Below are 57671 nucleotides of genomic sequence, written 5' to 3' on the forward strand. Positions count from 1 at the left end.
ACCATTTCATTTACTCTTTGTTCATCTGTAACATCACATACATATCCATGTGCTTTTATTCCATGCTCTGCATAAGCTGCAATTCCTTTGTCAACAAATTCTTGACTAATATCATTAAATACAACTGTTGCTCCTGCTTCCCCATATGATTTTGCTATTGGAAATCCTATTCCATAAGATGCTCCTGTTACTAAAGCTACCTTTCCTTCTAATGAAAAATTCTTCATACTATCCATGATAAATTCCTCCTAATTTTAACTTTTATATTTTAATAGTAGTATTTATCTTAATTCAGTCATTTTAACAGCATCCATATCATCAAAGTCTTGGTTTTCTCCAACCATACCCCAAATGAAAGTATAAGCTCTTGTTCCGGAACCTGAATGTATTGACCAACTTGGTGATATTACTGCTTCTTCATTTCTCATAACAATATGTCTTGTTTCTGTAGGTTCACCCATATAGTGCATTACAACGCTGTCATCTTTCATTTCAAAATATAAGTAAACTTCCATTCTTCTGTCATGTGTATGACATGGCATTGTATTCCAAACACTTCCTGGTTTTAATTGAGTCATTCCCATTACTAGTTGACAGCTTTCTACTTGTCCTGGAAGTATATATTTTCTTATTACACGATGATTAGATGATTCTAATGATCCTAGCTCTACAGTTACACAATCTTCTGGTTTAATAAGTACTGTTGGATATTTTGTATGAGCTGGTGCACTATTAAAATAGAATTTTGCTGGATTATTTTCATCTTCACTAGCAAATTCAATATTTTCAGTTCCCATTCCAATATACATTCCATCTTTATAATCTAATGTATACTTTTCTCCATCTAATGTAATAGTACCTTTTCCACCTATATTTATTACTCCAAGCTCTCTTCTTTCTAAGAAGTATTTAGCTCTAAGTTCATCACCTGCTTCTAATGTAAGAGGTTTAACTGGCACTGCTGCACCTATAATTATTCTATCGATGTGGCTATATACCATTTTTACTTCATTTGTAACAAATAAGTTTTGAATTAAAAATTCCTCTCTTAATTGATCAGTAGTATAATGCTTCACATCTTTTGGTGATGCTGCTGTTCTTAATTCCATCTCAAAATCTCCTCCTTCATATCTTATGATACTAGTTTAACATTTTAAATTTTCTATTTCTTGTGTTATTATGTCATAAATATTGCAAATATTGAACTTAAAGCTTATAATTAGGATAAACTGTGAAAGAGGGTGTTATTGTGAATGAATTTAACTCATGTGAAGCTGCAATAAAAAGCGCTTTAGAAAACAAATACTTTTCTATAGCTCACTTGTATAAAGAAGAAAAATCAATGGCTATGCATATACATGATTCCTATGAAATTTATTATTCAATAACAGGAGGAAAACAATTTCTTATTGGTAATAAATTTTATGATATTAAGCCTGGTGACTTATTTGTAATAAATCAATTTGAAAGTCACTACATATCTAAATTAGATAAGATAGTTCACGAAAGAATTGTTCTTTCAATTGATCCTGAATTTTTAAAATCTTCTTCTAGCAAGAAAACTGACTTAAACTATTGTTTTTCTAATCGTAATAAAGATTTTAATCATAGAATTTCTTTAAATAAGGAACAACAAGGTCGTTTTATATATTTTATTAATAAAATAATTGCATCTGAAGGTTTTGGAAGTGATATAATTGAATATTCAACATTTTTAGAACTGATGATTTTTTTAAATAAGGTTTATATTAGTAATGAGCGTTCTATCTCTGAAGAATATTCTTATAAATATAATCAGCAGGTAGATGAAATAATAGAATACATAAATACTAACATAACTGAACCTATTACAATTGAACACTTAGCAAGTAACTTTTATTTAAGCTCATCTTATATTTGTAGGATCTTTAAAGCAGCTACAGGAACAACAATTAATAAATATATTTCTGGAAGAAGAATTTCCATTGCTAAAGCTATGCTTGCAAATGGAGAAACAGTTAATGATGTTTGTGAGAAATGTGGTTTTAATGATTATAGTAATTTTCTTAAAACATTTAAAAAAGCAGTTGGTTTTTCTCCTAAGAAATATTCAACATTTAGTACAAGCTAACGATTATAAAATAATATAAATAGAAATAGATAAAAACATAAATTATAAATAAAAGAAAAAACAGTTAAAAGATTATATAGAATTACCTTCTAACTGTTTTTTCTTTTTAAAAATTTTATCCTTTATGGGAATATTATATATTTAAATATTACTCCACCTCTTTATTGTTCTCAATAATTTATAGCAAATTAAAATTATTTTATGTGTCGTTTCATTTCTATAAAAAATCCAAGTCCCTGTAACATGATAAAAGGATTATATATTCTTTTATATTTTTCAAATCCAATTTTCTCATATAATCTTTTAGCATTTTTATTTTTAGATAAAACTTCAATATAGCACTCCTTAAAATCAAGTTCATTGAATACAAAATTTATAAGTTTTGTTGCTATACCTTTTCCTCGATATTTTTTATCAGTTGTCAGATAATCAATATAGACATCTTTTTCTCCTTTTACTGTTGGCTTCTCCATAATATAGCTCATTTGCTTATAAACTATATAACCCTTTCCTTTTCCTAAAAGCTTTTGGCAAATGGATTTATTGAAACAAGTAGGACGTTTTATGTTATTTCCTATCCCTAAAAAACCAACAACATTATTTTCAAATAAAGCAACATAAATCATTGAGAAATCTAATGAATGCAAAAATAACTCTTGTAATATTTTTTTGTCCTTTGAAAAAGAAAGTATTTTATAAAAACCATCAACAAATAATTTAACAGCTTTAACCTTATATTCATCATCTAAATTTGATAATTTTACTATTTTAAAATTTTCTATTAATTTCACCTCACTTCAAAACAAATACTAGCAAACTCATAACATCTAAGAAATATATAATAATTGTCTCAGAATATGGCACTCTTACCAACCAAGATTACTGTAAGTGCTAGCGATTTGCTTTAATTAAATCCATATCTACATCAAATAATTCATTTATATCTATTCCATATAAAATATCACCTATATCTCCTTCTAGTTTAACCTTTTTGATACCAAAATTCTCATTTAAAATAAGTGTTGAACTTATTGAATTAATAATAGTTTTTGTAGCTGTGCTTGACCCATAAATGCCATGTTCAGCTAAAGGTACACTTTCATAGATATAGACATATGCTACTTCATCTTTAACTGATACATCTAAAATCTCTAGCTCTTTAGGTAGCGAACTTATTAATTCTTTACTTTTAGGTCCTTCTATTAATGCCTGTATAGCCTTTTGTGGAGTAGCATCTTCAATATATCTCTCTTCTCCAATAAGATATTCTGCATTAGAATCTGAAAAATATAGATTAACAACTTCTTCTTTTCCATTATTCTTAGATGAACATCCAGTAAACATTAAAAGTAAGACCATAATGGATGATAATTTCTTAAAACTAGTCACATCACTCTTCACCCTTCTAATAATTAAACTTTATTATAGCTAAGTTACATTACTTTACTTATATATTTCTTTTGTCTTTTAAATCCTATAAAGAAAATTAAGCTTTGTAAAATAAGAAAAAGCCATGGAGCTATATCGATACTCCATATAAATAAAGAATATATAATATATAAAATTCCTAAAAAATAAATCATTCCTCTGAATTCTTTTATATACGTCTCTTTATCACTAATTTTATATCCATATCTTACTCTACAAAAAATTCTTTCCGGAATAAATTTAGATAAAATTATAATCCCAATACCAAATAAACTAATTATTAGTGATATAGCTATTTCAAATAACTTCATAATACTCTCCTCTACTCTATAAACCATATATAAATCACATATAAATCACATATGATTATTATTAAAATAGTTGCTTTAATAATAATTAATAAATATAAAGAATCAAACATCCTCCCCATTTATATCCATTATATTTAATTAATGTTATAATTACCATAAAAATATACTATAATTCAATACACACTTATATAAGATTATTGAAAGAAGGGAAAGTTAAAATGAATTTTAAAAAAAGGATAATACTAACGGTTATTTTACTTATGATAATTAGTTTATTAATTGGATGCAGTAATGATATCACGAATTCTATTTATGATAACAATGCTAAAATAGCTAAATCATATGATTCTTTTGGATTAGATGATAGCAAGGAAACAATAGAATCAGGAGTATATACAGGAAAGCTTAAATTAAGTGGGTGTGGAACCATCTGGAGATATGAAAGTGATTCAGATTTTAATTTAGAAGCTCCGTGTAAATTATCAGTAAAAAGTGGAAAAGCAAAAATAGTTTTAATATCACCTGATGATACAGTTACTAATCTTGTAGAAATCTCAAATAAAGATACTACAGATGAAAACACTACCTTAACTTTACCAATAAAAAAAGGTATTAACCGTATAAAAATAGTAGGTTACGATAAAGCAGATATTAATATTGAATTAAATATAACTAAAGGTGATTTTCAATAAATATAAAGAATATTTTCAATAAATAAGTTTATAATAATACATTTAAATTTACAGTGTTAATTAATAATATTTACAAAAGCCACTAATTAAAAATATTAAAAAAACAGCAAATTAAGGGAGGTAAAAGTACTTCCCTTAATTTATATATGTATCTATAATATCATAAATCCATAAGATATTATTTTTATAGTACTAGTCATTATTTTCTAACTTCTAGACATATATTTTTGGAATACCCTGTCTGCTATTTCTGGATTAGATTGTTTTAAATCATTTAAATATACAAGAGCACTTCCCTTATATTCTTTTTCTTCTCCAAGTAAAATGACCTCATAGCAGCTTCTTAAAATATTTATTACACAATTTTCATAATGATTTTCTTTGCAACTTTTACAAGTCTTAAGTATATCTACTACCCCTTCCATTATATATTCTTTATCATATATTTTAGTATCTGTAATTGGAATTTTATTACATCCATCTATAACATATGTAACCTTATTAATCATACAATTCTTTATACATTCTGTCCCATATCCAACTAAACATTTTTCTCTTTCGCATACTCCACATTCACTTTCAGATAAACAGCATGGTCCTAACTTGTCCACCAATCTACTAAAGTTAATTTCTTTAAATGCAACTCCCATTTTTTATCCTCCATTTATTATAAACATATCTAATTTAGGCTATTTTTCTGCTTAACTATACATTCTTAAAGCATTTTTTTAATTCCTAAATTATAATTTAATAAATTCTTCACTCAAAATTTCTCTATAAAGAATTTATAAAATTTCTTCTATATTATACCATTCACGTTTCATTTTATCCAACTTTTTACCAGTAAGCCTTATAGATATCATTGCTTTTCTTTACTTTCTGCATCTATATTATTAAATACAAAACTATTATTACTAAATAGTTTTATTAATTTTAGCTAATCTAGTAGCAAATATAATAAAGTAAGTAAAAAATAAGTGATAAATAATTTCCTGTATTTAAATAATATTAAAAATAATTATTTAAATAATAAAAATCATATTCAGTATTAATACCATTTAGACATCTAAGTACTGCTATTTAAATATGTAAAGATGGGTATTTTCGTCTTTTAATACTCATATGACTAAATTTACTTATCACTTTTTTTATTTTTTATTTTATTGTTTTCTTGTTGATTATTTTGTTGTTGGTTATTTTGTTGTTGATTGTCTCCTTGCTGATTGTTTTGCTGCTGGTTATTTTGTTGCTGATTATTTTGTTGTAAAGATTCTAGACGTTGTTTCTGTGCCGCAATAGTTAACAATATACTCCCTATGTCTACAATAAGATTTCCAAGAACATTTATTTCATCAGTACTCTTACCTTGAGCTATTGTAATAGCAATAGCATTACCTAAAATTGCCAATTCTTCCGGACTTAAATTATCTGTACATATCATTTTAGACTTCTCCTACTATAGAATACATTTATCTTTTTAACTATTAAATAATATGATTATATTTCTAAGGATATGTGTATTTCCTTAATAGTATAAATGCTTAACGTTAAATTAAACTTTTTCTAAATTTAAAAATACTCAACATTTTTATTCAAAATGCTGAGTATATCTGTTATATTATTAACTTAATAAATCTTTTAAAATTACATATTAAATTATTTTTTTTATTAATATAATAATACTTTTAACTAAACTTCTTTTTTTATTGCTTAATTTTTGATAAGTTTCTTTTCTAATCTGAATTGAACTTAATCCTTCCTCTTTGCAATATTTTTCAAAGTCCATAGTGTTTTTTCCACTTTTAATTACACCATTTACAAATTCCTCAATCGTAGCCATCTATAATTCCTCCATTTCTATTTATTTCACCTATTTCCTTATGATTGTTTCTAACTTTTCTTAAATTGCTCATCTTACAAAATCCTCCTTTAAATTATTTTTATATAAAAATGACCCTAGTTTACCCAGGGTCATTAAAATATCACTTTATTTAATAAATAAATGCATAAAAAAACCATGAGCATAATAACTCATGGTGGTATACTTAATAAATTTAATTTTTCATAAAAAAATTATAAACTATCTCCACTGGTAGAGCTACTAATAAAAAACGAACTATATTTAATTTTATTCTTATTTTCCTTTAAATAAATAAACATATCTCTACCTCCTTTTTCAAAATTTATTAATTATTACTTTTTTATTATACAGTTCAATCCACATTTTGTAAATACTTAATATGTAAAAAAATAATAATTTTAGTAGTTTTTTATTCTGAGTTTTCCAATTAAGAGAATTCTTTCAATCTATTCTTTACAGCATACGTAATTTATATCGATACATTTGTATTGAATTTCTTTTAGTATATTCCATCTATTTATAATAGTTTTTCTCTCAAGTCTTAATTTCATGATATTTACTTATGGATTTACATTCTTATTAAATAAAAATAGAATTACAAAAGATAAAATTATTTCAACAATCATAGTTATAAAAGTGCTATAAGGATTGACAGTAAGATTCATTTATATAATATTCAATTTCTTTTAAATTTTCTCTACTTGTCCAATCTGCTGACTTGTCCATGGATTCTATAAATGCTTTTTCCCAAGGTTCAAATTGTAATGGATCTTTTTTGCTTAGCACTCCTTTTAACATTCCAATTAAAAATTTATCTCTAAAACTCATGCTTTTTAAATCAAACATTCCTCTTAGATAGAAAAGCTTAATGTTCTTTAGTTCATCTGAAAAATTATGTTCTTTAAGCTGAATATATGCCTTTTCATCATATGGTGAAGCTCCAACCATAAAAACCATTATGTTTTTATTTTTTAGATTATTATAATTCTTCTTTATTAAAGATAAACCTGATATTCCAGAACCATATATTCCTCCTCCGTAAATTACGGTGTCATAATTTGCAAACATTTCTATCTTGAATTTATCTTTTGAAAACAATTCAGCTCCAATATCCTCTGCTAACCACTCAGCATACTTTTTGGTTGCTCCATATTTACTTTTGTATATGACTACTACTTTTGCCATATAAATAATCCCCCTTTTACTTTCCCTACATAAGTATCTTCATAAAAATTTTTAATATTTCTTAATTATGTAATTTATCCTAATTAAACTATAAGCAAACTTTTCCTCTAATATGCTTTATTTTACGCTATTATAAAATTCTTTTAATTCCTTCTTTACTTCAGTTGAAAGATTATGCCATCTAATTCCTTGTATTGCTCCCTCTAGTGCATATAATCTATTAATACAGGCTGAACTGTCTATAGCTTTTATATTTAACCAAGCTTCCTTACTTCCAGATTCTTTTAATTGATCAATTGTTTCTATTCCAGTTTCATTAAGTTGTTCCTCTAGTTTCTCTCCTATATTAGGTAAATCTGACAACTTATCCATTAAATAATACTCCTATAAATTAGCTTTAAATTTGTACTTATTCTAATACTTTTATATACCTCTTATGATATTATAAAAATTATCTTTATCATATTTACTTTCAAATAAATTAAAATAATCACATATTTCTATTGCAAAATCAATAAAAGCTATACCTTGTGCAGTTATAATATTTTTATCTCTTACTACTCTATCTTCAATAAAATTTCCTCTCGGAAAAGGATCCTTTTCTCCAAATATCTCTTTATGCTTTTGAGTCCACTCTGAAGCAGGAGTTGTGTATTTAACATTATTAAGAATACCTGCCTTAGCTAAAAATACCGTACCAGCACCACATATCGCTGCAATTATCTTTTCCTTTGAGTTTAAGTTTTGAATTAAGTTAATTAATTCAATTCTAGTTTCTCCATACCACCCGCCAGGAATTATTAGACCTTCAACTTCATCATTTAACACATCACTAACTAATCTTGAAGGTTTATATAAAAATCCAGAACGTCCTTCAATAAATTTATCTTCATATGCAATTGTGATTATTTCTTTATTAGCACTTGTATTTAATAAGTGTGTAATAAATGTAATCTCATAATCTGTCATTCCATCAAAAATGAATACTAATAACTTCCCCATATTTTCTCCCTTTTTTTATTTTACTTCTACAAGTTTCTATTAGTATAAACTTTCAATGCCTTAATTACTGATACTAATAATAACTGTAATTAAATAATATTTAAAACTGATATAACCCCAAATAATCTCATTATCCTAAAAAGAATTCAGCGCACTTCCCCCCTTTATAATTATTTAAATTAAGTTTTGATAATCCCAATTTTTCATCCTAACTTTATAGACCTCATGCATATGTGATATTGATTCTTTATTTAAATCTATCCACTTATATTCATCATGCTCATCTGATAATTTAATGTCTATTTTATCAACTTTACATAAATATATAATTCCTGTAATTTGATAATCTTTACCTATATAATCCCATGTGTCAATAATCTTTCCTGGATACACTAAAAGACCTGTTTCTTCTAATACTTCTCTCTTTAACGTTTCTTCCGCACTTTCACCAAATTCCATTCTTCCCCCTGGTAATTCCCATATATTTTCCTTTATATTGCTTTTGTGCATAATTAAAAATTTATCTTTATTAACTATCAATGCTTTAGTTGCAAAATATATTATTTTATTATCCTCCATACCTAACCTCTTCTATCCATATGAGTAACTCACTTAAATGCTTGTACTATCTGTAAAAAAATACTTTTATAGATGCACTTGTGAAAATTATAATGCCTAATAAAACCATGAATACTCCGACACTTTTATTTCTCTTTCTAACTACTTTAGAGTTTACTCTATTTGATAGCTCAATTTGACTTAATCCTCCGAATAATTGAGTTAATCCTAAAGATATCATAATATAGTCAATATTAATATACTTCATAAAATATAGTACGACTAAGCAAATAGTTGTAACTGAAAAAATAATGGCAAGTATTGACCATACTTTTTTATTAATTTGCATAAATATATTCCTTTCTATTTACAATACTTAATAATTATTAAATTTAATATCTTTATTATATACAATTCTAAATATTATTTAAACATTATTTACCATATATACATATTAATTCTTCTTAATTATTATTTTTATATAAATTGTATAAAAAAACTGTATTAAAGTTTCTTTACTTACTAACTTTAATACAGTTCTTAAATTTATTCATTTCTACTTATATAATATGTAAATATAAATCCTAAAATTCCAAGTATAACACCTATTACACTGCTTAATCCATCAACTCCTGGAAATACTGAAAATACTGATCCTAGTATAAATCCAAATATTAATATATAAGTTTGCTCTGGATATTTTAAAAGTAGCACTTCAATTATTCTAGCTGTAGCTAAGGTACCAACTATACCTCCTATTACTAATGGTATTAAAACTGGAATATTCATTTGCACAACTGCTGTTATAACTGTGTTGTATAGCCCTAAAACATAAAGCATAAATGAACCACTAATTCCAGGTAGTATAAGTGCCACTGCTACTACTACTCCACCAATAAGAAGCCATAAGAAATTACCTAAAGTTAATGAAGTTATTATAGCTGATGCATCATTATTTGGTGTTCCCATCATTAAAACAATTATTATTCCAGCAAGTAAGTATAAAATGCTACTTTTATTAAAGCCTTTAACAGTTGCTTTTCTAAACATTAGTGGTGCCCCACCTAAAATAACTCCTATAAATAAATATCCAACTGGTATAGGATAATTATCAAATAAAGTTTTAACTATATTACTAAATAGAAATATTCCTACTACTGCTCCTATACCCACTTGAAGCAATATTTTATATTGCTTTTTAAAATCCTTTAAAATATTATTAACTGCATGAAGTAATTTATCATATATTCCAAGAATCATAGCAATAGTTCCCCCACTAACCCCTGGAACAATTTGAGATATACTAATTACTACACCCTTTAGAAAATTCTTTAAGAATTCCATATCTGCACCTCTATTGTAAAATATTAATATATTTTTTCCATACTAGCATAATACTCCTGACAAAGTCAAAGCTATTAACATAGATTTAACATTAATATTATTCAAGTTTAATTTTCAGTAAATTATTCATCATTGTAAGTGGGGTGCTAAACTATTAATTTGTTATGTTTATCTTTATATTTATTTCAACATAAATCATTCTTAAAAACTACTTATATCAACGCTTTAAGTGTAGTTACTACATAAAATTATTAAATACCTACTATATACCCCATTCCTCTTTTAGCTTATTAACTATCTTCATCATTTCACCATCATCATTTGCTATATCTGGGTGGTATGTCTTTGCTAAAGTCTTATATAGTTTCTTATATTTACTTTTATCTTCCTGATTGTGGTTACTATGTTTATTACTTTGATAACTACCATACGAATGATAACTACCATATGAATTATAACTATTGTAGTTACTATTAAAATTTTCGTAATAACTACGCTCCTGTTCTTTTTTAGTTTCATACTGCTTTTTTATATTGTTTAACATTTCCTCATTTCTAAACACTCCAAATATATCATAACAATAATCATATGAATCTTTGCCATATACCTTTTCAAACTTTTCTTTTTCTTCTAACTTACTCTCTACTTCTTGTATTACACAATACATTATTTAATCACCTTTTTTGTAGTTACTTCAAAATTCCGTATAGTAGCTACATTTTTATTTTTAAATGCTTCGTCATAATTAAGAACCTTAAATATATTTGACTAATCTTATATTAATCCATATTCATGATGTATTAATGGATTTACTTCTTTTATTGCTTTTATTAGCCTTCTTCTATTAAATTCATCTACATTCTTAAATGATCAAAAAGTTACAACATTAACTTGACATTTATACTATCTCATAAGTAAATTTATTTAACATCTTTTCTTTTGTAGTGTCATTATATATTTACCACTACTTTTCACCTTTCCTATTTTCTTATCTCTATATATTCTAAATCTTTAATAAAAGATTTTAAAACATCAAATCGATATATATGGTAAATTTGTTTTAAATTTACTTTTATTTATGTATAATAAACATATTAATTAAATAGCAATTTTAAAAAATATAAAGTAATTAATAACAATAATATTTCTGAAGGGTGAAAAGGTGCATATGATGAATTATATACCTAAAAAGGCTAAAGAGATTATAGACTATCATATTAAAATCATTGAATCAAGCTTACCTAATTTTCTTGAATCATATTATATTTATGGCTCTATTTCATTAGGGGCATTTGATTCCACTTTTAGTGATATTGATTTTATTGCAGTGATTAAAAGAAAAGTAAATGAAGAAGATATAAATACTCTAAAAAAAATTCATGCCGATATGCAAAGAAAATATCATAAAACTATTTTAGATGGAATGTATGTATTTAATAATGATATAGAATCTTTAAACAAAATCAAAAGTTCATGTCTTAGATTTAACGATGGGAAATTTCAGGGTTTTAAAAGCTTTGATAGAAACTCCATAGATGCCTACCAATTAAAAAAATATGGTATAACTATAAAAGGACAAGCGATAAAGAATTTAAATTATGGGATAAACTTTGATATTTTGATTGATGAAATGAGGAATAATCTTAATACTTACTGGATTAATTGGATTAATGACTGTAGGAAGTTAACACCCATGAAATATATTGGTTTATTTGTAAGTTTAAATATTATTGAATGGGGAGTTTTGGGTGTTTCCCGCCTTTATTATACCTTCAAAGAAAGAGATATAACATCCAAAATTGGTGCTGGGGAATATGCACTACAAAATCTACCTGAAAGATGGCATAAAATAATTAATGAGTCCATGAGATTAAGAAAAGGTAATAAAAAATCTTATTATAATTCTATTTTTGAAAGAAGAAATGATGCCTTAACATATATTAATTACATAATTCAAGAAAGCAATGAACTTTTTAATGAGAAGAAGTAATTTTCATTATTAATATATAGCAATATAAAAGGATGCATACAGGATGTCCTCCTATATCAGCTAATTTCCAGAGTTTATCAATAATTTTATGTAAACTTTAGAAAAATAATTTATATTTTGTAGGTTGGATAGTATGATCACATATCCAACCTTTATCCTCACATTATTTTAAGACAGTACCTTCATTTAATATTAATTTAAATATAATATCATCATCTATAATCTCATAAGATAAAATCCAGCCATTTTCTTTAGCTAATTCACTACATAAATACAATCCAAGTCCTGAACTACTTACTTCTTTAGATATATCCTTGTAGTTATTATATTTTATAAATGGTTCTAATAGCTTATCTCTTATTTCTAAAGGAATTTTAGCACATTTATTTTTAATTTCTAAGGTTATTTCTTTTTTATCTTCATATAGCTTTATATTGATCTCGTTATTAACTGAATATTTAATGCTGTTATCCAAAAGGTTTAAAATAATTTGTTCAAAATCCTCTAAAACGCCATAGAACATAACTTCTTGTAATTCTTCTTTTATATAAAGACCATTACTTTTAATCCTTAATTCCAAATCTTCTAATATCTCTTTAATTATATTAGTTAGTGAAAATTCACTTTTACATTTGCTCTTATTTATTTTCCCTCTTGAGCTTTCTAAAATCTTCTCAACTAGCTTTTTCATTTTCTCACATTCAAGAACTATCCTACTGCTCGCTCTATTTAAAAATTCATCATCCATTTCTTTTATATTTTCATCTCTTAGTATTTGAGAATACAAAGAAATAGCTGTAACTGGAGTTTTTAGTTCATGAGTTGCATTATTAAAAAATTCTCTTAAGGCTTTTTCTTGATTATTTAACTGATTTTTCATAGAGTTATAGGTTTTAGTTAAATCAGCTATTTCATCTTCTGTATTTATTTCTATATCTTTAATATCTTTTCCTAAAGTAAATTCCTCCATAGAAATACTTAAGTTTCTAAGTGGCTTTGTAACCTTCTTAATAATCATAGATATAACTAATATAATTGTTATAACAATAAATACTTGTCCTAAAATTATAATTCCTATTGTTTTTATCATTTCATTATATTTACTTAAGTAGTCCTTTTGTATTATTAAATTACCACTAAAGTTATCTTTAATATATAAAGGATAATTATAAGTTGTAAAGTAAGAATTATTTGAATGCTTAAACTTAATTATAGATTTAATATTATTACTTTCTTTTATTATACTTGTTATTTCTTCATTATTTATAATTTTTCCTACAGATTGATTTATATTGCCATTATCATCAGCTATACTAACATAACCTTGTGTTATTTCATTAATTGGAGATAATGCTTTCCAAATAGGCTCTCCCATTATTTCATTTTGCCTTATTATATTTAAAGATGTTAATTTGATTCTATTCATTTCTTCTATGATATCATTCTTAAAAGACTTATCTAAAAATAATGAAATAAATATAGTAAATATTATATTTATAGTTACAACTGAAATTATTGTCCCAATTAAAAGCTTTCCTCTCAAGGTTTTATTCAAAATATCACCTCATTATATATCCTATTCCAAATACTGTTTCTATAATAGAATTGTCTTTATCTTCATTAAGCTTTTCTCTTAATCTTCTTATATGGACATCAACAGTTCTAGTATCTCCTTGATAATCATATCCCCATACCTTATCTAATAAATCATCTCTTGAAAATACAACTCCCTTATTTTCATATAAAAAATTTATTAAATCAAACTCTTTTCTTCTTAAAGGAACCTCTTTACCTTCCTTTATTACACTTCTATCTCTTTTATTAATTTCTATAATCTCTTGGTCTTTATCTTTATTTGAAGTAATATTTTCTTCTATACCTTTTTCATTTCTTCTAAAGATTACTTTTATTCTAACTAAAACCTCCTTAATTTCAAAAGGCTTTACAATATAATCATCAGCTCCAAGCTCTAAACCTAATATTTTATCTATTATTTCACCTCTTGCAGTTAACATTATTACATAAGTACTCTTAGATATTTCCTTACATATATCAAAGCCATCAATATCAGGTAACATTAAATCTAATAAAACTAAATCTGGTTTAAATTCTTTAACTTTTTCTAAAGCATCCTTTCCATTAAATACACTTCTTACATCATATCCTTCTTTTCTAAGTGCAAAGGTTATTGCATCATTTATTGAGTATTCATCCTCAACTACTAATATATTTTTCTTTCCCATAGTTCCCCCATAAATTTATTTTTCTTCTATTTCTAAGAATGAATATTTTACGTCTTTAACATAAGATGATTTACCAGCAGTATTCTCTTCAAATTTTATCAATTCAAAAAATATACTATTTCCCTCCTTATTTGCTTTTGCTATAATATTCTGATAATATGAATCATCAGCAAGCTTAAAAATCAAATCAAATTCACCTTTATCTCCTATTTCTGCAAGATATAGTTTATTTCCATGACTAACCACAAAAAATTCAGTATTTTCAATTTCATTAATAATAAATACTTCTTCATCCATTATTTTTATTTCATTTGTACTTATATTATATAAAACATCTTTATAGCCTTTATCATCAATAAATGATATTATTAAATAATCTCCACACTTATTAAAATAACCCATTCTAGTTACAGTATCACCATTTATTGTTTCAATTCCAACTTTTGAAAAATCAAATTTTTTATAATCTTCAAAATAAATTTTCCCATCCTTTAAAATTACTTTTCTAATTTGTCCAATGGTATCTAATGCCATAATGGATTTTTCTTTTTCATCGTAGTAAAATCTATTTAATTCCATTTTTACTATACCAGTTGTATAATAAGTTTCATTTTTTATATCTACAATTAATATTGATTTTTCTTCTTTCACCTCTGAATCTCTTCTCTTAGAAGTTTCTTCTATATAATAATTATCATCTACCTGAAACGTAGTACTACTAATATCTCCAAAATCATAATACATTTCAAAATAAGCTTTATCATAATATTCTAATTCAAATTTAATATTCTTTTCTAAATCTATATAGTAAAATTTTTTATCTCTTGTATAAATACCTTCACTATAAACTCCTCTATAAGAAGTTGTTTTTCCTGTTGATTTTATATAGTAGTCTATATAGTTTATACCCTCTTTTGCAAACCATTTATTTTCTTCTTTTATTAATTCTCCAGATTCATTTATTATATATGGACCTCTTGTTTCGTCTTCACTAACTGGCTCAGTTCTAGATGTACTTAGAATACCATTTACTCCGTCTTCATCATAAAAAAGTGGCTTAAATAATATATCTTTATCATTAATATTTATAGTTCTTTCCGTAATCTTATATTTATTTAAAACTTCATTTTCCTTAGTATTTTCCTCTAACACTTTTGTATTATTGCAACTAACCATAGCTATGGAAAATAACGCTATTATCAGTGAAATTATTTTTTTCATAAGAAAAACCTCCCTGTACTTTTAATTATATATTACCTGGAAGTTTTTACATACTTTAATTAACTTATTACAAAGTTATTAAATTTATAAATTATTTATAACTTTCTTATATTAAATTTTCTTAATCAAATATCCTTGACTATATATTTAATTTTCATTCTTTGTTATTTCTATAATAGAGTATTTCATATCTTCTTTTATTACTGGAGCATTATAATCTTTAATATTTTCTTCATTATATTTAATTTTAGTAACAAATATACTATTTCCTTCTTTATTAGCTACACCATAAAAATACCTATATCCTTCGGAATCATCTAATTTATATATTAAATTTATTTCTCCATCATCACTTATTTCTGCTAAATACCTATTTTCATTATATAGACAAATAAAAAAATTAGTATTATTAACTTTTCCTATTACGATTTTTTCTTTATCCATAGATATAAACTCATCTGATTTAACTTTATAAAAAAGATTACTATAATCGTAAAACTCCTTAGATTCATTATTATGGATATTAAGAATTAAATTATCTTCAAAATAAAAACTTCCTAAATATCCGTATTTATCATATATTTCTAAATTCTCTACTCCAATATCTTTATACAACTCAAAAACTATCTCTTTTTCTTGTAATATTGACTTATAAATTTTACCTGAATTATCTATAGCCATTATAGCTTCTTCATTATTATCAAAATAAAATTTAATATACCTATTATTATTGTTTCTAACAACATAATAACTCTCATTTTTTAAATCAATAATAATTATTTCCTCATTATTTATAGATTTCCCTTTATCTTCTACATTAAAATATCCCTGAATATAATAATTTTCATTTCCTTCTAGCTTAGCCCCCCTATTTTCAAAGTTTTTAAGCTTTAACTCTATGGAATTATATATTTTTTCATATCCTTCTAGTTCAAATTTATTTTTATTTACTATATCTATATAATAAAATTTTCTTTCACTTAATCTATTATAGTTAAGCATATATACCCCTGAACCTATACATCCATAAGTATCCTTTATAAATCCTATCTCATCTTTATCAAACTTACCTTCTTCTACCCTTTTAAAAGCTCCACTACTATCAATATAGTAAGGTATTTGGAACTCTTCAGGAGCTCCACTATTTTTAGGAGACATCGTTCCATAAATTATGTCTGAATCATAAAACAAAGGCATAAAAGATTTATCTCTTTCTGTATTTTCAATATTTTTCTCAGTTATTTTATACTTATCAGATGTCTTATTATCCTTAGTATTTTCTTCTAATACTTTAGTATTATTGCAACTAACCATAGCTATAGAAAATATAGCTATCATCAGTAAAATTATTTTTTTCATAAGAAAAAACCTCCCTATACTTTTAATTATATATTACCTGGAAGTTTTTACATAGTTTGATTAAGTTGTTACAAAGTTATTAACTATTTTAAATAATATGAACATTACAATCTCATTTTCTAAATTTGAAATAAAGTTGCTAATAAATTTTTATAGTGCTATTATTTATAATGTTTTTAAAATAGTTAAGTAACTAATTGTAATATTAAAGTCTATAATATACTTTATTTTACTATATTACAGATTTCTAAATAAAGGGGGGCTATTTTTGACAAAAGATATGACAACAGGAAATCCTGTGAAACTTATTTTAACTTTTTCTATTCCTTTACTTATTGGTAATGTATTTCAACAGTTTTATAGTATGGTTGATACTATAATAGTTGGTAGATTTCTTGGAGTTAATGCATTAGCAGCGGTAGGATCTACTGGAGCCATGGTGTTTTTAGTTAATGGTTTTGTTATTGGACTAACTAGTGGTTTTGCTGTTCTAGTTGCTCAAAAATTTGGAGCTAATAATGAAGAAGGAGTAAGGAAAGCTTTTGCTAGTTCTTTAGTTTTATCTGCCTTAATGACTATAGTTGTTACTTTTATAAGTGTTGTTTCTGCAAGACCTTTACTTGAGCTTATGAACACTCCTTCTGATATTATTCAAGATTCATTATCTTATATAATCATAATATATGCTGGTAATATTGCTATAATATTTTATAACATTCTTGCAAGCATATTAAGATCTCTTGGAGATAGCAAAACACCTTTATATTTTTTAATTATTTCTTCAATATTAAATGTTGTATTAGATATTGTATTTATTGTTAACTTCTCAATGGGAGTAGCTGGAGCTGCTTATGCAACTGTTATTTCACAAGCTGTTTCTGCAATTTTATGTGCAATATATATAATAAAGAAATTTCCTATTTTAAAGCTTAAAAAGAAGCATTGGAAAATTAGAAAAAGCTATGTTCAAAAGCAATTAAGAATTGGTGTTCCAATGGCTCTCCAATTTTCAATAACAGCTGCTGGAGCAATGATACTTCAAAGCGCTCTTAATTCCTTTGGTTCTAAAGTAATTGCTTCATATACTGCTGCCTCTAAAGTTCAACAACTTGTAATGCAACCTGCTGTTACATTTGGAGTTGCTATAGCAACATACAGTGGACAAAACCTTGGTGCTGGAAGAATTGATCGTATAAAAGAGGGAGTTAAAAAATGTACTATGATAAGTATAGTTGTAAGTATTATATCTACTATAGTTGTTGTATTATTTGGTGGTGCTTTTACTAAATTATTTATGAGTGGTAATGATTTAGAAGTTATAGGATATGCAAGACAATATTTAAATACAGTTTCTATATTCTATATACCGCTAGGACTTATATTTATATATAGAAATACCCTTCAAGGAATTGGAGATAGCTTTGTTCCTATGATGGCTGGTGTCGCTGAAATGGTAGCTAGAACAGTTGTTGCATTTACATTACCAATTCTACTAGATTTTACAGGAATTGCTTTAGCTGATCCTGCTGCATGGATAGCTGCTGCCGTACCTCTTGCCATTACTTATTTTAAAAGAATTAATGTCCTTATGAAAGAAAAAGAACTCGCTAATTAATAAATGAAGTAAGCTGTATCTAAATTAATTTAGATACAGCTTGTTTTATTTATGCAGTTCATAAAATATTTCTTCAGCGCCTTGAAAGTCAAAATCACTTTTATTAAAATTCGTATATTTATTTACTATTTTCAATCTACACTTCTCAACAATTTCATCAAGCTCATTAGGTTTGTATAGTCTTAAATAAAAGTCTTCATGTTCTGAACGAATATATTCACTATTGATATAAAGCTCATATACTCCCGGCAAATACATAATTTGCTGATAGGGATTATATGCAGATTTTTCTTTTAATAAAATTTCAAACGAGCCCTTTTCTACTCTTTTTCTTTCTTTAAAATCATCAGTTTCAAACTTATATTCATCAGCATAAGATTTATTATTGCGATAGTTAATGTCAGTTTCCACACCCAAAACGATTTTCCCTGATGATTTCAAGCTATTTTTCATCATCTCCAGGGCGTTGTTAATATCTCTTCTGTTAGTTAGTAATGAAAAAGAAATTGATGCAATAAAAATAAGGTCATACTTTTCTTTGCTATGATTAAATGTGGTAAAATCACATAAATCAATTCCTGTTGAAAGATTATTTGACAATAGTTTTTCTTTGCATCTCTTTATCATATCCTTAGATAAATCAAAACCATCAATATCAAAACCCTTCTTTAAAAAAGGAATTAAAAATCTTCCTGAACCACACATAGGTTCTAAAATTTTCATATTTTCATTTGCAAATGAAAGTAAAAAATCCAATTCATCTTTTGGCGCTTCGGGCTTATCAATATCATAAAATAAAGAGCACAGGTCACCATAGTAATATTTATCCATAATTCATCTTCCTCCTAATTAATTTTTTTCGAGACATAATTTGATAGCCTCCATAGCAAAATTTAAAATATAAGTATGACAATTTCATTATAGCAATCTATAATATATTCTACTGTTCCATTCTTGCTAAATGATGTTGTGTTAATCCATAACTAGGAATATAATGTAGATGTTTACTAATATTTCAAAAGTAATAAATATAATATTATTCGAGAACTTTATATAGACTAAATTGATAACTGTGCCTTAAAATAGATTTATGTAAGCAACTTAACTAATAAAACTCTGGCTAATTTCGAAGTTATCTATAATGGTGAAATTAAGACTATTGCTCCTATGACAAACTTATTTCTAAACCTTTAAAATTAATAACGTATGAAAATAATAATGTTAACCTTATTGTAAGTAGAGGTATTGGTAATAGCCTATTTCCTTTTAGAATAAATAATAGACCTCATATTCCTATAGTCATTTTAAAAAATAAGGAGAGTCTCCCTCATTGGAAACTCTCCTTATTTCTAGTCATTACTCTCAATATCTCTTGCACTTCTATATGAAGAATATCATCTTCTCCAAGTGCTTAAAAATTTATATTATCTGGATCCATTCCTGATCCACCACAATTAATTAAATTATCTATAAACTTTATATCCTCTTCTTTAAGTTCAAAATCAAACACTTCAGCATTTTCAGCAATTCTACTTGCTGTTACTGATTTTGGAAGTGGTAAGTTCCCTTTTTGAAGTGACCACCTTATACATATTTGTGCTATAGTTTTTCCATACTTATCTGCTACATCTTTTATTTCTTTTACTTCAAATATTTTTCCTGTTGATAAAGGACTCCAAGCCTCAACTAATATGTTATGTTTCTTACAGAATTCAACTGTTTCATCTTGATTTAATCCTGGATGTATCTCTATTTGATTTACCATAGGAGCTATTTCACAATTTTCTAATATATTTTGAAGATGATGAGGTTTAAAATTACTTACTCCTATTGCCCTTATTTTTCCTTCTTTATAAAGCTCTTCGAAAGCTCTCCAAGTTTCTATATTTACTTCTTTCCAATTTTCCTTAAATATCTTAGGAATTGGCCAGTGAATTAAGTATAAATCTACATATTCTAGTTGTAAATCCTCTATTGTTTTTTCAAAAGCCTTTAAAGTACTTTCATATCCTTGCTCTGTATTCCAAAGCTTGCTTGTAACAAATATCTCCTCTCTAGGTACACCACTATTTTTAATAGCTATACCAACGCTTTTTTCATTACCATATACTGCTGCTGTATCTATATGTCTATATCCAACTTTTAATGCTTCTTCTACAGAAGAAATAGCAATTTCACCATTAGGTGTTTGCCATGTTCCAAATCCTACACATGGAATTTGTATTCCATTGCTTAATATATAAGTGTCTTTTAAATTTCTCATAAAATTTCCTCTCCTTCTATTTTTAATATTATATTATCTAAAAATTCATAGGCTTTCTACTTAAAATATTATTTAAGTTAATTATAGTGCAATAAGGTTAATCATTAAAGAATAAGCTATACTTATTGATAATTCTGCTATATTTATTTTTACTAATTAAGTATGAGAAGTTATTGGAAAGAGTACACTTTCACATTTAAATTTCTCTTTACAATTTTTTATAAGTAAAGCATTATCATCATCTATTTTAGGTTTAATACTTACTTTAAATTTTTTACTTTCTGCAATAAAATTGAATATTATAACTTTATCATCTTTCTCTAGTATTTTTAATATTATATTATCTAAATTTATAGGCTTTTTGCTTAAAATATCATTTAATATAAGCTCTTTATCATTTCTTTCCATTATAACTACAGCGTCCTCATCTTTAATATAATAAAGATTCTCTCTATAAATATAATTACAATAAACCTTTAAAGGCCATTCATCTTTTATAACTCCAAGCTTATTTGAAACTTGAACTCTATTTTTACACATTTTATCTATTATCTTCTTATCTTCTTTTAAATCTAAATTTAACTTTTTAATATTAGTTGTTTTCTTATTTTTTATATCTTCAGTATAAATTATATTCTCAGTGTTTATCTCATATGAAGTTTCATTTACTCTATTAAATCCAAACTTAGGATAAAAGTTTAAAACAGAATTATTTGCAAATAAATATATAAAATCTACCTTCTTTTCATATTCTTTAAATATTTCATTCATAAGCCTTCTTATTAGACCTTTATTTCTATAATTTTTATCTGTCATTACTGTTCCTAATTGAATTGCTTTATTAATCTTTCTATTCTGGACTATAGTGAATTTATTTATAGAAACATTTGCAATTACCTCATCATTATGAATATAGGAATATGAAATATAATTATCATTGCAATATCCCTCTTCAAACCACTGTTCAAAGTCTAATCCAAATGTATCTGCTGCTAACTTACTAAAACTTTTTCTATACTTTTTATTTTTCTTTAAATTTTTTACCAAAATAAATTCATACATTATTTTCCCCTTAACCTTTTAATTTATCTAAATTACAAAATTATTAACTAATTTTATGTAAGTTCAGAGACTTTCTTTAATACCTTAACTTGCCTAAAAATTTTTCTTTACTTATTTCCCATATATATTCTATATTCAAATATTAATATTAAATATATACTTACTACAAATATAATTATTACATTATAATCTAAATAGTCTAATTACTAATAACATATTATTTTTGTTTGCATATAATATTTAAAAGCAATTAATTAAGTGTGGTATTATGAACTACTTATTAGAAATTCAAGATTGTAAGCTATTAGGTTCTGGAGCTGAAGGCTCTGTTTATTTAACACCAGAAGGTTATGCACTTAAAACCTTTAAGAATATAAAAGCTGCTAAAAGTGAAGAAGAAATATTAAAAAAAACTTTAGACAGTTCCTTTTTCCCAAATCCAATTTTAAGGATAAGTAATATTTTAATAAGGGAATATGTAGGTGGAGAAAATCTTTTTGAATACATTACTAAACATGGATTGCCTTATAATTTATCAAAGGAAATTATAGATTTAATTGAAGATTTAAAAAGGCTTAAGTTTAAGAGAATTAATATTAGAAATGCACATATATTTGTAGACTCTAAGGGTAAAATAATGGTTATTGATCCAAGAAAACCTTTTACTAAAATTACTCCTTATCCTAAAGATATAATAAAAACACTAGTTAAACTTCACTTATTTGATAAGTTTTTAAAAGATGTTTTACAATACAAGCCAGATTTACTTTCTTATTGGACTGACGCTTATAATTATCTCGCTTGTCCTAGAAGAAAAAGAATTTATAGATATGGCTAATTAAGTGAGAACTAGAGATAAATCTTAGTGGATTTATCTCTAGTTCTCACTTATAAAAGACATTACTTTATATATTCTGATTTTAATATTGAATATAACTCTAAATTAACTATTCCTTTTCCTGTCCATATATTCCCTTCTCTTATAGTACCATCTTTTATAAAATTATTTCTTTTTAATACATTTTGAGATTTAATATTTTCAACCATTACATATGCTTGTATTCTGTTTAATTCTACTTCATTAAATAAATATTTTATTAAGGTCTTAACAATATTACTAGCTATCCCCTTACCAAAGTAATCTTCATTTAAAGTATATCCTATAGTAACTACACTCACTTTTTCATCTATATCAAAAATTTCCGCTACACCTACAAGCTTTTTAGGATTAGATTTAAGAAAAACACCTAAAAAAACTATCTTTTTCTTTTGAAAATCTCTTTGAAAATGAGCAATCATATTTTTTACTGTATCAATAGATTTCTTTGCATTTCCAGGTTTATATTTATATAAATTTTCATTTGCACAAATTTCATATAAATCCTCTAAATTAACTTCTTCTATTTTACTTAATATAATTTCTTCACTTTCAATATAAGGAAATTGACTAAATAATAAATCTTTTTTCATAATATTACATCCCCTTTATAAGTGTTTATCAAATTATAGATATATTAATTTTAAAATTTTTTTCCTTTTATTTATAAAGTTTAAATTTGTTCCCTATTTTTCATATATCATAAAATAATTATAAATAATTTTTACTTAGCCTACAACTTATTAATAAAAAAAGCTATACACTAATAAATTTATTAATGTATAACTTTTCTTTTAAATAATATATTAATTATTTGTTAATAGCTATAAAGTTCACCATAACTTAAGGCAAGAGCTATTTTAGGGTTCGAACCTGGATTTATCCATTGTAAAATTTCTTTCATCTTGCTTTGTTCAACAGCTACACATCCCCAAGTTGGAACCCCAACATCTACATGTAAAAATATTGCAGAGCTTTTCCCTGGAACAACTGTCCATCTATTATAATCAATTACTAAAGAGTATTTATATGAATTGCTATGATCTATTAAATGCTCTGCTGAATTCCATCTACCATTTGGTGCTCCAAACTGCATTGTATTGTAATAAGGTGAATTAACATCATCTACCCAATATTCTGAACCATCTAATACTCTATATGGAACTCCACTTCCTGGATTTTGTGCTGCTCCAAAAGCTTCTGTTAAACTATATACACCTGTAGGAGTACATAAATCCATTTCATAAACTTCACTTGCATTTTTCATTCCATTTTCACCTAATCTTGCAAACATACTATCATATTCATACCATTTTCCATTGCTATCTTTTTGCCATAGAACTAACTCAGCTGTACTACCGCCTGTACTCACAACTGAAATTATTTGATTAGAATTCTTAGCAACTGATGTATTGGCAATCTTAGGCTCATTATTAGACGGAGCTATAGATTGAGTATTTGAATTTGAAGTATTATTCTCAACCTTTGAAGCCTCTTCTTTTTTCTTAGCTTCTTCAGGTAATGCTATTTCATTTTCTTTTTCCTGTTTTTCTTCTTCCTTCTTTCTCTCTTCTTCTATTTTTGCTTCATCTTGAATTCTCTTCTCAACCGAAGATTTTAAGTCCTTTAACTTATCTAAAACTTCATTTGCTTCATTTAGTTTTTTACTGCTTATAGCTTTGTTAAAGTCTTCTTTTAATTTACTATAAAGCTCTTCTTCATCATTATTCATATTTAAAATTTTAATATTATCTGCTTCTTCATATACTTCTTCTATTTTTGCATCTAATACTCTATCTTTTTTTACCTTGTTCACATAAAAAGCACTAAATCCTATAACAATAAAAATTAGTACTAACGATGCTATAATTAAATTTATCTTTTTGTTTTTTATCATTTTTCCCCCCCGTATATCAAAAAGTCTTTTGTAAATTAGTATTAAAATTATGTTCAGCATTGTAAATAAATTATTGGTAACTCTAATTATTATCATACATTTTTTTATAAACCAAATAAATAGTAAATTATTCCAATCAATTTCAAACTGATACCTTCTTATTTCTCTATATAAAATACTATATTAAAAATTATTGACTTTTATTTCATTCTTATGTAAACTTTACTTATAAATTAAATAAAAGAAGTGCTAGGGGTGCCTTTAGGCTGAGAGATGATTTTTCATTAACCCTCTTTACCTGATCTGGATAATACCAGCGTAGGAAAGTCACAATGTATTTTTATGGAATTAAATTATTATAAAGCTATAAACGTACCTCCTAGCATATTTTTAGGAGGTATTTTTAATGGAAAATTTTATTAACACATTAAGAGAAAGCTTTAGTGAAATATTAAAAAGCCCGCTTTCTTTAGCTACTCTTTTAGGAGTTATTATTTTAATACTTACTTTTATTAGATTTAAAAAAATAAAGCTTGATTCAAAGATTATGGCTAGAATTGGTATTGCTTTAGCCTTAGCTACGATCCTTCACCTTGTAAAGATAGTAGATTTACCTAATGGTGCTGGTAGTATAAATTTAGGTAGTATGGTACCAATACTACTTATTGCTTTTATTTACGGTCCTGAAATAGGTATGCTTACTGGATTTTTATTTGGGATAATATATTTAATTATCAGCCCTTATATACTTCATCCAATTCAAGTTTTATTTGACTATCCTCTTCCTTTTATGGCAGTTGGACTAGCTGGGTATTTTAAAGATAAAAAACTTTTAGGAACATTTTTCGGTATGTTTATTAAATTTATATTTCACTTTATATCAGGGTTTATATTCTTTGGACAATTTGCACCTGAAGGATGGTCTCCAGCTTTATATTCTCTTGTAGTTAATGGTGCTGTTGTTGGAGGAAATCTTATTGTAGTTTTAGTTATTATAGGATTATTACCTATAAATAGAATTATAGAAGGAAGTAAAAGCCTATCTCATTAATTTTATAATTTTACATTTTTTTCACTTAGAGTTATTATTTCTTAAATTTTATAGTATAATATTTAAGAAATAATAACTTTAAGTTTTAGGGGAGTGAAAATAATGGATAATAATTTAACTAACAACACAAATAATGATATTAACTACGACAAGTATTCTCAACCAATGACATTGAAAGATTGGATAATTACACTTCTTTTAATGTTAATTCCAATTGCAAACATAGTTTTAATGTTTGTTTGGGCTTTTGGATCAAATGTGAATAAAAGTAAGAAAACTTATTTCCAAGCAACTCTTATTATGATTGCTATTGGAATAGTGTTCTGGATCATATTTGGATCAATAATTATTGCAGCTATTTTAAGCTCTGGATATTAAAAGTTTTATTATATATATGATTCTAATTTACTATTAAACTTGCTTTTTGAATTTTAACTATTGATTTCAATTTAAATATAGATAATGTAGAATATTAATTAGAACATATATACTACAAAAATTAAGAGGCTACGTTAAAGTTAAAATCCTTCATGTAGGATTCATTTTAGATTTAACTAGCCTCTTATTTTAATAATTCTTATGAATATATAATCATAATTGAATAAGATTTTAATTGGGGAATAAAACCATATTTAATAGTTTTTATAGTTTCTATCCCTGCATAACTATGGTCTGCTATAATATTCCACTCACCAGATTTTGATTCAGGAATATGTTGATTTACATCATAATCATCTATAGATGTTCCATTATAAATTACAATTAAATCATTTAAGTTTTTTTCAATGTTATATAGATTTCTAAAATGCCACTTTATTACTCCAGCCTTTTCATCTCCATTTAAAAAACTAATCTCAATGTTGTTATTTATGTCATCTCTACTATCTAGTCTAAATTCCCTATAGTTTTTTCTGATATTTATTAATCCCTTTACATAATTAAATACATCTATATATTTTGCTTTATCCCTCCAAAAAATTGCATTTATATTATCTGGACTTTTATAACTATTGTGGTCTCCATTTTTTGTTCTTAATATTTCTGCTCCACCTTGAATAAATGGTATTCCTTGTGATGTTAATATTATTGAAAGGGATAAAATATTTCTTCTTACTAAATGATTATCTAAAACATTATTTTCTAATATTTTTCTATATTCATCTTCTTTAATATTAGGTTTTAAGCTTTTCTCTATTTGATCCCAGAGAGTGTAGTTATCATGAGCATCTACATAATTTATAGTTTCCTTAGGATTAAATGTTAATGTATTTATAGAGCCTTTTAAACCCTCTATTATATTCCATGCAGTAGGTCCATTATGTTGATTTCCATTTGAAAATCCATTTGATGGACTATTATTTCCCCTTATAAAATCTCTAAAGGTGTCATTAAATACGGAAAAATCTTCACCTCTTTGCCTTCCCTTGTAGGTTCCATTTAGTAGTGACGATTCTCCTCCTTTCCAAGGCTCTCCATAAATTAATATATTGTCGTCAATTTTCTTTATTAAGCTAGTTATTTCTTTCATAGTATCTATATCTATTAATTCCATAAGATCAAATCTTAAACCATCAATATGGTAATCCTTTATCCAATGAGTTATAGAATCTATAATAAACTTTCTAACCATAGGCCTTTCTGTTGCTATTTCATTACCACAGCCTGAACCATTAGTAAATCTTCCTCTATAATCTGTTCTAAAGTAATATGATGGAACAAGACTATCTAAATTTCTAGTTTCTTGCATATGATTATAAACTACATCCATAACTACTCTTATCCCATTTTTATGAAGAACCTTTATCATCTCTCTTAGTTCTATTATTCTAGCTATTGGATTATATGGATTACTTGAATAACTTCCTTCAGGAGCATTATAGTTTTTAGGATCATACCCCCAGTTTCTATTCCCTTTTTTGTTTGATTTTCTTTCATCAACTGAACCAAAGTCAAATATAGGTAATAAATGTACATGTGTTATTCCAAGTTCTTTTAGATGATCAATACCTGTTTTAACTTCAATTTTTCTTTTTGCATCTTTATACCTAGCTCCTTCTTTTGCTAGTCCTAAATATTTTCCTCTAATATTTTTATCTATTCCACTATCATCGCTTATAGTAAAATCTCTTACATGAATTTCATAAATTATAGAATCCTCTTTTCTTACAAGCTCTGGTTTTCTATCAAATAACCATCCTAGTGGCATGGTTTTTATATTATTTATATCTATTAAAAAGCCTTTTTCACCATTTATACCTACAGATACTGTATAAGGATCTACTGCATAGCTTATTTTTATATATTCTAATCCGTTTCTATCTATATCTTTAAAATAAAGCTTATATAGATAAAATCTCCCTTCATTTTCTTTTCTATTTATTTTGTTATAGTAAGTGCCACTTATATTATCTCTTTTCATTTGATGTAAGCTTTTTTCATTTTCATTTATATCATACCAATTATCATATAAACATAACTCTACCTTAAAAGCAGTTGGAGCCCAAACTCTTAAATATATATATTCTTTATCATAGACAATGCCCATATCATTTTCTTTATAATAATAACTGTCTAAAAACCTTCTCATCGTAACTTTACAAGGAAGGAATGTCTTACTTGATCTTACTTCAACTAGATCCATTGGTGATATATTTAAATTTAAATTTATAAACTCTACTTTTTTTAAATCCTTATAAATTATATATTCACAGTTTTCTTCTTTTACTCCATTTATATAAATATAAAACTCAGTTACATCTAATGGTTTTTTAGATAAAAAGGCTGTTATTTTATCCTTATCATCCATTATTGCCGTCTCTATTCTTGGTCTTATATATTCTATAACCTCTCTTAAATCTAGTATAAGCTTATATTCACCATAAATTATATAACAATTTTTCACTCCCTTTGGTATTTCAAAGGTAGCTGTTTGTTCTGACCAATCATTACCCCAATTATCTCCCCAAGCTTTTCTTCTTGCAATTATATTTTCTTCCTTTACAAAAGCACATCTTCCAAAGTCACTTTCTTGTAATAATTCTATGGGGTAATAATCTCCCTCATTAGAAAAGCCCCACAAATCCCATCTATATCCACCTCCAAAATAATCACCATCATTTTTTATAAAATGTATTAATGTATCTTCTACTTCTTTTAACACAATAGGAAATTCCCTAGAAGCTTTTTCTCCAGTTTCTTTATCAATACAACTTATTTGAATCGAGCTTTTATCTTTTAGTGATTTACTTATTTTAATGATGTCTTTTTCTATGTTTATATCTGTTCCTTTATAATCAATTGTCCAATAAACCTCTCTTAGTTCTTTTATTCCAAATATAGATTCTCTTAATGCTACAAGCTGAATTTCTTCACCTAAGTGAAATTCATTACAGGAAGCCTTAATTTCTAGTAAATTACCATCAAAACTTTCACTATTCTTTAATAATTTATTACTTATTTTAAAAGAGTTGTTATTACTTATGTCATTATACTTTATATCATCACTATATCTTACCATTATTTCAACTCCTAAAATTTTAATATTATATTTTATGTCTATCCTTAATTATTGCCTCTATCTATTTTTCTTTAATCATTTTAAAATTCAACTTCTTCTATAATATAAGCTACTCTTTATATAACTATATATTTCACCATAAATATTCCATCATCATATAATTTTCTAGAATTATGTCTTCAATTTTATTTTAAATTTTCATTGATTTCTTAATTTTTATATGGTAATATTTATAATGATTTAAGGGAATGAAGTTCTCCCTTGACTTATGTCAAAACCGCTTACTAAGCTAATGACTTCTGCAATGTTTTTTTGCAGAAATCATTAGCTTTTTTTAATTATTAAACAAAGGAGGATTTTTATATGTTAACTAGTTTAGCTCTTATTATTTTATCTGGTATATTTATGGGTTCTATTTTTTCTAAATTAAAATTGCCAAGTCTCGTAGGTATGATATTGACAGGAATTATATTAGGACCTTATATGTTTAATTTGATAGATGAAAGTATTCTAAGCATTTCATCTGAGCTTCGTCAAATAGCCCTTGTAATAATTTTAACTCGTGCAGGCCTTGCATTAGATATTAAAGATTTAAAAAGGGTCGGTAGACCTGCTATTTTAATGTGCTTCGTCCCTGCTACCTTTGAAATACTGGGATTTATATTGCTTGGACCTAAACTTTTAGGATTATCTTTACTTGACTCTGCAATAATGGGTACTGTTATTGCTGCTGTTTCACCGGCTGTTATAGTTCCTAGAATGCTAAAGCTTATGAATGAAGGTTATGGAGTTAAAAAAAGTATTCCACAATTGATTTTAGCTGGAGCCTCTGTAGACGACATATTTGTCATAGTGTTATTCACTTCATTTACAGGCATTGCTACAGGTAGTAGTAACTTTTCCTATATGTCTTTATTAGAAATTCCAATTTCTATAGTACTTGGAATAATATTAGGCATTATGGGTGGCTTAGCTCTTGTTTACCTATTTAAAAAGGTGCATATGCGCGACTCTATTAAAATTCTTATAATATTAAGTGTGTCATTTTTATTTATAACTATTGAAAATCTATTAAAGAACTTTATTCCTATTTCTGGATTGCTTGCTATTATGAGCCTTGGTGCAACTATATTAAAAACTTACCCTGAATTAGCTACTAGAATATCTCTTAAATATTCAAAGCTTTGGGTTGCTGCTGAAGTATTTTTATTTGTTTTAGTTGGAGCAACTGTAAATATTAAGTATGCATTAAATTCCGGGATAGTAGCTATTCTGTTAATCTTAGGCTCATTATTATTTAGAATGATTGGGGTTTTAATTTGTTTAATTAATACTGAATTAACTTTTAAAGAAAGAATATTTTCCGTTATAGCATATATGCCAAAAGCTACAGTTCAAGCTGCTATTGGTGCCCTACCACTTTCAATGGGTCTGGCCTCTGGTGAGATTATACTAACAGTTGCAGTGCTTTCTATAATAATCACTGCTCCACTAGGTGCATTTTTAATTGATAGAAACTATAAAAAATTATTAATTACTTCAGAAAAATAAATTCTATAGATTCTAAAAAAACTATATAATAACCAAGTAATTTAAAAAGCTAAGTCTAAATTAAATTTTCAGGCTTAGCTTTTATTATGGAATTCTTTCTATATTGACTTTGGCAAACATATGCTATATTAAGTTATTTATTTTTAAAATTAAAGATGATTTTTTTATTTTCCTAAGTTATAAGAGCTTTTTTACTTCCCATTTTTGAAAATATATTTCAATTTTTAAAAAATATGTTGAAATATTAAATCTTATAGGTTACAATAGGAATAACATGTAAACATTTCCATGTTATATATTTACATTTTATTTATTAGGAGGGGTATTGATGAATAAGAAAAAGACTTTAGCTTTGCTTTTACTTGCTAGCATAACTAGTCAAACACTAATTTCAACTAAGGCATTCGCTTTAGAAAATGAATCACCACTATTTAACTTTAAGGAGTACAATTTCCAAACTGGAGAAATTACTTATGATGAGACTAAACCTGTTTCTCTTTATAAGGATGGACCTCAAGTCACTATTCCAAATGAATTTGTAAATCCAAAAGAGCAATTTAGAACAGCTTGGCTTTCAACTGTAGTTAATATTGATGTTAATCCAATTAATCTTGATGCAAACCTTTCTGCTGAAGAAGAGTTTAAAAATCAATTTACATCTTATTTAGATAAGTTTGAAGAGTTAAACTTTAATGCAGTTACATTCCAAGTAAGTCCAATGCTTGATGCTTGGTATCCATCAGATATTGCACCTTGGTCTCAATATCTTCATAAAGGTGGAAGTAGCTACACATATCAGGGTAAAGATCCTGGATTTAATGGATTTGATCCTTTAGAATGGATGGTTTCAGAAACTCATAAAAGAGGTATGGAATTCCATGCTTGGTTTAACCCATATAGAGTTACTAATAATACTCTTGATACAAGACCTGCTACTGAAAAGTTAAATGAGCTTGCAGAAAACAACTTTGCAAGATTGCATTCAGATTTAGTTTATGAATTCCAAAATAAACTATTTTTAGATCCTGGTAAACCTGAAGTTATTGATTATGTTGTTGCTAGAGTTAATGAAGTTGCAACTAAGTATGACGTAGATGCTATTCACTTTGATGATTACTTTTATCCATATAAGTACACTGAAAATAAAAAAGACATATATTTCTATGAACAAGACATCGATAAACAAACCTTTATAGATAATAATAGAGGCTTTGGAGAATATAATGTTGAAAATGCTGCTAAATGGAGAGAAGATAATATAAGTCTTCTTATAGAAGCTATTAAAAATGAAATAGATACAATAAATACAGCTAATGATAGGTCAATACAATTTGGCGTTTCTCCATTTGGTATTTGGGGACATGCTGAGGTTTATCCAGATGGATCTAATACTCCAACTGGTTCAACTTCAAGTCTTAGAGACCAATTTGCTAATACTAGAAAATGGGTTCAAGATGGATTAGTAGATTATTTAACACCGCAAATATACTGGGCATTTAATACTCCTGCTGCTCCATATGGTGAACTATTAAAGTGGTGGGATGCTCAATTTGAAGGAGTTAACAATTCTCATCTTTATATTGGACATCCAAACTATAAATATATAGATGCTTCTTGGGATGCTAACTTTAAAAATCCATATGAAATAGCTAATCAATTAAGATTTAATCAAAAATTTAAAAATGTTAAAGGTAGTGGTTTCTTCTCTTATAATAAGCTATTACCTCAAACTGTTGGTGGAGCTGGAGATAAATATGATGTATTAAATCATGCAAATGCTATTTTAAAGAAGGATTACTTTAATTTGCCATCTAATGTACCAGGTAAGCCTTGGTTAGATAAAGTAGCAACTGTACCTGTGTCAGCTGCTAAGTATGAAATAAATGAAAATCAAATTAAAATTAGTTGGAATGATACTAATACTGATAGCAAATTCTACTGCGTATATAGACAAGAAGGTAATTTAGATTCAGTTGATATAACTAATCCAGCTAATTTAATTAGCCGTTTTGGAGTTGAAGCCGGAAAAGAATTTGTTGATAAAAATATAGATGCTAACAAGACATATACTTATGCTGTTACTGTAATAGATAATGCTTCAGTAGAAAACGAATCTAAAGTATTTAATAAAGAAATTTTAGATAAAGAAGCTGCTGCACTTCCTGTTATTGAAGCAATTAATAAGATTCCTTCATTAGATAAATTGACATTAGAAGATGAAGCTATTGTTGTTTCAGCTAGGACTTTAGTTAAAGCTTTAAATAATGACTCTTATGTTACTAACCTAGATATTTTAGTTGCTGCTGAAAATAGAATAGCAGAGCTTAAAGCTGGGAAGGTTAAGGAAGATGAACAAAAAGCTAAAGAAAATACTGCTATTGATGCAATAGACAAGCTTCCTGCTTTAGAAAATATAACTTTAAAGAATGAAGAAGCTATAAAGGCTGCTAGAGAATTAGTTACTATTGCAAACAATGACTCAGCTATAACTAATTTAGACAAACTTGTAAAAGCTGAAGCAAAAATTAAAGAATTAAAAGAAAATAAAAATGAAAATAATGAAAATGAACAAGGTAAACTTCCTACTACTGGTGGAAGAAATTCATCACTTTTATTGAGCTTTGCTTCAATTCTAACTATAGCTGGAGCTGCTTTATTTAAGAAAAAATAGCCTATAAATAAAATATTTAAAATAAAAAGCACCCTAGTAAGAATTAAGTAATATACTATTCTTACTAGGGTAACTTTATTTTAGTTTTATATTTAATGGTTACTCTATTCTATCTAAACATGGTGAATTTACCTAAAGGAAATACTATTTCTACTTTTGTTCCTTCATTTTTTTTAGAATCTAATTTAAGTCCCAATCCTAATTTATCACAAAGGCTTTTACATAAATATAATCCTATTCCTGTTGACTTACCAAAAAGCCTTCCATTTTCCCCTGTAAATCCCTTTTCAAATACTCTATCTACGTCTCTTTCATTAATTCCTACTCCATTATCTTCTATAATTAATGAATTGCTATTTTCATTTGATTTTGAATATACTTTTACTTTTCCATTTCCCTTTTCACTATACTTAATAGCATTTCCAATTAGTTGATTAATAATAAAGCTTACCCATTTTATATCACTAAATATCATTAAGTCTATTTCACTGAGCTCTAATTTTATTCTTTTATTTATAAAATCTCTAGAATTATTTCTTATTGAAATTTTAACTGCCTCTGATAAATTAAACTCTTTAATTATATAATCTTTACTAACATCTTCACTCTTAGAATAATATAATACTTGTTCTATAAAGCCTTCTATTTTCTTTATTTCATAAGATACTTTTGAAGCAATTTCGCTCTCATTATTTTCTAATATTAACTTTGTTGAAGCAATTGGGGTTTTAATTTCATGAACCCATGTTTCTATATATTCTCTATACTCTATTTGTTTATTTTTAAAGTATTTAACATTTTCATTCATATTTTTATTTGTTTCTTTTAATACATCATAAACTATTTTGCCTTCTAAAAAATTTGGCTCTTCAATCACTTCTGGTAAAAGATATTTTTTATCTAGCTTTTCTGATATAGAAATCATATCATTATAAAATTTATTCTGTTTAAAATATTCAACTAAAATATTAGCTATTAAGGGTAATATCCATGTTGAGAAAATCAATACAGTCAACCATATATTTCTATTTGCAACTATTAAAGTTATTGCTACAAGTATAAATAAAAAAATATTTATTATTATTATAGCTTTTCTTTCCTTTATATACTCTAATATACTCATGGCATTATGTACCCTAATCCTCTTCTTGTTTCTATAATATTATCTAGTCCTATTTCTTCTATCTTCTTTCTTAATCTAGTTACATTTACTGATAATGTATTATCATCTAAAAATAAATCAGATTGCCAAAGAGCATCCATTAAAGCATCTCTAGAAACTATTTTCCCCCTATTTTTTATTAGATGAGCTAAAATTTTAAGCTCATTTTTAGTAAGCTCTACGGTTTTAGTTTCATATGTAATGCTTCCATTTGCCAAATTTAACTTTAAATCTCCATAAGATATAACTTCTTCATTACTATTTTTTCCATAACTTCTTTTTAGTAAAGCAGAAACCCTAGCAACTAATATTTCTGTATTATATGGTTTTGTTATAAAGTCATCTGCTCCCAAATTCATACTCATAAGCTCATCAACTTGACTATCTCTACTTGTAACTATAATTATAGGCACATCTGACTTCTTTCTTACTTCTCTACAAATATAGTAACCATCATAAAGTGGAAGGTTTATATCTAATAATATTAAATTTGCATTACTATTATTTATATGCTCTATAATATTTTCAAAGGAATCGGGTGCTTCTACTTCATATCCATACCTTTCTAAATACGTCTTTAATTCTTCTCTTATAGATTCTGAATCTTCAACTATAACGATTTTATACATTTTTCACCTCTACATAAATCAAATTTATCATTAAAATATAATTTGCAATTATAAATTTTATATCAAAATTAATTATATTTATTATTATATACTAAAATTTATAATTTAGCATCTAAATAAAGTAGCAGCCCCATTAGACTGCTACTTTATTATTTAACTATATTTTTATATCCTGTATATGTTGCGTAGAAATATCCCGCATAAACTCCTACTAATGTAAATAATGTAATAAATGATGATGCACCTATACTTGGTTGATTAAATAGTTCAATAAAGTCATTTATAACACTAATTCCAACTATTGAATGAACTATTGCTAAAACTAATGGAACCATAAAGTATATAAGAGTTTGTTTAAATATAGTTTTATTTATCATCTTTTTAGAAGCACCTATTCTTTTTAATGATTTATATCTATCTTTGCTATCAGCTGCTTCTGATAATTGTTGTAATGATAACACTGCAGCACTAGAAATTAAGAATACTATTCCTAAATATATTGTAATAAATACTACTATAGTTGTCATTCCTTTACTTGAATCATATATTTGATCTCTTGTGTATCCTATAACAAAACCTGTCTCAGCATCTGAATATTCTCCATCCATAAAGTTTTTAAATATCTTTGCGTATTTTTCTTCATATTTTTCTGGATAATTAACATTAAATCTTGATGTTGAAAGTTTTAATTCTCCACTAAAGTTATCCGGTACTATAACTGTAAATATATTAGTAGAAATTTGATCTGTGTAAAGTGATTCTGTTATTATGTCAGGACTAGCTATTTTATACTCTTTACTACTTAGCTTAATTGTCTTATCACTTTTAACTAACTCATTTATTTCTTTAATTTTATTTGCAAATGATGAAGATATTAAAACTTCATCTTCCTTTAAACTTTTTTCTTCTTTTCCTTTTAAATTCATTACTTTATTATAATCTGATATTTTTATTGCATTAATATAATTGTCGCCAAATCCACTCATTGGTTTTGAACCTTTGCTATACTTTCCTAGAACATCTTCTAATTTATCATTTAAGTAGTATTCATTATATTCTACATATTTTTCTTCATCTGTAAATGTTATATTTAATTCATCAAAAACTTCTTTTATACTTTTCACTTTTGATTCTTCATCTACATACATTGCTCCTGATGCTGAGAATGGTGTTGAGTCTTCTAAACCACTTTCTAAAGCATTTTTAAAACTAAGCCCTGTTGAAAGAGTTGTTATTGTTAAAAATAGCATTAATGAAATTACTGTCATAGATACAAAGTTAGTATTTATTTTGCTGCTTATTTGTCTTAAAACAAATATATTAAGTTCTTTAAAGTAAGTTTTTTTGCTTCTTTGTACTAAAGATATACTAAATCCACCTAAGCTTATAAAAAATAATAAAGTTCCTACTATTCCTAATATTAAAGACATAACAAACTTAATATCCTCTGGTCTTAATCCTGCTTTTATTACTAAATAATATGCAGCTGATAATATTAAAATTGAAACTATAAAAATTATAATATTTACAATCGGATTTTTAAGTTTTACATTTTCACTTTTTCTTGAAGCTGTTAGCATATCAATTAATTTATATTTTGAAACTACAATAGTATTAAATATCATAACTAATAAAAATATTATTCCAAAGTAAATTGTACTTTTAATAATTGCTTCAAATGATATAACAAACTTATATTCTCCCATAGCTACCTCAAATAATTTAGCTGTAAACACTGATAGTCCTTGAGAAAATACAATACCTACTATTAGCCCTGCCACTAAAGATGCAGCACCTATTATTAAAGTTTCACCAAGTAATATCTTAGAAATTTTATTTTTTCCCATTCCTAATGTCATATAAATTCCCAGCTCTTTTTTACGCTTTTTAATTAAAAAGTTATTTGCGTATATTATTAAGCTTCCAAGAATAAATGATACAAATATTGATACCACTCCTAAGGCTTTACTCAACCCTGCTATTGTTTCTGATTGACTGCTATTCATTTCAAATAATACTTTTTGAGATTCTATAGAATTAAAACTATAAAATATACAAACTGCAAATGTTAATGTTAAGAAATATATTGCGTAATCTTTTAAACTCTTTTTTACGTTGTTAAATGCTATCTTAGAATACATCGCCTGCATCACCTCCTAAAAGAGTAACTACTTCTATAATTCTATTGAAGAATTCTTTTCTAGAATTCCCTCCCCTTACAAGTTCGTTAAATATCTTTCCATCTTTGATAAATAAGATTCTATGTGCATAACTTGCTGTAAAGGCATCATGAGTAACCATTAATATTGTCGCTTCTAATTCTTTATTAAGAGTTTCAAAAGAATCTAAAAGTAATCTTGATGATTTAGAATCTAAAGCTCCTGTAGGTTCATCTGCTAATATTAATGATGGGTTAGTAACAATTGCTCTTGCCGACGCTACTCTCTGCTTTTGTCCTCCTGACATTTGGTAAGGATATTTACTTAATACTTGTGTAATACCAAGGTTATCTGCAACACCCTTAATAAGTCCATCAATTTTATTGTGACTTCTACCTTGAATAGTCAATGCTAATGCTATATTTTCATAAGCAGTTAGCGTATCTAAAAGATTAAAATCTTGGAATATAAAGCCTAATTCATCTCTTCTAAATTTTTCAAGTTCTTTTGATTTTAATTTTGTAATATCTTTATCATTTATTATTATATTTCCTGTTGTTACAGTATCTATTGTTGAAATACAATTAAGTAACGTTGTTTTCCCACTACCTGATGGTCCCATTATTCCAACGAACTCACCTTTTTCAACTTTAAAGCTAATATTGTCTATAGCCTTAGTTACATTTTCTTTATTACCATAATATTTTTCGATTTTTTCTACACTTAAAATGTTTTTCATATTTCTCCTCCAATAATGTACTATATGTTTTATTTAATATTTATTATTTCTGTTTACAAATATAGTTTAACCTACGATTAAGTAATTACATATTTATCTAACTTTCATTAACCTTTCATTTTTGTAAGATAAGTATAATTAAGTAAAAAAAACAAACCTTCTTAATTAAAGGTTTGCCGTATATTTATTATAATAACTTTTTAAACTTCTTTACTTTTATTAGAGCTACTTATCTTATTTTGACTATATAATTTTATTTTATTAATAAGTTTTTTAACAATAATCTTAAATACATCAATATAATTTTTATTTATTTTCTTTTTAGTTTCATATACTAAAAGTACTATTCCAACAGTTAATGGTATAATATAATAACTTACCCTATATAAAACTAAAGCTAGTAATGCTTCTTCTTTATTTATTCCTAATGCTCCTACCCCTAAAATAAATGAAAGATCAAAACCTCCAAGCCCTCCAGGCATCATGCTTACAATCCCTATAGCTGAGGACACTACATATATTGGAAATATTCTTGATATTGTTAACTTAGTTCCTAGCAATTTAAGAATACTATATAATAATAAAGCCATTGCTGTCCATTCTAAAATTGAAATTATCATTATTTTAATAGTCTTTATAGCATTTTCACGTTTATCTTTATTTACATATCTATATAAATTATATATTAGAAGAATTGGTGCGTAAAGCCCTGCTAAAAATATACCTAATTTCACTAATTCCATTTTTTTTAAATCATCTATGTTTAATACTGAATAAATAAAGCAAAGTAGTGAGAATCCAGTAAAATTTAATAATACTACCTTTGAAACCTCTTTTACCAAAGCTGCTTTATCTTTAATATAAGGTGAATAAAAATAGCTTTTAAGAGCTATTGCAGCTGCACCTCCAAAGCCTATTATACTTGAAATTGAACTTGCAATCCAAGAAGACTTATAAAGACTTTTATTGTCTAATGATATATTGCATGTGTCTTTAATTATAAAATCATATAACGATAATGGTAAATATGATAGTATTCCCAAAATTATAATAATACTTAAGCTTATAAATGAAAGCTTGTCTCTATAAGAGTAAAATGTATTTATATCAAAATCTGAAAATAATCTTTTAAACTGAATAAGTATAATCATTGATATACCAAGCATAAAAATTACTTTCATCCATACTTTTACTTTGTCTTCAACCTTAACTAACATATAAATTCTCCCTGCTAAATTAATTTATATAATAAAAAATATTTACCCAACCTTTATCAGTATATATTAATAACAATATAAATTCAAAAGTTTTTATATCATTTATATATAAATTAAGGAAAATTATTTTATTTACTACTATTTAAATAATTAATATGTTTATTTCTAGTCTATTAATTATAAATTAAATTTCTCTTCATCATATCCTGCAAATAATACTAATGCTACAACAGTTAATACATCTTTAATTTTTTTCATAAAAATCATCTCCTTGCTTAACTTTATATATTTATTATATTGTTTATCTATACTTTATAGTATTTATGTATATTACTTTAAACTTTCATTTATGTAATGTAACACTAAAAATTTTTATAAAAAATCACCTTCCTAAGTGAATGATAAAATAGTTTTTATCTAAATTACTTAAAAAGGTGATTTTAATTACAAAATTTAATTTTATTTTATAAACTACAAACTCTAACTTGCTTTAACTTTTCTATGACATAAATATATTATCTGAATCATAGTAAATGGTAATGAGCTTTTTTTTCTATATGCCAAATATTTTGGTACCCATTGTTTTGTATATTTTTCTTTAAAGCTTCTTAATCCTGTAAAGGAATAAAACGATTGTCCATGAATGCATATTTGAGCTGCAATCTTCTCACTTATAAAGGAGTATTTTGATGTCCCTACATTAGCTAATGGAGCCATTCCAATATCAAAATTCTTATAATCATTCTCTTTACCATAAGCTATAAGATTTATCATAAGGAAATCCATTGTACCAATTATTGCATCATTTGAATACCTCATTAAATCTATAGAAAAACTTCTTTCCGAATCATACATAGGCATTAAATTAGCAAAACACTTAATTTTTCCATTTTCATCTTTAACTACTGCCATTTTATCTAATGATAAATATTCTTCATTAAAAAAGCCAATTGAAAAACCCTTTTCGTATCTCTCTCCAAGCCATTCATTAGAAACTTCTCTTAACTCAGCTATAAAATCCTTGTTAAAGGGTGGCTCTATAATCTCAAAGGTATATCCAGCTCTTTCTATTTTATTATAAGTTGCTCTTAACCCTCTTGTCTTTTTCCCTGATACAGAAAAATTGGATAAGTCTACAATACCTTCTTGTCCTAGCTTCATAAATTCATAACCATATTCATGAAGCATAGGTATCATTTCTTTATCTACCTGATAAAATATAGGAGTGTATCCGTATCTATCTGCTAAATCATAAAATTCTTCTATTGCACTTAATATACTATTTCTATCTCCTATTGGATTTCCTAAAACAACTAATTTATCTGATTGTTTTTGATATTGAATAAGAACTGTATTGTCTTCATTAATGAATACATATTTATCTTTTAAATATATTAAATGTGTTAATGGATTACCTTTATAATTACTTAAAATATTTTTTATTTTATCTTTATTATCTTCAAAGGTTTCAAATGGATATCTATTTCTTTTATTAATTAAATAAATTACCCCTATGAATATTATTGAAATTATAAATCCTATTATGCTACTAATAAATAAGTAATTATAACTATTTTCTACCATTTCTTTAGTGTAAGCACTAAATTTATGCAACCTATTAGAAAATCTAGGAAAATACATTATTAGATATACTAATAAAAATCCAAATAATGCAATTGAATCCTTAAGTAGTTTTTCCCATGAAAATACAAAACTTTTCCTATAAAAGTTATGTCTACTTAAAAACAAGAAAATTATCACAAAGGTCAAAAATCCAGTTTGCCAATAACGATATACTCCAATTATTGAGCCTGTCCAAGCAATTGATACTAAAACCATAACAATTTTAAAAGTTTGCTTTGATTTATATAAAAGCATAGTTGAAATTGCAATAAGTAAAAATCCCATAACTATTTCCATAGTAATAGATAAATTATTTATTGGTTCTCTCATTACATACATCCTTCTAAAAGTAGACTTCATATGCGGCATTACTCTAAATAATAAAATCATTACTCCAGTTAAAAATATTAAAATTGATGATACTGTATATGAAAGATTAGTTAAAATTGAAGTAAATATATTATTATATTTTTTATCTATTCCCTTTTTCATTTCATTTATAAATAAGATTAATCCTATAAATAAAGGTACCATATAATAGCTTACTCTATACAAAACTAGAGCTAATAATGCTTCTTCCTTTGGAACACCTAAAGCCCCTACTCCTAAAATAAATGATAAATCAAATGTTCCAAGACCTCCTGGAACCATGCTTATTATTCCTATTGCACATGCAACTACATATATAGGGAATATTTGAGATAATCTTAATTCAGTTCCTAATAAAGTTAATATTCCAAATATTAAAATTACTGATGTTATCCACTCTAGTATAGATGTGCACATTATTTTAATTGTTTTAATTGCATCTTTACGTTTCTCTATATTTCTATATCTAAATAAATTATAAATTAAAAGACTTGGCGTATAAAATGAAGCTATTATTATTGCTAATTGAACTAATTGAAAATCTCTTAATTTTGAAATATTAAAAATAGAATAAACAAAACATACCATAGAAAATCCAGTAAAATTTAATGCTACAACTTTAGATACTTCTTTCACTAATTTGCTTTTATCCTTTATGTATGGTGAATAAAAGTAACTCTTCAAAGCTATTGCTGAGGTGCCTCCAAAACCTACAATACTTGAAATAGAACTTGCAATCCAAGAAAATCTATAAAGACTCTTATTATCTAAATCTATTTCACAAGTATCTTTTATGATTAAATCGTATAATGATAAAGGAAAATAAGATACAATTCCTAATATCCCAATAATCACCAAACTAAATATAGATAGCTTATCCTTATAAAAGTAAAATACACTGGCATTAAAGTCTAAAAATAGTTTCTTAAACTCCATAAATATTATTGTAAAAATAGCTAATATAAAAGCTACTTTTATTAACATTTTTAGTTTCTTCTCGAGTTTTAATTTCATATAAATTCTCCCTACAAACTTATTTTATACTTTTAAAATAATTAAATTAATAATGATACGCTTATAAGTATATATTAATCAACTAACTAATTTCAAAAGAAAACTTAATATTTATGTTTATTTTAAGGTTATCTTAAGATTATTTTAATATATCATTATTTCTTTTAATCTTTTATTTATATTTAATAATTCTCTCTATTATAGATTGAATTTTTCTTCATTATATCCTGCAAATAATACTAATGCTACTACTGATAAAACATCCTTAACTTTTTTCAAAATAATCATCTCCTCATTTACTTTATCTTATGTTTCTATTATAGTATCTCTTAATAATTTATGATATTTATTTACCTTACTTAATCCTTTCATTTTTGTAATATAAATATTTTTTATTTTAAAAGTATATAAAATAAAAAACAGCATTAATAATCTAATGCTGTTTTTATATAATTATATTTAAACTTTTTTTAATTTTTTATAAAAAGTATTTTGTAATGGTAATTTAGTTCTAAATTCTCCATCTAGCTTAAAGTAAGCTCCTTGCATAGCTGGTGCTGCTGGAACAACAACAATTTCTCCAACGCCCTTTGCTCCATAAGCTAAACTAGCTTTATTTTTTTCAACTAATATAGTTTCAATTTCTGGAATCCCTGTTGATCTAAATAATCCTAGTGTACCAAACTTAGCTAAAGGAACTCCATCTTTTAATGGATAGTCTTCTGTTAATGCATAACCAAGTCCCATAACTACTCCACCTTCTATTTGTCCTTCTACTGCTACAGGATTAACAGCTCTTCCAATATCATGAGCAGCTATAACTTTAATTACTTTTCCATTATCATCTAAAACTACTACTTGAGTTGCATATCCATAAGCAACATGGCTTACAGGATTAGGCTTTGTACTTCCCATTGGATCTGTATCTGAAACATATTCTCCATAAAACTCTTGACCTTCAAGATCTTCTAGTGATTTACTTTTTAATGCCTCTTTTAACTTTAAAGATGCTACTCTTGTTGCTTCTCCTGTAAATACAGTTTGCCTTGAAGCTGTTGTAGTTCCTGAATTTGGAGTTGTAAAGGTATCTGGATTATCTACTGAAACATTTTCTGGATTTATTCCTGTAGTCTCACATAAAATTTGTGTTGCTATAGTTCCGAGCCCTTGTCCTATACAAGCTGCAGAAGTTCTAATAACTGCTTTACTATCTTTAATCACTATTCTACATCTACCTGTATCTGGAATACCAACTCCTAACCCTGCATTTTTAAAAGCACAAGCTATTCCAACATGCTCATTATTTTCGTAAGCATCCTTCACTGCTTCTAAAGTTTCTACTAAAGCAGTTCCTTCATCAGCAATTTGTCCGTTTGGTAATACTTGTCCTGGTCTAATTGCATTTCTATATCTAAACTCCCATGGAGAAAGTCCTACCATGTCTGCAAGCTTATTTATATTACATTCATTTGCAAAAGCTGATTGAGTAACCCCAAACCCTCTAAATGCTCCTGCTGGTGGATTATTAGTATATACTGCTATACCTTCAATTTCTATATTTTGATAATTATAAGGTCCAGCTGCATGAGTACATGCTCTTTGTAGTACAGGTCCACCTAATGATGCATAAGCACCTGTATCTGATATTATTCTTCCTTTCATTCCTGTTAGAATTCCATTTTCATCACAAGCTGTAGTAAATTCCATTTCCATAGCATGTCTCTTTGGATGAATAATTAAGCTTTCCTTTCTACTTAAAGCAACTTTAACTGGTTTCTTTGTGAAGTAAGTCAAAAGTGCTGCATGATGCTGAACACTCATATCCTCTTTGCCTCCAAATCCTCCACCCACAAGCATACTTTTAATTCTTAGCATGCTTGGGTCTAGATTTAAAAGCTTTCCTATTTCACGAAGCTCATCATAAACTCCTTGACCACCTGTATAAACTGTTAAAACTTCATCTTCATAATTTGCAACTGCACATTCTGGTTCTAAAAATGCATGCTCTGTTGGAGGAGTACTATACCTTTCAGTTACAACATACTTAGAGTTTTTTATAGCCTCATCTGCATCTCCTCTTTTTAAATATTGCCTACTTAATATATTCCCACTTGAATGAACTTTTGGAGCATCATCTTTCATACCTATTTCAGGACTTGTTACAGGTGGAAGTTCTTCATAGTCTACTTCTATAAGAGTTAATGCTTCTTTTAATATCTTTTTATTCTTAGCTGCTACTAAGGCAACTGCATCTCCTAAGTATCTAGTTTCTTCTCCAATATCTATCATTGCTGGCCAATCTTGAACTAAATGTCCAATAAATCTATCTCCAGGAATATCCTTTGCTGTTATTACTGCATAAACGCCTTCTAAAGCTTTTGCTTTTGATGTATCTATATTTTTAACTAGAGCTCTTGGATATTTTGCTCTTAAAGCTGAACCATAAAGCATTCCATCAAAATGTAAATCATCTGCGTATTTACCTATTCCTAATGTTTTAATCTCGGCATCAATTCTAGGTAAATTTTCTCCAACTAATCCTTTACAATAAACCTTAGGTACCTTTTCATTATTTCTTAAAAGCTCTGCAACTAAATTAATTGCTTTTATGATTTTTACATATCCTGTACATCTACATATATTACCTTTAAGTGCATTTTTTATTTCATCTTCAGTAGGATTTAAATTTTTATCAAGTAATCCCTTTGCACTTATAACCATTCCTGGAATGCAGAATCCACATTGGACTGCTCCACATTTACCAAAAGCATAAGCAAAAGCATCTCTTTCTTTTTCACTAATTCCTTCAACTGTAATTACTTCTTTATTTTCAAGTCTACTTAATTTTTGAATACATGCTCTTTGTGCTACCCCATCTACTAGGACCATACAAGCACCACAAGCACCCTCTGCACAACCATTTTTTACAGATGTTAATTGTGCTATATCTCTTAAATAATCAAGTAAACTCATATCTTCATCTACTGATAAACTTTTACCATTGAGCCTAAAATTATACATTTAACTTGCTCCTTTCAATTATCAAACTAATAATTTTAGTGTTTTATAAATAAGGAATCTTTTAGATATCTTATTTATACATATTTTTTTAATTCGTCTTCGTTTAAAACATCTATTTTGTCAATATAATAAGGATAATCTTTCAAAATTGTTTCAACAGTAATTTCTAATTTGCTCTTATCTTCTTTTGAATTAACTACATATATATATTCTTTTCCATCTTCTCTTAATAAGAATTTATCTTCTCCAATTCTTAATAATCCAGTATTCTTTGAATTCTTATACTCTTCTAAATCTTGATAAATAGTTGTTTTCTTAAGATATGGAAATCCACCCTTTGGACAGAACATATGGCAGTTACCACATTCATTACACATATTTTCAACGTGAGCTATTTGATAATTAGCTGAAAGTTCTTCAACAGCCACCTTCATATTGGCTCTATTTGGACATACATCAACGCAAATTCCACAGCTCTTTAAGCAATCAAAAGTCTCTAATTTATCTTCTAAGACTTTACCGTTGCCTTTGTTCTTGTAATTAGTATCATTCTTTGCCTTATTAGCTAATTCACTTAAAGCTTCAAGATTTAATCCTTCAGGTGCATGTCCTGCTTTTTTTATTTCATTTAATACAGAATTATTATTTGTATATCCTTTTGGTTGTAAATATAATGTTGCTATAGTAATAGGTGCAATTCCAGTATTAAATACATCTAATGCATTGTTTTTGTCTATTCCACCTGATATAGATATGTTTATGTCATTAAACTCACTAGCAATATTTTTAGCAACATTTATCGCTATTGGGTAAAGTGGTTTTCCAGACATATACATAGCATCCCCTGGCATAACATTTCTAGTATTAACTACAGGTAATGTATTTGTTAACTTAACTGCGAATGTTACATTATTTTCTTTAGCTGTTTGTAATAGCTTAGTTATTATTTCTTTAGCCACGTCAAACTGTAAGTCATGTTCAAAATCTTCTCTTTTTAATTCTATGTCATTGTAGCCTAAATCATCTAAAATTTGTCTCACAGCATCATATCCTAATAATGTAGAATTACATTTTAATAATGTATTTATTTTCTTATTAGATATTAAATGAGTTGCTATGTCTAAAATTTCACTTGCTTTACATCCATGCATTGTAGAAAGTGTAATTATATTTGTAACCTTTGAAGTAATCTTATCTATATCTTCTAGTTTAAATCTTTTAAATTTATTTATATTTTTCTTTAATACCTCTATACACTCTTTAAATGCTTTAGTATCCTTTGCCTCTTTAAGGTCATCAATAAAGTCAGAGATTTTCTTTGATTGAATTCCTTTAAGGTCATATCCTACACTTATATTAAGTATAAAATCTTTTACATCTGATAGTCCAAGTTCAATACCTATAACTTGTAATAATACTGAGGCTTTAATGTACTCATCTCTTGCTTCTTCAACTGTTAACTCTGTAGACCATTCTACATTGTATCCTACATTTTTAACATCAATACAAGGCCTTGCTATCATTTCTTGCATTTCTTTTCCATCTACTATTTGAACAGTCTTAGGTTCAAAGTATCTGCATCCTGTTAGATAAGCTGCTAAAAAGTTTTGAGTTAATTGTGTATGCGGACCAGCTGCAGGGCCTACTGGAAATCTTAAGTATTCTCCACAAAAATCCATTTCTATACTATTATCAATATCTCTATAAAAATCTTTTTCTTCTATTCCAAATATTTTTCCTTTTGTATAATAATCTTTAAGAGTTAGCTCAAGAATTTTTTCAAAAGACATTACTTTCATTACATCACTCATGGTTGTTCCACCTTTCTTCAAATAAACTTTATATGAATTAATATTGCTATAAATTTTTATTATTAAATAAGAAATTAGAAATATAAATTTACTTCTTCTGTCACTTCCATTATGGCTAATACAAACTTTTATATTCTCCTATATATCTAAAAGATTTAAAATGTCTAATTAATAACTATTACATTTTATCCCATAATCTTTGTGATACTTCTCTTGATTTTGAGAATATCTTTTCTTCATCAACATTTATTAACTCTCTATTTTTCATTACAACTTTTCCATTTATAATAGTTGTAATTACTGATCTTCCTGTAAATCCAAAAAGCATATGTCCATTTATGTTGTCTTTATTCATTGGAGTTAAAGGATTATAATCAATTATTATTACATCTCCATATGCTCCCTCTTTTAATATTCCAAGTTCCTTGTTAAAGAATCTATTTGCTATATTTCTATTATTTTCAAATAACAATTTAAATGTTTCATTAAAAGCTACACTTGGATTACATCTATTATGTCTTTGTATTATAGGGAAGACCTTCATTGATTCAAACATATCGCTAGTATATCCATCTGTTCCCATCCCTATATTTATTCCTTTATTAATTATTTCTAGTACTGGAGAACACCCAACTGCATTTCCCATATTAGATTCTGGATTATTAACTACATTTGTATTAGTATATTTTAACAAATCCATTTCTCTGTTATTTATATGAACACAATGAATGGCTAAAGTTTTTTCTCCTAATATATTAAAGTCATAAAGCCTTTCAATTACTCTCTTTCCACCATTCTTTAAAGACTCATGTAAATCAGATATTCCTTCTGCTGCATGAATATGAAATCCTGAGTTTAGTCCTTGTATTTCCTTTGCACACTTTTCTAAAGTTCTATCACTTAAAGTAAAGGAAGCATGAAGTCCAAATAGACCTTTTATCATATCACTTGAATCTCTATTGGCATACTTGATAAAGTTTACGTTTTCATTTATACCTTTATCAGTTATATTAAATCCATCTCTATCTGATACTTCATAACATAAAGATGTTCTAATACCAAGCTCTTTAGCCACATTCCCTATAGTAAATAGACTATCAGTTATGCTCATAGGACTTGCATGATGATCAAAAACAGTAGTAACACCATTCTTGATACAATCAATATATGTTGTATATGCACTATATTTTGTATCCTCAAGTGTTAGTTTTTTATCTAGCTTCCACCAAAGTCTTTCTAATATTTCATTAAAATTTTGTGCTGGATCTTCCTTTGCATCCATTCCTCTTGCAAAAGCACTATAAATATGATGATGTGTGTTAATAAGCCCTGGCATTATTACTTTGCCCTTAGCATCAATAAATTCAAAATCCTTATATTTAATTTTTAAGCTTTCAAAATCTCCAACTTCAACTATTACCTTATCTTTTATAGCAACAGCTCCATTATTTATAATGGGGTTATTAATATCCTGAGTTATAACTATACCATTACCTATTAAAATCATTTATTTTCCCTCCAGTATAATATAATCAAAATTATATAAAGCATTATTCATGCCAAAATTGTAATAATTGAATTATTATATTCTATTTTTTTCTACTTAGTTATATAAAAGTATTAGTGATGATTAAAATTTTTATTTTAAATCAATATGCTTTTATAGAGTGACTTTAAAATTAATAAAATTTAAATTTATTATCAATTTAGTAAATGTAATTATCATTTTAAGAATAAAAAATAGCCTCTGAAATTTATACTATTAAAGCATAATTTTCAGAGGCATTTTAAATTTCCAGTAACTTCAAACCAATTCTATAATACCAAATCTCTTAATTCACTAACACTTGATAAATAGTAATTCGAGTTATCTTTCATGAAATCAATTATTTCCGGTATTAAATGTGACCATCCTGCACTAGCAAAATCAACATCACAACTTTTCGCCATATCTAATCCTGGTTTTAAATCATCAACAACTAAGATATCTTTACTACTTAAATTAAAGATCCTCATAACTTCTTCAATCGGATATGGGTTTGGTTTTCTCTTATCCACTTCAAGATCCCAACCAAATATTTTATCTGGTACTATACCACAATTAATCATATAATCTCTTTTAATTTGTTCACTTTCTGAATGTGAGGCAACACAAATTATTCCACCTGCATTTTTAAAATCTTTTATTAACTCTGCGAAGCCAGGATAAAACTCTGGAATTTTTGACTTCGTATAGCTAGTCCATACTTTATATTGATATTCCTGCTCTTCTTTATTAAATTTCAAAATATCTTTGCATAGTTCTGAAAATCCTGGGCTAAAACAATTTGAAACAAAGTCTTCAAGTGTTAATATCTCTGTATTTGGCCTTAATACTTTAAGTGCCTCTACAAATGATGGATAATGTATATTAGGTGTACTCATTGTAACTGTATCATCATGATCTAAAATTAAGCATTTGTATTTCATTTATAAAACCTTCCTTAACATAGTTTATCTATATATGATTTTATATAAAATTCTACTATATTTAGTTTATATTTTAAATAAAATAAGTATTTTATTTTATATTAAATTAACTTTTTCTATATAAAGTAGCTAGTCCTATTCCAAGCTTCTTTGCAGCTTTAGATTTTCCTTTAGTATCATGTCCATATTTTTCTAATGCATAATTTATATATCTCTTTTCTAGCTCCTCTAATGTTATAAAATCTCCATCTATAATATTATCCAAAGTGCTTTCTTCATGGGAGCTATAATATTCTAAAATGTAATCAGGTAATATACTACAAGTTATTCTGTTATCATCATCTAGAAGATTTATCATAAACTCTACTGCATTTTGTAATTCTCTTATATTACCTTGCCATGGATAATTTTTAAGTTTTTCTATAACATCGTCTTCTATATCTATTTTTTCTAAATTATACGTTGTACAGTATTTATCTATAAAACTTAATACCAACTGTCTTATATCCTCTTTTCTCTCTGAAAGATTAGGTACTTCTATTGGTATTACATTTATTCTATAATAAAGATCTTCTCTAAATTTCTTTTCTTTTATCATTTCTTTTATATCTTTATTAGTTGCAGCTATAACTCTTATATCTAAGTTTATCATTTTATTTGAGCCTATTTTAGAAAATTTTCTTTCTTGAAGAACTCTAAGTAATTTTACTTGAAGAGAAAGAGGCATATCTCCAATTTCATCTAAAAATATTATTCCTCCATTTGCAAGCTCAAACTTTCCAACTCTACCATTATTATTTGCTCCACTAAAAGCACCTTTGGAATATCCAAATAACTCACTTTCAAGAAGTGCTTCTGGTATAGCAGCACAATTTATAGCAATAAAAGGTTTATTTCTTCTATTACTTTGTGAATGTATAGCTCTTGCTACTACCTCTTTTCCTGTTCCACTTTCCCCTGTTATAAGTATAGATGAAGTTGAATTAGCTATTTTAATAATCTTTCTTTTTATATTTTTCATAGCTTCAGACTCTCCAATTACGGATTCTAATTTTATTTCTCCCCAAGCATTACTTTCTGTTATATTATTACACTTATTCTTTTTGCATATCTTATTTAATATAACTATGCTTTTATAATTATAAGAGTCTAGATTAGTTTCTAAAAATTCCCCTATTCCATCATATTCAATACCCTTTGCCTTTAATCCTATTGTATTTTTATCTGCATCCTCTGATGTGGATATTTCTACCTTTTCTAAATCAATACTTTCAATACTTAAGGCTTTTCTTACGTAATTGTTTGCATAAATTACTTTGTTGTTAGAATTTAAAATTATAATTCCATCACTTATTCGACTAGCTATGTCCTTAATAAACTTTTCTTCCATGCTATCACCTTTTGTTTTATATTATTGATTATAATCCTCTCATATATTATCTTACCATTTTTTCCTTACCCTTACAATTATTATAATGATAAAAAAGTGGACATATGTAAGTTTACTTATTCCGTCACTCCGTTCCAAGTCAACGCAAACTTACATATGTCCACTAAAAAACTGAAGGTAAGAAAAGTATAAAAAAAGAAGCTTTAGAAATTCTAATACTTCTTTTTTCCTTTATTTATTTTTTATTTTATTTATATATATTGTAGGAATTAATGCATACATAGCAGCTGATTTTACCATTTCACTTTTCCATGTTCTTTCATTCGGAGCATGAGCTTGATCTTCATGCCCTGGCCCAAAACCTATACATGGAATTCCGTATCTTCCCATTATAGATACTCCATTAGTTGAAAAGGTCCACTTATCTACTATAGGCTCTACATTAAATAGGTTTCTATAAGCCTCTATAAAAGTTTGGCAAACCTCATGCTCTTCTGGAATAACCCATGTTGGAAAGTATGAATCTGTTTTATATGAAAGTCCAGTATAAGATTCTTTATCATAATTATATATTGACACATCTGCCTTTGCTTTCTTTACTGAAGGTAAATTTTTAATTTGATTTATTGCAAATTCATAGCTCTCACCATCTGTTAACCTTCTATCTACTGAAATGCTACATCCATCTGCTACTGCACATCTTGAAGGAGATGAGTAAAATATTTCTGATACTGTTAATGTTCCTTTTCCTAAAAAGTCATTATCCATTAGCTCTTTATCTAAGTCTTTTAATTCATTTAATATAGGAGCCATCTTAAATATAGCGTTTTCTCCTCTTTCTGGTGCAGATCCATGGCAACTTATTCCATTAGCGCTAACCCTTATTTCTACCCTTCCTCTATGACCTCTATATATATTACAAGAAGTTGGTTCTGTAATAACTACAAACTCAGGTCTTATATTATCCTCATTAATTATATATTGCCAGCATAAGCCATCACAATCTTCTTCTTGTATAGTACATGTTACTAATAAAGTATAATCATCTTCTAAATTTAGTTCCTTTATTATTTTCCCAGCATATACCATAGCAGCTATTCCACCACCTTGATCACTGGATCCTCTTCCTATGATTATTTCTTCATCTTCGTCGCCTTCATAAGGATTATAATTCCAAAGACTAGGATCTCCCACACCAACAGTATCTACATGTCCATCTAATGCAATTAAATGACTTCCTCTTCCTATATAAGCCAATATGTTTCCCATGGGATCTATCTCTACTTTATCAAAACCTACCTTTTCCATTTCTTTTTTTATTCTTAATATCTTAAGCTCCTCATTGCAACTTTCACAAGGTATGGCTATTATTTCTCTTAAAAAGTTACTCATATCATCTTTATACTTTTCTGCACACTTTACAATTTCTTCATAGATATATTTATAATCCATATTGGACCCCTCCATTTTAATTTATGTACTATATATATAACTAAATTTATATTCAGCATAATTTGTGCCAAATCTATATTTAAATCTTTATTTATAGGTTAATTTTCAAAATAACGTTTTTAATCTTATATACTTTTATATTAATTAATTTTTTAAGAGCTAAATCTATGGAATAAAATTGCTATTTAATCAGTGTCTTTAAAATATAAGATAAAAAATTCTATATATTTATAATAATTATAAATAATCTCTATTATAAGAAATAAAGCAGTTATCAAAATAATAATTTATATCATTTTGATAACTGTTTCTTTATTTTTTTATAACTTCAATAAACTCCTTATAATCCTCTATAGTATCTATGTCCTGTAAGAATAAGCAATTATCTATATCTACATATTTTACTAGATCTTTATTATTCCTAATTACTTCTTTTCCTCCAACATCTCCTTCTAAATTTTCTAAGTTCTGTTTTAAGCTTTTAGGAAAAATTACAGGACTTCCTATTTTATCAATAAATCTAGGAATTATTATATTTTCTTTATACAAATTAGAAGCATCTATTAATTTATTTATGGATTCTGTATCTATAAATGGCTGATCTCCACAAAAAAACATAAAGTTATAATCTAAATTTGCTTCTTTTAATCCTAGCTTTATGGATTGACTTTGTCCATAACCTGGAGATTCATTTTTTATAGGCTTTATTCCATAATTAATAGCAAGTTCTATAACCTTTTTATCATTTCCAACTAAAATTATATTTGAAAAATTACTTAACTTTATTGTTTTTATTACTTTTTCAATTATTAATTCTTTACCGATTTTCATTAAAAGCTTATTTTTCCCCATTCTTTTACCGAAACCAGATGCCAAAATTATTGCATTCATTCTTACACCTACTTCCTTATTTTCAAGTAACCGCTTTCATATATAGTTGAAAATTCACAAAATTATACTAATATAATTTATTATATTTTGCTAAATAAAGTTTCTACTGCTTTTCTTGCTTCAAAAGTAGTCTTTTCTTCATCTATGGTAGTAAGTTTACCATCTTTTACGACTATTTTTCCTGCTACTATTGTATAATCAACTGGTGATTTACAACCTACAGTACCTAATATTGATTTTGGATCATATTCAGCCCCTATAAACTCTATTCTATTAGAGTTTATCATAAATAAATCTGCTGCTTTTCCAACTGAAAGTTCACCTATATCTTTTCTTCCAAGAACTCTTGCACTTCCCTTTGTTGCTATTTTTAGTATATCATAACCTGTTGGTGCTTTATTACTCCAATTTAATCTATGAAGTAAATAGCAAACTCTAAGCTCTTCTAAAAGATTAGATCCATCATTGCTTGCACTTCCATCTACAGCTAATCCAACTGGAACATCTAAATTTATCATTTCTGGAATTCTTGCAATACCTGACGATAATTTCATATTTGATATAGGGCAATGCGCTACTCCTGTTTGTGTTTTTGCTAAAACCTTAAGCTCATCATCATTAAAATGAATTCCATGAGCATACCATACATCACTACCGATCCAATCAAGGGTTTCCATATATTCAAGTGGTCTCATATTAAATCTTTCAAGAGTATACCTTTCTTCATCCAATGTTTCTGCTAAATGTGTATGAAGTCTTACGTTATATTTTCTAGCAAGTTTTGCACTTTCCTTCATTAACTCTGCAGTTACATTAAATGGAGCACAAGGCGCTAAGACTACTTGCCTCATAGAAAAATCATTTGCATCATGATATTTTTTTATTAATCTTTCTGAGTCATATAATATCTTATCCATCTTTTGCACAACTGAATCTGGTGGTAACCCTCCATCCTTTTTACTTAAATTCATGCTTCCTCTTGAAGCATGAAATCTAATTCCTAAATCTTTAGCTGAATTAAATTGTGCATCTATAAGAGTTTCTTCAGCTTTCTCTGGGAAAAGATAATGATGATCAAAGCAAGTTGTGCAACCATATTTCATTAGTTCTCCCATTCCAACTAAAGCACTATATCTTACAGATTCTGAAACTACTCCCTTCCAAATTTCATACAAAGTAGTTAACCAATCAAAAAGTTCCATATTTTGAACTTGTGGTAAATTTCTAGTGAAGGTTTGGAAAAGATGATGATGACTATTTACAAGTCCTGGATACACATACATATCCTTAGCATCAATTACTTCTTCTGCTTCAAAAATATCGTTACCTATATATTTTATAATTCCATCTTCTATATATATATTTACGTTTTCAAAGAGATTATCTTTTTCGTCACAGGTTACTAAAGCTTTAATATTTTTTATAAATAAGGTTTTTTTCATATTTACCCCTCCAAATTTTATAACTTTAATAGTCACAAGCCCTTTTATATTTAACTTTATAGAGTTCTTTAATCTTCTAAAGATTTCTTAGTTGCATTAAATATCTTTTGATATCCTGTGCAACGACATAAATGTCCTGATATTTCTCTTTTTATCTCTTCATCCGTATATTTTTTCCCACTATTTACAAGAGAAGTAGTTGTAAGAACTAATCCTGGAGTACAAAAGCCACATTGTACTGCTCCTTCATCTATATATGCTTTTTGCACATTGGAAAGCTCTCCATTCTTCTCTAATCCTTCTACAGTTAGTACATCTTTACCGTCTGCCCATACAGCCATATATATACATGAATCTATAGGTGTCCCCTCTACTAAAACTGTACATGCACCACATTCACCAACAGAACACCCTCTTTTTACTCCTGTATAGTGTAATCTTTCTCTTAATACTTCTAGCAGTGTTTCTCTTATATCTACTTCTAAAGTATGTTTTTTCTCATTTACTATAAGAGTTATTTTCTTCATAAAGTCGCTACTCATTAACTTCGCCTCCTGATCTTTTAATAACTTCTAATATTCCTCTTTTTGTTAGCTCTTTAATTAGGTGAGTTCTAAAATCCTTAGATCCTCTCCATGAATTTCTTGGTTTTGCATCTAACATAGCTTTTTCTGATATTTTTTCTATATTATCTATGCTTATATCTAAGTTTTTAGAAAAATTTTCAGCTTGTACACATCTTATAGGAGTTGGGGCCGCTACCCCTAAAGCTATTCTCAAATCCTTAAATTTATTTTCTTCTATATGTGCAACTACTGAAACTCCAAGCATTGCAATATCCATTGCCTTTCTATTGCTAAATTTTATATAATTTCCTTTGTAGCCTTTATAATCTTCTTTTTTTATTATTATTTTTGTTAATATTTCATTTGGAAGAATGCTAACCTTACCAGGTCCAAGATAAAAATCTTTTATAGGAACAAGCCTTTCTCCTTTCTTACTCCTTAGTAAAAGAGTTGCATTTAAAGCAAAAAGAGTTGTTGCACTGTCTGCTGAAACTGCTCCATTACATACATTTCCACCTATAGTCGCCATATTCCTTACTTGAGGTCCCCCCATGGAAACACCTGCTTCAGATAACACATATATATTTTCATTTATTATTTCATTTCTAAATATGTCAGTAAAGGTTGCCATAGCTCCTATTTCTATCTCTTCTTCATCATTTGTTTTTATATCTTTTAGCTCTTCTATGTCTCTTAAACTTAAAAGTTCCACTCCTTGCATGCTTCCATGATGCAACTTTATTAATACATCTGTGCCACCAGCTATTATTTTTACATTTTCTCTACTTTCTAAAATGTCTAAGGCTTCCTCTATGGTCTTAGGTCCATGAATATTCTCTATATCAAACATCTCTATTCCCCCTTATATTAGTCCAACTTCCTTAAATCTTTCAAAAACTGACTGAGGATTCATCGGAATTTTGTTAAATGAAACTCCTGTTGCATCTAATACTGCATTACGTATTGCTGGCGCTGGAGAAATTGTTGTATTTTCACCTAGTGATTTTTGACCAAAACCAGCTGCTGGTTCAAATTTCTCTATAAAGTCTGACCCTATATTAGGAGTGTCCATTATTGTTTGTAACTTATAATCAAGCAAATTATTATTTAATGGTTTTCCAGTTTTCTCATCAAATAACATTTGTTCTGATAAAGCATATCCCAATGACATACTAACTCCACCATGAACCTGTCCTTCTGCCAACTTATGGTTCATAATTATACCTGAATCGTGAACATTGTATATTTCTAGAACTTCTATTTGTCCTGTTTTTATATCTACTTCGACCTCTGTAAAAGTAACTCCATAGGCTATTGCATTACTTCTAACATTAACAGATGTATCACTTGTAATAGGGCAGGATTTTATTCTGTCATAATAGGACTCCATAGCAATTTCTTCTAATGAACATACAATTCTACCTAATTCTTTTTCTATTATATTGCAATTTTCAAGGTCTAAAGCCTCTTTTTCTAATCCACACTTAGAACTTGCAAAGTTTAAAACCTTATCTCTTACTTCTAATGCCGCCTTTTTTACTGCTGCTCCTGAAACAAAAGTTTGTCTAGATGCATAAGACCCTGTATCAAAAGGAGTTACATCAGTATCTTGAGTGCTTATAACATGTACCATATCCATAGGTAATCCTAAAGTTTCTGCTACCATTTGACCAAAAACCGTATCACTACCTTGTCCTATTTCAGTTGCTCCGATCTGTAACTGAACTGAACCATCTTGATTCATAACTATTCTTGCTCCTGCTGCCTCTAAAGCAACTGGATGTGTTCCACTAAAATAGCTAAAGCAAGCCATTCCTATTCCTTTTCTTTTGTCTCCACTTTGATTTTTATATAAGTTTTTCTTTTCATCCCATTTTATTAGCTCTTTTCCTTTTTTAATACATTCAGG

Annotated in this window: 51 protein-coding genes, 1 pseudogene and 2 riboswitches (1 of these 54 running past the window's edge); of the genes and pseudogenes, 9 read left to right on the top strand and 43 right to left on the bottom strand. The window is 26.8% G+C overall.

The genetic code is table 11. The annotated features are described in order from the left end of the window. Positions 1 to 236 (bottom strand): SDR family NAD(P)-dependent oxidoreductase (locus ACYUEX_RS08795; protein WP_460287696.1); only part of this gene is annotated, 236 nt, incomplete at its 3' end. A gap of 45 nt (positions 237 to 281) precedes the next feature. After that, positions 282 to 1109 carry a 5-dehydro-4-deoxy-D-glucuronate isomerase gene (gene kduI, locus ACYUEX_RS08800; RefSeq protein WP_411170622.1) on the bottom strand — a complete coding sequence of 276 codons (828 nt, stop codon included), beginning with the start codon at positions 1107 to 1109 and terminating at the stop codon, positions 282 to 284. Between the two features lie 140 nt (positions 1110 to 1249). Between kduI and ACYUEX_RS08805 the strand changes: the two genes are divergently transcribed. Beyond that, a complete protein-coding gene (locus ACYUEX_RS08805; protein WP_460287697.1) occupies positions 1250 to 2110 on the top strand; it encodes an AraC family transcriptional regulator in 861 nt (286 codons plus the stop codon). Positions 2111 to 2304: 194 nt separating this feature from the next. Here ACYUEX_RS08805 and ACYUEX_RS08810 read toward each other — a convergent pair whose 3' ends face one another. From ACYUEX_RS08810 to ACYUEX_RS08820, 3 genes are all read right to left on the bottom strand, one after another. Next, complete coding sequence (locus ACYUEX_RS08810) at positions 2305 to 2901, bottom strand: GNAT family N-acetyltransferase (protein ID WP_460287698.1); 597 nt, start codon at positions 2899 to 2901, stop codon at positions 2305 to 2307. A 100-nt stretch (positions 2902 to 3001) separates the two neighbouring features. Next, positions 3002 to 3499 carry a GerMN domain-containing protein gene (locus tag ACYUEX_RS08815; protein WP_460287699.1) on the bottom strand — a complete coding sequence of 166 codons (498 nt, stop codon included), beginning with the start codon at positions 3497 to 3499 and terminating at the stop codon, positions 3002 to 3004. A gap of 44 nt (positions 3500 to 3543) precedes the next feature. Continuing rightward, positions 3544 to 3849 (bottom strand): hypothetical protein, encoded by a 306-nt coding sequence (locus ACYUEX_RS08820; protein ID WP_411170618.1) that lies wholly within the window; start codon positions 3847 to 3849, stop codon positions 3544 to 3546. A gap of 218 nt (positions 3850 to 4067) precedes the next feature. Here ACYUEX_RS08820 and ACYUEX_RS08825 point away from each other — a divergent pair, with 218 nt between their 5' ends. Beyond that, complete coding sequence (locus tag ACYUEX_RS08825; RefSeq protein ID WP_460287700.1) at positions 4068 to 4541, top strand: 50S ribosomal protein L7ae; 474 nt, start codon at positions 4068 to 4070, stop codon at positions 4539 to 4541. A 206-nt stretch (positions 4542 to 4747) separates the two neighbouring features. On the opposite strand, the gene ACYUEX_RS08830 is transcribed toward ACYUEX_RS08825, so the two are convergent. The 10 genes from ACYUEX_RS08830 to ACYUEX_RS08875 all read right to left on the bottom strand — a co-directional run bounded on the left by ACYUEX_RS08830 (position 4748) and on the right by ACYUEX_RS08875 (position 11158). Next, positions 4748 to 5191, bottom strand: coding sequence for a hypothetical protein (locus ACYUEX_RS08830; RefSeq protein ID WP_460287701.1), 444 nt, complete (start codon positions 5189 to 5191; stop codon positions 4748 to 4750). 482 nt (positions 5192 to 5673) lie between these two features. Then, positions 5674 to 5982: a hypothetical protein gene (locus tag ACYUEX_RS08835; RefSeq protein ID WP_411170615.1), complete on the bottom strand. Its 309-nt coding sequence runs from the start codon at positions 5980 to 5982 to the stop codon at positions 5674 to 5676. A 210-nt stretch (positions 5983 to 6192) separates the two neighbouring features. Next, a complete protein-coding gene (locus tag ACYUEX_RS08840) occupies positions 6193 to 6381 on the bottom strand; it encodes a hypothetical protein (RefSeq protein WP_460287702.1) in 189 nt (62 codons plus the stop codon). A gap of 660 nt (positions 6382 to 7041) precedes the next feature. Then, positions 7042 to 7587, bottom strand: coding sequence for a flavodoxin domain-containing protein (locus ACYUEX_RS08845; protein WP_460287703.1), 546 nt, complete (start codon positions 7585 to 7587; stop codon positions 7042 to 7044). Positions 7588 to 7704: 117 nt separating this feature from the next. Further along, the gene (locus ACYUEX_RS08850) at positions 7705 to 7959 is read right to left on the bottom strand and encodes a TfoX/Sxy family protein (protein WP_460287705.1); all 255 of its coding nucleotides are present in this window, start codon (positions 7957 to 7959) and stop codon (positions 7705 to 7707) included. Positions 7960 to 8010: 51 nt separating this feature from the next. Continuing rightward, positions 8011 to 8589: a DJ-1/PfpI family protein gene (locus ACYUEX_RS08855; RefSeq protein WP_460287706.1), complete on the bottom strand. Its 579-nt coding sequence runs from the start codon at positions 8587 to 8589 to the stop codon at positions 8011 to 8013. A 174-nt stretch (positions 8590 to 8763) separates the two neighbouring features. Then, positions 8764 to 9168 (bottom strand): NUDIX hydrolase, encoded by a 405-nt coding sequence (locus tag ACYUEX_RS08860; RefSeq protein WP_460287707.1) that lies wholly within the window; start codon positions 9166 to 9168, stop codon positions 8764 to 8766. 46 nt (positions 9169 to 9214) lie between these two features. Then, positions 9215 to 9496: a hypothetical protein gene (locus ACYUEX_RS08865; protein ID WP_411170611.1), complete on the bottom strand. Its 282-nt coding sequence runs from the start codon at positions 9494 to 9496 to the stop codon at positions 9215 to 9217. A gap of 197 nt (positions 9497 to 9693) precedes the next feature. Then, complete coding sequence (locus ACYUEX_RS08870; RefSeq protein ID WP_460287708.1) at positions 9694 to 10491, bottom strand: DUF368 domain-containing protein; 798 nt, start codon at positions 10489 to 10491, stop codon at positions 9694 to 9696. 262 nt (positions 10492 to 10753) lie between these two features. Further along, the gene (locus ACYUEX_RS08875) at positions 10754 to 11158 is read right to left on the bottom strand and encodes a hypothetical protein (RefSeq protein ID WP_460287710.1); all 405 of its coding nucleotides are present in this window, start codon (positions 11156 to 11158) and stop codon (positions 10754 to 10756) included. A gap of 501 nt (positions 11159 to 11659) precedes the next feature. Between ACYUEX_RS08875 and ACYUEX_RS08880 the strand changes: the two genes are divergently transcribed. Beyond that, entirely contained in the window at positions 11660 to 12481 is an 822-nt protein-coding gene (locus tag ACYUEX_RS08880) for an aminoglycoside adenylyltransferase domain-containing protein (RefSeq protein ID WP_460287711.1), read from the top strand. 163 nt (positions 12482 to 12644) lie between these two features. On the opposite strand, the gene ACYUEX_RS08885 is transcribed toward ACYUEX_RS08880, so the two are convergent. The 4 genes from ACYUEX_RS08885 to ACYUEX_RS08900 form a co-directional block, all read right to left on the bottom strand. Then, on the bottom strand, positions 12645 to 14036 hold the full coding sequence (locus tag ACYUEX_RS08885; protein ID WP_460287712.1) for a HAMP domain-containing sensor histidine kinase: 1392 nt from the start codon (positions 14034 to 14036) through the stop codon (positions 12645 to 12647). 4 nt (positions 14037 to 14040) lie between these two features. Continuing rightward, entirely contained in the window at positions 14041 to 14724 is a 684-nt protein-coding gene (locus ACYUEX_RS08890; protein ID WP_460287713.1) for a response regulator transcription factor, read from the bottom strand. A gap of 15 nt (positions 14725 to 14739) precedes the next feature. Further along, positions 14740 to 15945: a hypothetical protein gene (locus ACYUEX_RS08895; RefSeq protein WP_460287714.1), complete on the bottom strand. Its 1206-nt coding sequence runs from the start codon at positions 15943 to 15945 to the stop codon at positions 14740 to 14742. Between the two features lie 147 nt (positions 15946 to 16092). Next, positions 16093 to 17304, bottom strand: a complete 1212-nt coding sequence (locus ACYUEX_RS08900; RefSeq protein WP_460287715.1) for a hypothetical protein — start codon at positions 17302 to 17304, stop codon at positions 16093 to 16095. 268 nt (positions 17305 to 17572) lie between these two features. On the opposite strand from ACYUEX_RS08900, the gene ACYUEX_RS08905 reads away from it, so the two are divergent. After that, entirely contained in the window at positions 17573 to 18919 is a 1347-nt protein-coding gene (locus ACYUEX_RS08905) for an MATE family efflux transporter (protein ID WP_460287716.1), read from the top strand. A 45-nt stretch (positions 18920 to 18964) separates the two neighbouring features. On the opposite strand, the gene ACYUEX_RS08910 is transcribed toward ACYUEX_RS08905, so the two are convergent. From ACYUEX_RS08910 to ACYUEX_RS08920, 3 genes are all read right to left on the bottom strand, one after another. Then, positions 18965 to 19750, bottom strand: a complete 786-nt coding sequence (locus tag ACYUEX_RS08910; protein ID WP_460287717.1) for a class I SAM-dependent methyltransferase — start codon at positions 19748 to 19750, stop codon at positions 18965 to 18967. A 580-nt stretch (positions 19751 to 20330) separates the two neighbouring features. Next, the gene (locus tag ACYUEX_RS08915) at positions 20331 to 21182 is read right to left on the bottom strand and encodes an aldo/keto reductase (protein ID WP_460287718.1); all 852 of its coding nucleotides are present in this window, start codon (positions 21180 to 21182) and stop codon (positions 20331 to 20333) included. Positions 21183 to 21338: 156 nt separating this feature from the next. Next, positions 21339 to 22244 carry a GNAT family N-acetyltransferase gene (locus tag ACYUEX_RS08920; protein WP_460287719.1) on the bottom strand — a complete coding sequence of 302 codons (906 nt, stop codon included), beginning with the start codon at positions 22242 to 22244 and terminating at the stop codon, positions 21339 to 21341. Between the two features lie 268 nt (positions 22245 to 22512). Between ACYUEX_RS08920 and ACYUEX_RS08925 the strand changes: the two genes are divergently transcribed. Continuing rightward, positions 22513 to 23082, top strand: a complete 570-nt coding sequence (locus ACYUEX_RS08925; RefSeq protein WP_460287720.1) for a protein kinase family protein — start codon at positions 22513 to 22515, stop codon at positions 23080 to 23082. Between the two features lie 62 nt (positions 23083 to 23144). Here ACYUEX_RS08925 and ACYUEX_RS08930 read toward each other — a convergent pair whose 3' ends face one another. Beyond that, a complete protein-coding gene (locus tag ACYUEX_RS08930) occupies positions 23145 to 23714 on the bottom strand; it encodes a GNAT family N-acetyltransferase (protein WP_460287721.1) in 570 nt (189 codons plus the stop codon). Positions 23715 to 23938: 224 nt separating this feature from the next. Beyond that, positions 23939 to 25018: a L,D-transpeptidase family protein gene (locus ACYUEX_RS08935; RefSeq protein WP_460287722.1), complete on the bottom strand. Its 1080-nt coding sequence runs from the start codon at positions 25016 to 25018 to the stop codon at positions 23939 to 23941. 241 nt (positions 25019 to 25259) lie between these two features. Beyond that, a riboswitch (TPP riboswitch) is annotated at positions 25260 to 25360 on the top strand. A 64-nt stretch (positions 25361 to 25424) separates the two neighbouring features. Between ACYUEX_RS08935 and thiT the strand changes: the two genes are divergently transcribed. Together thiT and ACYUEX_RS08945 are read left to right on the top strand one after the other, a co-directional pair. After that, complete coding sequence (thiT, locus tag ACYUEX_RS08940) at positions 25425 to 26069, top strand: energy-coupled thiamine transporter ThiT (protein ID WP_460287723.1); 645 nt, start codon at positions 25425 to 25427, stop codon at positions 26067 to 26069. 102 nt (positions 26070 to 26171) lie between these two features. Further along, positions 26172 to 26447, top strand: a complete 276-nt coding sequence (locus ACYUEX_RS08945; RefSeq protein ID WP_411170596.1) for a hypothetical protein — start codon at positions 26172 to 26174, stop codon at positions 26445 to 26447. 199 nt (positions 26448 to 26646) lie between these two features. Here ACYUEX_RS08945 and pulA read toward each other — a convergent pair whose 3' ends face one another. Then, positions 26647 to 29586, bottom strand: coding sequence for a type I pullulanase (gene pulA, locus ACYUEX_RS08950; protein ID WP_460287724.1), 2940 nt, complete (start codon positions 29584 to 29586; stop codon positions 26647 to 26649). 235 nt (positions 29587 to 29821) lie between these two features. After that, positions 29822 to 29895: riboswitch (Fluoride riboswitch) on the top strand. A 54-nt stretch (positions 29896 to 29949) separates the two neighbouring features. Between pulA and ACYUEX_RS08955 the strand changes: the two genes are divergently transcribed. Together ACYUEX_RS08955 and ACYUEX_RS08960 are read left to right on the top strand one after the other, a co-directional pair. Next, a complete protein-coding gene (locus ACYUEX_RS08955; protein ID WP_460287725.1) occupies positions 29950 to 31137 on the top strand; it encodes a cation:proton antiporter in 1188 nt (395 codons plus the stop codon). 328 nt (positions 31138 to 31465) lie between these two features. Next, the gene (locus ACYUEX_RS08960; RefSeq protein ID WP_460287726.1) at positions 31466 to 33808 is read left to right on the top strand and encodes a family 10 glycosylhydrolase; all 2343 of its coding nucleotides are present in this window, start codon (positions 31466 to 31468) and stop codon (positions 33806 to 33808) included. A gap of 109 nt (positions 33809 to 33917) precedes the next feature. On the opposite strand, the gene ACYUEX_RS08965 is transcribed toward ACYUEX_RS08960, so the two are convergent. The 18 genes and pseudogenes from ACYUEX_RS08965 to xdhA all read right to left on the bottom strand — a co-directional run. Further along, positions 33918 to 34931 (bottom strand): sensor histidine kinase, encoded by a 1014-nt coding sequence (locus tag ACYUEX_RS08965; RefSeq protein WP_460287727.1) that lies wholly within the window; start codon positions 34929 to 34931, stop codon positions 33918 to 33920. Further along, positions 34928 to 35599: a response regulator transcription factor gene (locus ACYUEX_RS08970; protein WP_460287728.1), complete on the bottom strand. Its 672-nt coding sequence runs from the start codon at positions 35597 to 35599 to the stop codon at positions 34928 to 34930. Before ACYUEX_RS08970 ends, ACYUEX_RS08965 begins: the two co-directional genes overlap by 4 nt. A 149-nt stretch (positions 35600 to 35748) precedes the next feature. Continuing rightward, positions 35749 to 37740 (bottom strand): ABC transporter permease, encoded by a 1992-nt coding sequence (locus ACYUEX_RS08975; RefSeq protein WP_460287730.1) that lies wholly within the window; start codon positions 37738 to 37740, stop codon positions 35749 to 35751. Then, positions 37730 to 38497: an ABC transporter ATP-binding protein gene (locus ACYUEX_RS08980; RefSeq protein WP_460287731.1), complete on the bottom strand. Its 768-nt coding sequence runs from the start codon at positions 38495 to 38497 to the stop codon at positions 37730 to 37732. The genes ACYUEX_RS08975 and ACYUEX_RS08980 overlap by 11 nt, the downstream gene beginning before the upstream one ends. A 200-nt stretch (positions 38498 to 38697) precedes the next feature. Next, entirely contained in the window at positions 38698 to 39714 is a 1017-nt protein-coding gene (locus ACYUEX_RS08985) for a lysylphosphatidylglycerol synthase domain-containing protein (protein WP_411170587.1), read from the bottom strand. 480 nt (positions 39715 to 40194) lie between these two features. After that, positions 40195 to 42720: a bifunctional lysylphosphatidylglycerol flippase/synthetase MprF gene (gene mprF / locus ACYUEX_RS08990; protein WP_460287732.1), complete on the bottom strand. Its 2526-nt coding sequence runs from the start codon at positions 42718 to 42720 to the stop codon at positions 40195 to 40197. A 459-nt stretch (positions 42721 to 43179) separates the two neighbouring features. Further along, complete coding sequence (gene xdh / locus ACYUEX_RS08995; protein WP_460287733.1) at positions 43180 to 45741, bottom strand: selenium-dependent xanthine dehydrogenase; 2562 nt, start codon at positions 45739 to 45741, stop codon at positions 43180 to 43182. A gap of 74 nt (positions 45742 to 45815) precedes the next feature. Next, the gene (locus tag ACYUEX_RS09000; protein WP_460287734.1) at positions 45816 to 47552 is read right to left on the bottom strand and encodes a hypothetical protein; all 1737 of its coding nucleotides are present in this window, start codon (positions 47550 to 47552) and stop codon (positions 45816 to 45818) included. Positions 47553 to 47730: 178 nt separating this feature from the next. Beyond that, positions 47731 to 49059, bottom strand: coding sequence for a putative aminohydrolase SsnA (gene ssnA, locus ACYUEX_RS09005; RefSeq protein WP_460287736.1), 1329 nt, complete (start codon positions 49057 to 49059; stop codon positions 47731 to 47733). 308 nt (positions 49060 to 49367) lie between these two features. Then, a complete protein-coding gene (locus ACYUEX_RS09010) occupies positions 49368 to 50021 on the bottom strand; it encodes an HAD family hydrolase (RefSeq protein WP_460287738.1) in 654 nt (217 codons plus the stop codon). Between the two features lie 106 nt (positions 50022 to 50127). Beyond that, a complete protein-coding gene (locus ACYUEX_RS09015; RefSeq protein ID WP_460288186.1) occupies positions 50128 to 50286 on the bottom strand; it encodes a helix-turn-helix domain-containing protein in 159 nt (52 codons plus the stop codon). A 27-nt stretch (positions 50287 to 50313) separates the two neighbouring features. Then, positions 50314 to 51021: pseudogene (locus ACYUEX_RS09020) on the bottom strand (sigma-54 interaction domain-containing protein); the annotation flags it as partial. Between the two features lie 621 nt (positions 51022 to 51642). Further along, the gene (locus ACYUEX_RS09025; RefSeq protein ID WP_460287739.1) at positions 51643 to 52863 is read right to left on the bottom strand and encodes a YgeY family selenium metabolism-linked hydrolase; all 1221 of its coding nucleotides are present in this window, start codon (positions 52861 to 52863) and stop codon (positions 51643 to 51645) included. Between the two features lie 312 nt (positions 52864 to 53175). Then, positions 53176 to 53754: an NTP transferase domain-containing protein gene (locus tag ACYUEX_RS09030; protein WP_460287740.1), complete on the bottom strand. Its 579-nt coding sequence runs from the start codon at positions 53752 to 53754 to the stop codon at positions 53176 to 53178. Positions 53755 to 53834: 80 nt separating this feature from the next. Continuing rightward, positions 53835 to 55196, bottom strand: a complete 1362-nt coding sequence (locus ACYUEX_RS09035) for an 8-oxoguanine deaminase (RefSeq protein ID WP_460287741.1) — start codon at positions 55194 to 55196, stop codon at positions 53835 to 53837. A 68-nt stretch (positions 55197 to 55264) separates the two neighbouring features. Continuing rightward, complete coding sequence (gene xdhC, locus ACYUEX_RS09040; RefSeq protein ID WP_460287742.1) at positions 55265 to 55738, bottom strand: xanthine dehydrogenase subunit XdhC; 474 nt, start codon at positions 55736 to 55738, stop codon at positions 55265 to 55267. After that, on the bottom strand, positions 55731 to 56612 hold the full coding sequence (gene xdhB / locus ACYUEX_RS09045; protein ID WP_460287744.1) for a xanthine dehydrogenase FAD-binding subunit XdhB: 882 nt from the start codon (positions 56610 to 56612) through the stop codon (positions 55731 to 55733). The genes xdhC and xdhB overlap by 8 nt, the downstream gene beginning before the upstream one ends. A gap of 12 nt (positions 56613 to 56624) precedes the next feature. Then, positions 56625 to 57671: the 3' portion of a xanthine dehydrogenase molybdenum-binding subunit XdhA gene (xdhA, locus tag ACYUEX_RS09050; RefSeq protein ID WP_460287746.1), read on the bottom strand. It continues 1245 nt past the right edge of the window; only the last 1047 of its 2292 coding nucleotides appear in the window; its start codon lies off the right edge, out of view; it ends in the stop codon at positions 56625 to 56627.

It is taken from the genome of Clostridium sp. CTA-7, assembly GCF_054768095.1.

Bases quoted from the DNA above. Each gene is read 5' to 3' on its own strand.
- ACYUEX_RS08985 (WP_411170587.1), bottom strand. From the start codon at position 39,714: ATGTTAGTTAAGGTTGAAGACAAAGTAAAAGTATGGATGAAAGTAATT.
- ACYUEX_RS09030 (WP_460287740.1), bottom strand. From the start codon at position 53,754: ATGAATGCAATAATTTTGGCATCTGGTTTCGGTAAAAGAATGGGGAAA.
- ACYUEX_RS08880 (WP_460287711.1), top strand. From the start codon at position 11,660: ATGATGAATTATATACCTAAAAAGGCTAAAGAGATTATAGACTATCAT.
- ACYUEX_RS08915 (WP_460287718.1), bottom strand. From the start codon at position 21,182: ATGAGAAATTTAAAAGACACTTATATATTAAGCAATGGAATACAAATT.
- ACYUEX_RS08890 (WP_460287713.1), bottom strand. From the start codon at position 14,724: ATGGGAAAGAAAAATATATTAGTAGTTGAGGATGAATACTCAATAAAT.
- xdhC (WP_460287742.1), bottom strand. From the start codon at position 55,738: ATGAGTAGCGACTTTATGAAGAAAATAACTCTTATAGTAAATGAGAAA.
- ACYUEX_RS08835 (WP_411170615.1), bottom strand. From the start codon at position 5,982: ATGATATGTACAGATAATTTAAGTCCGGAAGAATTGGCAATTTTAGGT.
- ACYUEX_RS08930 (WP_460287721.1), bottom strand. From the start codon at position 23,714: ATGAAAAAAGATTTATTATTTAGTCAATTTCCTTATATTGAAAGTGAA.
- ACYUEX_RS08970 (WP_460287728.1), bottom strand. From the start codon at position 35,599: ATGTATAAAATCGTTATAGTTGAAGATTCAGAATCTATAAGAGAAGAA.
- pulA (WP_460287724.1), bottom strand. From the start codon at position 29,586: ATGGTAAGATATAGTGATGATATAAAGTATAATGACATAAGTAATAAC.
- ACYUEX_RS09000 (WP_460287734.1), bottom strand. From the start codon at position 47,552: ATGAGTGATGTAATGAAAGTAATGTCTTTTGAAAAAATTCTTGAGCTA.
- ACYUEX_RS08870 (WP_460287708.1), bottom strand. From the start codon at position 10,491: ATGGAATTCTTAAAGAATTTTCTAAAGGGTGTAGTAATTAGTATATCT.
- ACYUEX_RS08845 (WP_460287703.1), bottom strand. From the start codon at position 7,587: ATGGCAAAAGTAGTAGTCATATACAAAAGTAAATATGGAGCAACCAAA.
- ssnA (WP_460287736.1), bottom strand. From the start codon at position 49,059: ATGATTTTAATAGGTAATGGTATAGTTATAACTCAGGATATTAATAAC.
- ACYUEX_RS08935 (WP_460287722.1), bottom strand. From the start codon at position 25,018: ATGATAAAAAACAAAAAGATAAATTTAATTATAGCATCGTTAGTACTA.
- ACYUEX_RS08875 (WP_460287710.1), bottom strand. From the start codon at position 11,158: ATGTATTGTGTAATACAAGAAGTAGAGAGTAAGTTAGAAGAAAAAGAA.
- ACYUEX_RS08955 (WP_460287725.1), top strand. From the start codon at position 29,950: ATGTTAACTAGTTTAGCTCTTATTATTTTATCTGGTATATTTATGGGT.
- ACYUEX_RS09035 (WP_460287741.1), bottom strand. From the start codon at position 55,196: ATGAAAAAAACCTTATTTATAAAAAATATTAAAGCTTTAGTAACCTGT.
- xdhB (WP_460287744.1), bottom strand. From the start codon at position 56,612: ATGTTTGATATAGAGAATATTCATGGACCTAAGACCATAGAGGAAGCC.
- thiT (WP_460287723.1), top strand. From the start codon at position 25,425: ATGGAAAATTTTATTAACACATTAAGAGAAAGCTTTAGTGAAATATTA.
- ACYUEX_RS08820 (WP_411170618.1), bottom strand. From the start codon at position 3,849: ATGAAGTTATTTGAAATAGCTATATCACTAATAATTAGTTTATTTGGT.
- kduI (WP_411170622.1), bottom strand. From the start codon at position 1,109: ATGGAATTAAGAACAGCAGCATCACCAAAAGATGTGAAGCATTATACT.
- ACYUEX_RS08895 (WP_460287714.1), bottom strand. From the start codon at position 15,945: ATGAAAAAAATAATTTCACTGATAATAGCGTTATTTTCCATAGCTATG.
- ACYUEX_RS08965 (WP_460287727.1), bottom strand. From the start codon at position 34,931: ATGAGTATATTAGAGTATATAAAGGAAAGAAAAGCTATAATAATAATA.
- ACYUEX_RS08980 (WP_460287731.1), bottom strand. From the start codon at position 38,497: ATGAAAAACATTTTAAGTGTAGAAAAAATCGAAAAATATTATGGTAAT.
- ACYUEX_RS08960 (WP_460287726.1), top strand. From the start codon at position 31,466: ATGAATAAGAAAAAGACTTTAGCTTTGCTTTTACTTGCTAGCATAACT.
- ACYUEX_RS08830 (WP_460287701.1), bottom strand. From the start codon at position 5,191: ATGGGAGTTGCATTTAAAGAAATTAACTTTAGTAGATTGGTGGACAAG.
- ACYUEX_RS08855 (WP_460287706.1), bottom strand. From the start codon at position 8,589: ATGGGGAAGTTATTAGTATTCATTTTTGATGGAATGACAGATTATGAG.
- ACYUEX_RS08945 (WP_411170596.1), top strand. From the start codon at position 26,172: ATGGATAATAATTTAACTAACAACACAAATAATGATATTAACTACGAC.
- ACYUEX_RS09025 (WP_460287739.1), bottom strand. From the start codon at position 52,863: ATGGATTATAAATATATCTATGAAGAAATTGTAAAGTGTGCAGAAAAG.
- ACYUEX_RS08920 (WP_460287719.1), bottom strand. From the start codon at position 22,244: ATGTATGAATTTATTTTGGTAAAAAATTTAAAGAAAAATAAAAAGTAT.
- ACYUEX_RS08860 (WP_460287707.1), bottom strand. From the start codon at position 9,168: ATGGAGGATAATAAAATAATATATTTTGCAACTAAAGCATTGATAGTT.
- ACYUEX_RS08825 (WP_460287700.1), top strand. From the start codon at position 4,068: ATGAATTTTAAAAAAAGGATAATACTAACGGTTATTTTACTTATGATA.
- ACYUEX_RS08910 (WP_460287717.1), bottom strand. From the start codon at position 19,750: ATGGATAAATATTACTATGGTGACCTGTGCTCTTTATTTTATGATATT.
- xdh (WP_460287733.1), bottom strand. From the start codon at position 45,741: ATGTATAATTTTAGGCTCAATGGTAAAAGTTTATCAGTAGATGAAGAT.
- ACYUEX_RS08925 (WP_460287720.1), top strand. From the start codon at position 22,513: ATGAACTACTTATTAGAAATTCAAGATTGTAAGCTATTAGGTTCTGGA.
- ACYUEX_RS08865 (WP_411170611.1), bottom strand. From the start codon at position 9,496: ATGCAAATTAATAAAAAAGTATGGTCAATACTTGCCATTATTTTTTCA.
- ACYUEX_RS08900 (WP_460287715.1), bottom strand. From the start codon at position 17,304: ATGAAAAAAATAATTTTACTGATGATAGCTATATTTTCTATAGCTATG.
- ACYUEX_RS08850 (WP_460287705.1), bottom strand. From the start codon at position 7,959: ATGGATAAGTTGTCAGATTTACCTAATATAGGAGAGAAACTAGAGGAA.
- ACYUEX_RS09010 (WP_460287738.1), bottom strand. From the start codon at position 50,021: ATGAAATACAAATGCTTAATTTTAGATCATGATGATACAGTTACAATG.
- ACYUEX_RS08975 (WP_460287730.1), bottom strand. From the start codon at position 37,740: ATGTATTCTAAGATAGCATTTAACAACGTAAAAAAGAGTTTAAAAGAT.
- mprF (WP_460287732.1), bottom strand. From the start codon at position 42,720: ATGAAATTAAAACTCGAGAAGAAACTAAAAATGTTAATAAAAGTAGCT.
- ACYUEX_RS08840 (WP_460287702.1), bottom strand. From the start codon at position 6,381: ATGGCTACGATTGAGGAATTTGTAAATGGTGTAATTAAAAGTGGAAAA.